This is a genomic window from Pseudonocardia oroxyli, from assembly GCF_900102195.1.
Classification (GTDB): Bacteria; Actinomycetota; Actinomycetes; order Mycobacteriales; family Pseudonocardiaceae; genus Pseudonocardia; species Pseudonocardia oroxyli.
The window spans coordinates 1-55,141 of the sequence record NZ_FNBE01000008.1; the positions used below are offsets into that span (position 1 = coordinate 1).

The window sequence follows — 55,141 nt, forward strand, 5'->3', positions numbered from 1 at the left end:
CGGACTGTGTCGGCCCGGACTGTGTCGGCCCGGACTGTGTCGGCCCGGACTGTGTCGGCCCGGACTGTGTCGGCCCGGACTGTGTCGGCCCGGACGGGGCAGGTTCGGACTGGGCAGGTTCGGACTGGGCAGGTTCGGACGGGGCAGGGTGGGACCGCGCTGGTTCGGAGTGCGACGCGGTGGACGCGGTGGACGCGGCAGGTGCGGAGGGGCTCGGTTCTGACCGCTCCGCTCCGGCCCGCTCCGAGCGTGCCGATTTCGAGCGTGCCGAATCCGACTGCGCCGGTTCCGCGGCCGCGGCGAGCAGGACCTGCGCGATCGCGTCCTCGTCGAGGCCGTGGAGGGTGCCGTCGAGAAGGCCGACGAAGACGTCCGCGCGGATCCGACCCACCGTGCCCGGATGACCGGCGGCGCGCACCCGGCGGGCGAGGCGATCGATGCGGGCCACGGCGGCGTCCGCCGACTCCGGCGCCAGGCCGCCCGCCGAGATCGTGGCCGTGCCGTCCTGACCCACCCACGCCCACACCGACCGCTCGGCGTGGGCCTTGCGGAAGCGGCGCTCGAAATGCTCGGGGTCGATCTCCATCACGAGCCGGCGCAACCGGCGGGCGATCTCCGAGGTGGTGCGCCGCTCGGCCCACGGCACCACCATCCCGCAGATCCGCTCCGCCTGGGCCGCGGGCAGACCGGCGAGGTGGTCGACGAACACGACCGCCCGATGCGCGTCGACCAACCCGGCCTCCAGCGCCGCCCACACCGCCGGCAACTCCGTGACCAGCGCACACGCCTCGTCGGTGCGGCGGTCCGCCGCCCGCCGCGTCCAGGACAGCGCCGCACGGATCTCCTCCGCCCACTCCGGCGCGGCACCCGGTGCCGAGCCGACCGCGGCCATCCACCGGTACAGCCCTGCCCGTGCGTGCGCCTCCTGCCGCTGCCACGCCTCCAGGACGGTCAACCGGTCCGCCCCCTCCAGCCCGGCCGGATCGAGCTCGGCCAACAGCGCACCCAACCGCGGACCCGGCGCCAGGTGGGCCAGATCCGCAGGCAGGGCGCCCGTCGACTCCATGGATCGAACATACATTCGAGCACCGACAATTCCGGCGACCGTGACGATCACTCCTGGCACGCTCCACACATGGAGATCCGCCCCGCCCGCCCCGAGGACCGCGACGCGGTCGTGCGGATCTGGCGCCGCGCCGTCGAGGCGACCCACCCTTTCCTCACTCCGGCCGACGTGGACGCGCTGGAGGCGGAGGTCAGGGCGATCCCGCTGGAGATCCTGGTGGCCCGCGACCCGGGGCCGGTCGGCTGGATCGCCACCTACGAGGACCGGATCGAGGCCCTGTTCGTGGATCCGGAGGTGCACGGACGCGGCGTCGGGACCGCCCTGCTCGCCACGACGTCCGCGACGCACGTCGACGTGAACGAGCAGAACCCGTCCGGCCGGGCCTTCTACGCGGCGCGCGGGTTCGTCCCCGTGGGACGCTCGGAGCTCGACGGCGAGGGCAGGCCCTTCCCGCTGCTCCACCTCCGCAGAGAGGTCGGGCCGGGGTAGCCGGGCCCTCCTCGAGCACGTGCGCGGCGACCCCTCGGCCGTGCTCCCTGCGCAGTCGCCGCTCGCGGCCCGTGTCATCGACGGGCACCGCGTGCGGGACGTCGAGGCCTGGTCAGGGCTGATAGGGCGGCGCGACGCCCCAGCCCCATCGCGGCACGGGCGCGTGCTCGACGAGCTCGGCGCCGGGTTGCGAGTTCGCCAGCGCGAGCCGGGTGCCCCACTCGACGTAGCCGACGAAGGCCGCCCGGAACTCCGGGTCGCTCGGCAGACCCGCGTCGTCCGCCGCGAGGCTCATCAGGGAGGCGAAGCGGAACCACTGCTCCGCGGTCAGGCCGAGGTCGCGATGGTGGGCCAGCATGGTCTCGTACCCGCCGCGTTGCTCCGTGTAGCCCGCAGCGCCGCCGAACACCTCGATCCACCACACGGTCACGTGGGCGCGGTGGGGCTCGGAGACGCCACCGGGGAACAGGGGGCCGAGCAGGTCGTCGGCCTCCACCCGGTCGTAGAACGCGTCGATCAGGCGGCGGAACGCGGCATCGCCGCCCGCCCATTCGTGGAGCGTCGGATCTGCCATCTGTAAGACTGTAATCAGGAAGGCGAGCTTCAGGCGGTCGCCCGGGCGGCGGCCCGGCCCGCCTGTCGACCGCTGAACAGGCAGCCGCCGAGGAAGGTGCCCTCCAACGAGCGGTAGCCGTGGACCCCGCCGCCGCCGAAGCCCGCGACCTCGCCCGCGGCGAAGAGTCCCGGGACCGGTTCGCCGGACGCCCCGCGCACCTGCCCGGACAGGTCGGTCTGCAGCCCGCCGAGGGTCTTGCGGGTGAGGACGTGCAGCTTCACCCCGATCAGCGGTCCGGCCGCGGGATCGAGGATCCGGTGCGGGGCGGCGGTGCGGGCGAGCCGGTCGCCGCGGTAGCGGCGGGCGTTGTGGATCGCCATGACCTGGGCGTCCTTGGTGAACGGGTGGGCCAGCTCCCGGTCCCGGGCGACGATCTGGCGCTCGACGTCCGCCGCGTCGAGCAGCGGCGAGGAGGTCAGCTTGTTCATCCCGGCGACGAGCTCGGACAGGGTGGGGGCGACCACGAAGTCCGCGCCGCGGTCCATGAACGCCTGCACGGGACCGGGGGCGCCGGGCCGGATCCGGCCGAGCGTGAGCCGGAGGTCCTTGCCGGTGAGGTCGGGGTTCTGCTCCGAGCCGGAGAGCGCGAACTCCTTCTCGATGATCTTCTGGGTCAGGATGAACCACGAGTGGTCGTGACCGGTGGTGCGCAGGTGGGCCAGCGTGCCGAGCGTGTCGAAACCCGGCAGGTAGGGAGCGGGCAGGCGCCGCCCGGTCGCGTCGAGCCAGATCGACGACGGCCCCGGCAGGATCCGGATCCCGTGCCCCGCCCAGACGGGCGAGTGGTTCTGGACGCCCTCGACGTAGTGCCACATGCGGTCCCGGTTGACCAGCCGCGCGCCCGCCGACTCCGCGATGCCGAGCATGCGCCCGTCGACGTGCGCCGGGACCCCGGTGACCATCTCCGCGGGTGGGGTGCCCAGCCGCGCGGGCCAGTTCGCGCGGACCAGGTCGTGGTCGGCGCCGATCCCGCCGGAGGTGACGACGACCGCCTGTGCGGCGAGCTCGAACGTGCCGACCGCGGTCCGCGAGCTCGCCTCGCCGCGGGCCGCGGACGACGGCTCGAGGACCGTGCCGGAGACCCCGGTGACGACCCCGTCCGCGCTGGTCAGCGCGTCCACTCGGTGGCGGAAGCGCAGCTCCACGAGCCCGGTCCGCACGGCGTCTCGCACCCTCGCCGCGAACGGGGCGACGAGCCCCGGGCCGGTGCCCCACGTGACGTGGAAGCGGGGGACCGAGTTCCCGTGCCCGTCCGCCAGGTACCCGCCGCGTTCGGCCCAGCCGACGATCGGGAACCACCGGACGCCCATCCCGTGCAGCCACGCCCGCTTCTCACCCGCGGCGAAGTCCACGTAGGCGGTGGCCCACTGGCGGGCCCAGAAGTCCTCGCCCGCCGGATCGTCCACACCGCGGTCGAACTGTGCGCTGCCCAGCCAGTCCTGCAGCGCCAGGTCGGCGGAGTCCTTGACGCCCATCCGGCGCTGCTCGGGGGAGTCCACGAGGAACAGCCCGCCGAACGACCACCACGCCTGGCCTCCGAGGGTGGCCTCGGGCTCCTGGTCGACCAGGATCACCCGGCGCCCGGCGGCGGCCAGCTCGGCGGTGGCGACCAGGCCCGCGAGCCCGGCGCCGACCACGATGACGTCGGCGTTCATGCTCCCACCCTGGCCCGCCGGACCCGCGGCGGCAATCCCGACATTCCGCCCGTGACGCGTGGGGCGCCCAAGCACCATGGAGTGACGCTTGGGACGCCCAAGCACCAGCGACTGACGCTTGGGACGCCCAAGCGTCAACAGCATCATCGGCCCGTGACGCTTGGGACGCCCAAGCGTCACTGAGCAACGCTTGGGACGCCCAAGCGTCAGGAGTGCCCTAGCCCGGGCGGGGGAACCGCGAGGGCCGGAAAGCCGATCTTCATCACTTGTGACGACCTCGCGTGATCATCCGTGCCGTCCGCGTAACGAGTTTTGCTTAGCCGTCGAACTACCGGATACACCGCGTGTCGCTGGGGAGCGGGCACGCGCTGCGGGGGTGCGGCGGCCGGTTCGGCCGCCGCACCCGATCACGTCACCCGGTCACCGCGCCGGGCGGTCCTTCTCGGTGAGCCGGGAGGCCAGGGGGCCGCGGGAGCGGCGCTGCAGCCAGCCGCGGGCCTGGCGCATCGACCGGGTCAGCTGGTTCGGGCCCCGCCTGCGTTCGATGAGGTCCGCCGTCTTGCCCAGGGCCCAGCCGCCGAGCGGCACGCCGATTGCCAGGATCAGCCACAGACGCAGCCGCTTGCTGAAGAACGCCCACATGGGGCGCAACCTAGGGCATCTCCCGGCCTAGCGCGCGCGGGCCGCGTGCGCTCCCGGATCCGCGGCGTCCGCCGCTGCGAGGCCGATGTCGACCAGCGACACCCGGGGCAGGGTGGAGACCTCGGCGCGGTCGAACCACTCCGCCCGGTCCGTGCTCCCGCCGATCTCGTGCCGCAGGGTGCCGCCCGTGACGTGTCCGGCGTAGACGATCCGGATGCCCTGCAGGTCGATGCGCTCGTCGCGGCCCCAGTTCGCGTCCGGGAAGTGCACGCTGTCGACGGTCAGGAGCCGGTCGAGCGCGACGGTGTAGCCGGTCTCCTCCTCGACCTCGCGGACGGCGGCGTCCCGCGGGTCCTCGCCGTGGTCCAGGCCGCCGCCGGGCAGCGTCCACTCCGGACCGCGCGGACCCGTCCAGCGGGCGAGCAGGACCCGACCCGCGCGGACGCAGACGACGTAGGCGGCGGGACGGACGACGCGGCGCAGGCTCACCGGACGACCCTAACCGGCGCAAGATCCCCCCTGACCTGCGGATCTCGGTACCGTCGACGGGGTGTCGGGCGTGCTGGAGTACGTCGCCATCGCCGCCGCACCCACCCTCTTCCTGTGGGCCGTGGTGCGGTGCGGACCGCTGCTCCTGGACCTGCCCGAACGGCTCGCGGCCCGCCGCCACCCGCCTGCGCCGCAGCACCGGCCGTACGAACGCCTCGTCGCCGACCTGCACCGGCTCCGTCGAGAGGTGCGCTGCAGCGCACCGACCAGTCGGGTCCGGCGGGTGGCGGTCCAGGCCGCCTACGACGACGTGCTCGCCGACCTGTGCCGCGCCACCGGCCTCGAGCACGTCCGGCTGGGGGACCTGCCCGAACGGGAGCGTGCCTTCGCGCGGCTGCAGACGGAGGCTGCCCTCGAAGAGGCCGGGGTGCCGGTCGAGGAACCACCGCGTGCGGCCTGATCGCCACCGTGCCCGGGCGTCGGTAAAGTCTGTTTTACCCGGAGTGGGAACCACCCCGCTCCCACCCACGTTGACTGGGTAACGCGACAAGGAGGAACCGGTGCGCACCAGCAGCAACCCGGCGTTCCGCAGGCTGCCCCAGCAGGGGCGGGGCGGATACGCAGGCTTCGGCTCTCAGGCCGGGATGATGGGCGGGGCCGCCGCCTACGCCGACCAGCAGGCCACGGGGGCCGAGTTCGGCACCCGGGCGCAGGGCGAGCGCGCGTTGACCCACGACGACGTGGTGATCAAGACCGCCATCACGGCGGGCACCGCGCTGGTCGCCGGGATCCTGACGGCCTGGTCGGGCCTGTTCGTCCTGGCCCTCCCCGCGATCATCGTCGGCTTCATCGTGTCGCTGATCGTGATCTTCAAGCAGTCCAGCAACCCCGCGCTCGTCCTGCTCTACTCGGCGTCGATGGGGGTCGCGCTCGGCGCGCTCACCGGTGCGCTCGAGTTCTCCGGCACGAACTTCCAGGGGATCGGCTTCCAGGCGATCGTCGGCACGGCCGGGGTGTTCGTCGGCATGCTCATCGTCTACAAGACGGGCGCCGTCAAGGTCACCCCGAAGTTCACCAAGTGGCTGATGGGCGCCTCGATCGGCGTCGTCATCCTGATGGTGGTCAACCTGCTGGCCTCGTTCTTCACCACCGGCGGGCTCGGCCTGCGGGACGGGTCGCCGCTGGCGTACCTGTTCAGCATCGTCTGCATCGGCGTCGCCGCGTTCAGCCTGATGCTGGACTTCGACATGGCCGACCGGGCCGTCAAGGAGGGCGCGCCGGCGAAGTTCGCCTGGTACATCGCCTTCGGCCTGATGACCACCCTGGTCTGGCTCTACATCGAGATCCTCCGCCTGCTCAGCTACCTGCGCTCGGAGTAGCCCACGGACACGGCCGGGTCACCCCCTCCACCCGGTCGGGACGGCGCCGCGGACCCCGGTCCGCGGCGCCGTTCTGTCGTGGGTGGACCCGCCGCGGGGACCTGTCGTGGAGACCTTGCCCGGTCCTGTCGGGGTTCGGGTGCAGGATGGGCCCATGTCGTCCTGGAGCGAGGTCGAGAAGCAGGCCCCCGAGCTGGCCGCGCGGGCGCGGGCGCTGTTCGAGGCGCACCGACACAAGACCATCGCGACCCTGCGCGCCGACGGGGCACCGCGGATCTCGGGCATCGAGTGCGCCTTCGCGGACGGCGAGCTGACCTTCGGCTCGATGCCGGCCGCGCGCAAGGGCGCCGACCTGCGCCGCGACCCGCGGTTCGCCCTGCACAGCGCGACCTACGACCCGCCGGAGAACGAGGCGGAGTGGGAGGGGGACGCGAAGGTCGCGGGCCGGGCCGTCCTCACCTCCACCCCGTCGGACGAGGCGGACGCCTACCGCGCGGACGTCACCGAGCTGGTGGTGACCCGGCTGAACGACACGGCGACGCTCCTCGTCGTCGAGTCGTGGACGCCGACCGGCGGGGTCGTGCGCGTCGAACGGGAGTGAGGCGATCGGCCCGTCCCTCCGCGGGCCGATCGCACCACCCCCACCTCGCCCGGTCACTCGCTCTCCGAGTTCAGCCAGCCGCGCAGCTTGCCCAGCGCGCGGTGTTGCGCCACCCGGATCGCGCCGGGCGTCGAGCCGACCGCGACCGCCGTCTCCTCGGCGGACAGCTGGCCCAGCACGCGCAGCACCACGATGTCCCGCTGTTGCGGCGGCAACCGGTCCACCAGCGCCAGCAGCTCGCGCAGCTCCGCGGACCCGACGGCCGACGCCTCCGGGCCGGTCGCGGTGTCGGTGCCCTCGGGCAGCTCGTCGGACGGGTCCGACCGGTCCCGGGCCGCGGCCCGGTAGGCGTCCGCGACCTTGTTGCGCGCGATCCCGTAGGCGAACGCCATGAACGGCGTCTCCAGGTCGCGGTAGCGGGGCAGGGCGGTGCACACCGCCAGCAGGACGTCCTGGGCCACGTCCTCGGGCGTCGACAGCCCCGGCGCGCGGTGTCCCAGCCTGCCCCGGCAGTAGCGGACCAGCAGCGGCGTCGCGGCCCGCAGCAGGCGGTCGAGGGCGGGCCGGTCGCCGTCCGCCGCGCGTCGGGCGAGGGCGGTGAGCTCCGCGTCGAGTTCGGCGCGGGCGGTCTCGGCCGGAGACAGCTCGGGGGTCGCCTCCCCGGGGTCGCGGGGACTGCCGCCTCGCACGCGTGCTCGCTCCTCCTCGACGGTCGCGGGCACGTGGGGAGTGGGGCCCGCGGCGCCCGGCGGTGGTGGGCGCCGCGGGTGCTCGGTACGGCCCGTTTTGGACCGGTGCGGAAAGCGGTCGGGGTGAGCCGGGGAGCGGCGGGTGGCCTGGCGTGCCCTCCACGCCCCCCGCAGTCTGGGGGCCAAACGTAGCCCGAACGGTGGTGACTCGTGCTCGGTGAACGGGCTCCCGCAGCGCACTCGTACAACGTCGTACACCCGGCGGGGCCCACGTCCGGCACCAGTGCCACACGACGCACGGCCGTGGTCGATCGTCCTATCCTCCGCTCGCGAGGATCGGGACGGGGAGGGTCGACATGCACGACGGCGAGGCCCCCGCCGATCCCGACCGGGCCGTCGACCGGGCGGGTTTCGCCGCCGAGCTCGGCCGGATGAAGTCGGCCGCGGGGCTCAGTTTTCGGGCCCTCGCCCGGCGCACGGTCGCGTCGTCCGACGCCGGCGTCGAGACCGGGGTGCCGCAGCTGCCGTTCACGACCATCCGGGACTACGTCCAGGGTCGGACCCTCCCGTCGGCCGCGCGGCTCGAGATCGTGCTGACCGCGTTGGGCCTGGCCCCCGCCGACCCCGATCGCGTGCGCTGGCAGGCGGCGCTGACCCGGGCGGGCACCGCCGCCACCCGACCCTCGCCGGACCTGCGCCCGTACCCGGGGGCGGCCCCGGTCGAGCGGGACCTGCGGGGCCGCGACGCCGAGACCGCCGAGGTGCTCCGCCTGCTGCAGGCGACACCGCCGGGTGGGACGGTCGTGGTGACGGGGCCGTCCGGGGTCGGGGTCACCTCGCTGCTGCGCGCTGGCGTGCTCCCGGAGCTCGACGCGGTCGCCGAGCTGGGCCCGGGGCCCGACCCCGCGGGCAGGCTGGCCCGCGCGCTGGCGGGCCCGGCCGCCCACCTGCTGGTCGACGACGTGCACACCCTCCTCGACGCCGAGCTGCGCGCCACCCTGCGCGGCCTGCTCGACGGCGGGCCCCGCGGCGGACCGCGGGTGCTGCTGGGCATCCGCGAGGACGCCCTCGCCGACCTGGGGGCCGACGTCTCCGCGCCCGGGGTCGTGCGGCTGCGCGGGCCGTCCGCGGAGAACCTGCGGGCGATCATGACCGGGCCCGCCGCGGCGGCGGGCTTCCCGCCCGCCGACGGGCTCGCGGACCTGCTGCTCGCCGAGCTGGAGATCGCGCCCGAGGCGGCGAGCTCGCCCCCCGGCGCCCTGCCGCTGCTGGCGGAGGCGCTGGCCGCGACCTGGGACCGGGCCGTGGCCGACGGCAGCCCGACGGTCACGATCGCGCACCTGCGTGCCTCCGGCGGCCTGCGCGGCGCCGCCGAACGGATGGCGGAGCGGGCCTACGCGGCGGTCGGCGAGGGGGCCGCCCTCGTGCGTCCGCTGCTGCTGCGGACGGTGCGGGCGCCGGGCAGCCACGGCGCCGCGGACGCGGGCAGGCGGCGGGTCCGCCGGCTCGCGCTGACCTACGGGCAGCCGCCGGGGGACGCCCTCGCGTCGGTGGCCGCGGTGCTGGTCGCGGGCCGAGTCCTCACCACGGACGCCGAGGCCCTCGAGATCGCCCACGACGTCGTCCTCCGGAGCTGGGGCAGGCTGGCGGGCTGGATCGCCGACGACCGCGCCCGCCACCCCGCACGGTCGATGATCAGTGAGGCGACGTGGGTCTGGTACCACACCGGGCGGGACCCGGGATCGCTGCTGCGCGGGCGCAGGCTGGCGGAGGCGACGGCGTTCGTCGCCGACCCCGGGCGCGCCGCCGAGCTCTACCCGATGGAGCGCGAACTGGTCGACGGCAGCCGGGCGCAGGGCGACCGCCGGGAGACGGGGCAGCTCCGGGCGCTGCGGATCGCGGTCGGGGTGCTGGCGGCGGCCCTGGTCCTGACGCTCGTCGTGCTGGTCGGCGTGCTGGTGGGGCCGGGATAGGGGTGGCCCGGCGCGGGCGGCGACGTGGAACGATGCGGTCATGCGCTATGCCGAGCACATCTCGGACCTCGTCGGTGGCACCCCGCTGGTCAAGCTGGGATCGTCGACGTCCGGCCCGCTGGTCCTGGCCAAGGTGGAGTACCTGAACCCGGGCGGCAGCGTGAAGGACCGCATCGCCCTGCGGATGATCGACGCGGCGGAGGCCTCGGGCGAGCTGCGACCGGGCGGCACGATCGTGGAGCCCACCTCGGGCAACACCGGGATCGGGCTGGCCATGATCGCGCAGCGGCGCGGCTACCGCTGCGTGTTCGTGTGCCCGGACAAGGTGGGCGAGGACAAGCGGAACGTGCTCAAGGCGTTCGGCGCCGAGGTCGTCGTCTGCCCGACGGCGGTGGACCCCGACCACCCGGACTCCTACTACCAGACCTCCGACCGGCTGGTGCGCGAGATCGAGGGCGCCTGGAAGCCCAACCAGTACGCCAACCCGGAGGGTCCCGCGTCGCACTACGCGACCACGGGCCCGGAGATCTGGGAGGCCACCGAGGGCAGGGTCACGCACTTCGTGGCCGGGATCGGCACCGGCGGCACCATCTCCGGCACGGGCAACTACCTCAAGGACGTGTCCGGTGGCCGGGTGAAGATCATCGGGGCGGACCCGGAGGGCTCGGTGTACTCCGGCGGCACCGGACGCCCGTACCTGGTCGAGGGCGTGGGCGAGGACTTCTGGCCGGACGCCTACGACAAGACCGTGTGCGACGACATCATCGCGGTGTCGGACGCCGACTCCTTCCACGAGACCCGCAGGCTCGCCCGCGAGGAGGCGCTGTTGGTCGGCGGCTCGTGCGGGATGGCCGTGGTCGCGGCCAAGCGGGTGGCGGAGACCGCGCCCGCGGACTCGGTGATCGTCGTGCTGCTGCCCGACGGCGGGCGCGGCTACCTGGGCAAGGTCTTCAACGACAGCTGGATGGCGAGCTACGGCTTCCTGCCGCCCACCGAGGGGGCCACGGTCGGCGACGTGCTGCGCCGCAAGGACGGCACGCTGCCGGACCTCGTGCACGCCCACCCGAACGAGACGGTCGCGGACGCGGTGCACTACTTGCGGGAGTTCCACGTCTCGCAGATGCCGGTCGTGAAGGCGGAGCCGCCGGTCATGGCCGCCGAGGTCGTGGGCTCGGTGGTGGAGCGCGACATCCTGGACCTGCTGTTCACCAACCGGGCGAAGCTGAGCGACCGCCTCGACGGCCACATGTCCCCGCCGCTCCCGACGATCGGCGCGAACGAGCCCCTGGACACGGCGATGCAGGCCTTCGCGAAGGCGGACGCGGCGATGGTCCTGGTCGACGGCAAGCCCGCGGGCGTCGTCACCCGCTCCGACGTCCTCGCGTTCCTGGGCTGACCTCGCTGTTCGCCGAGGGAGGCGGCACCGTGTGCACCGCCTCGGCGACGCGGAGCTGCACCGCGGTGCCGGGGGCGGGGGCGTCGGGGAGGCGGGCGGTGAGCCGGGTGCCGTTCGCCAGCTCGACCCGGGCCAGCGCCGAGTGTCCGAGATAGTCCACGGAGCGGACCGTCGCCGGGACGCCCTCGCCCAGCCGCAGGTCCTCCGGGCGCAGCACCGCGAGCACCTCGCCCGCCGACCCGGACCGCACCGGCAGGTCGCCGAGGACCGTGCGGACGCACCGGCCGTCGGACACCCCGGGCAGCAGCGCCGCCTCGCCGACGAAGCCCGCCACCCAGGCCGTGGCGGGGGAGCGGTAGAGCTCGCGCGGCGTCGCGGTCTGGACCAGCACACCGGCGTGCAGCACCGCGACCCGGTCGCTGACCGACAGGGCCTCGTCCTGGTCGTGGGTGATCAGCACCGCGGTGGCGCCGCACTCCCGCAGGACCCGGGCGACGTCCGCCCGCACCTCGGACCGCAGCGCGGCGTCCAGGCCCGCGAAGGGCTCGTCGAGCAGCACGGCGGCCGGTCCGGGGGCGAGCGCGCGGGCCAGCGCGACCCGCTGCCGCTGCCCGCCGGAGAGCTCGTGGGGCATCCGCTTCTCGAACCCGCCGAGCCCGACCAGCTCCAGCAGCTCCGCGGCCCGGCCGCGCGCCCCGTACTCCACATTGCGGGCGACGTCCAGGTGCCCGAACAGCGCGCCCTCCTGCGGGACCAGCCCGATCCGCCGCTTCTCCGGCCGCAGCCGGGTCACGTCCCGTCCGTCCAGCGACACCGTGCCGGACGTCGCCGGGTGCAGCCCCGCGACCACCCGCAGCAGGGTCGTTTTGCCGCTGCCGCTCGCACCGAGCACGGAGACGAGCTCCCCGGGGCCGACGTCCAGATCGATCCCGTGCAGCACCTCCGCGCGCCCGTACCCGGCGTGCAGGCCCGTGAGGGAGAGGCTCACCGCGGCCTGGCCAGGAGGAAGGCCGGGACGCAGGCGAGCACCACGAGCAGGAGGGCGGCGGGCGCGGCGGCGCCGTAGGACCCGGCGGCGGTGCGCTGCCACAGCTCCGTGGACAGGGTGTCGACGCCGATCGGACGCAGCATCACGGTGGCCGGGAGCTCCTTCATCGCGGTGACCATCACGAGCAGCCCGCCCGCGGCGATGCCCGGCCAGGCCTGCCGGGCGGTCACGGTCAGCCAGGTGCGGGGTGCGGACCGGCCGAGGGTCCGGGAGACCTCCTCGACCCCCACCGGGACCCGCTCGACCGCGGCCCGGGTGGCCCCGACCGCCTTGGGCAGGAACAGCACCGCGTAGGCGAAGACCAGGACCGGGGCGGTCTGGTACAGCCCGGGGACGGCGGCGAGGGAGAAGGAGACGAGCGACAGCCCGACGACGATCCCCGGCAGCCCGTGCCCGAGGTAGGCGACCGACTCGATCGCCCCGACCAGCCGGCCGCGGTATCGGGCGGCCAGCGTCCCGACGGGCAGGGCGAGCACGACGGCCAGCACCGCGGCGCCCGCGCTCAACCCCAGGGTCGCCGCGGCGGCCCGGCCGAGCCGGGCCCAGTCGACGTCCACCCCGCCGGCCCGCACGATCCTCCCGAGGAGCACCGCGACCGGGAAGGCGAGCGAGGCGGTCGCGACGACGGCCAACCCCACGGCGGCGACCGGCGCGGCCCGGCCCAGGGACACCGGGGGGACGGTGCGGGTCGCGAGCGTGGCGCGACCCCGGACCCAGCGCCGTCGGGCGGCCCGTTCGGCGGCGACGAGGGACAGGGTCAGGACGGCGAGGACCAGGGCGAGCACGGCCGCACCGATCCGGTCGTAGGTGCCTTCGAAGGCGGCGCGGACCGCCCAGGTGAAGGCCTGGTAGCGCAGCAGCGCGACCGCCCCGAAGTCCGACAGCGTGTACAGCGCGGCGAGGAGGGTCCCCGCGAGCGCGGCGGGCAGGGCCTGCGGCAGGGTCACGGTGAGGAACGTGCGGACCGGGCCCCGGCCGAGGGTGCGGGCCACGTCCTCGAGCCCGGTGTCGGCCAGGCGCAGCGCGGCGGCGGTCGGGAGCGTCACGTACGGCGCACAGGCGAGGACGAGCACCACGGTCAGCGGGAGCAGCCCGGACGTCCCCGGCCAGGTCGTGACCACGGCGAACGCCACCAGGTAGGACGGCACGGCCAGCGGCAGGGACGCGAGCACCCACCACAGCCCCGGCAGCGGCAGCCGGGTGCGCGCGAGCAGCCACGCGGTGGCGACCCCCAGCACGAGGCACCCGGCGGACACGCAGGCGACGAGGACCGCCGAGTTCACCGCCAGCTCGGCGGTGCGTGCGCGGAACAGCAGCGCGGCGAACCGCTCGGGTCCCGCCTCGGCGACGCGGACGAGGAGGTACCCGAGCGGGAGGGCGGCGGCGGCCGCGCTGAGCGCGGCCGCCGCGGTGAGGGGGCGGTTCAGATCAGCCCCACACTCTGGATCAGCGCGACGGTCTGCTCCAGCGACGCCAGGTCGGACAGGTTCAGCTCCGGCCCGCCGAGCTGGTCGAGCGCGGGCGCGCCCGTGGGCTGCGGCGCGCCCGCGACCAGCGGGTACTCGGTGGTCTCCTCGGCGAAGTAGGTCTGCGCGACGGGCGAGACCAGGTACCGGACGAGCTCGAGGGCCTCCGCGGAGCCCGCGGCGCCGCCGAGGATCCCGGCGCCGGTGACGTTGACCAGCGCGCTGACCGAGCCCGGGTCGCCGAACTTGAGCTGGGCCCGCTGCGCGGTGGGGTCGCCCTCGGCCCGGGTCCAGTAGTAGTGGTTGATCAGGCCGATGCCCGCGGCGCCGGAGTTCACGGCCTCCAGGATCGCGCCGTTGCTCTGGTGGATCTGCACGTCGTTGGCGCGCAGGCCCTCCAGCCAGGCGCGGGCGGCGTCCTCGCCCTCGGTGACCCGCAGCGCGGTGACGTGCGCCTGGAAGGACGCGTTGGTGGGCGCGATCGCCACCCGCCCGCGCCACTGCGGCTCGACGAGCGTCCGGATGTCGCCGGGAGCCTGCTCGGCGGTCACCGTCCGGCTGTCGTACGCGACGACCCGGGCCCGGCCGGTCAGCCCGACCCACGAGCCGTCCCGCGAGGTGTAGTCGGCGGGCACCGCGCCGGTGACGTCCGGGGGCAGCGGGGCGAACCGGCCCGCGTTCGCCAGCACACCCAGCGCGCCCGCGTCCTGGGAGAGGAAGACCTGGGCGGGGGTCTGCTCGCCCTCCTCCTGGAGTTGCGCGGCCATCTCGTTGGTCGAGCCGTAGCGGGCCTCGACCCGGATCCCGGACTCCTGCTCGAAGCGCTCGAGCAGCGGGCCGACCAGCTCCTCGTCGCGCCCGGAGTAGACGGTGAGGGTCCGCTCGCCCGCGGGTGCGGCCGTCGAGGGTTGCTGCGCGGGGCTGCTGCAGGCGGTGAGTGCGGCGAGGCCGAAGGCGGCGATCGCGAGGCCGATCCGTGGGCGCATGGGGGTCCTGTTCGTCGGTATTGCCGGAAGTCGGCGCAGGGCAGGCTAACCTTGTTGCGACACGCAGTACCTTCCCGAGAATTGAGGGGGTCGCCGGGGTGGACGTGTTCCTCGTGGACGATCACCGCGTCTTCACCGACCTCCTGCGCCTCGGCCTCGACGCCTGCTCCGACCTGCGGTGCTCCGGCGTCGCGCACTCGATCGCCGAGGCCCGGGCGGCCACCGTGGCGTACGACGTCGCCGTGGTCGACCTCCAGCTGCCGGACGGGAGCGGGCTCGCCCTGGTCGGTCCCCTGCAGCCGGTGCTCCTGTTGACCGCGCACCCGCACGCGGCCCGGCGGGCGGGCGTGGCGGGCGTGCTCGGCAAGGACGCGCCGCTCACCGAGATCCTCGCCGCGATCCGGACGGTGGCGGCGGGCGGCGTCCTCCCGCCCGCGTCGGACCGGCCTGCGGGCGCGCCGCGGCTCACCCCCCGCGAGCTGGACGTCCTCGCCGAGCTCGGGCGCGGCCGGGACGCGGCGCGCATCGCGACGGCCCTGGGCCTGTCGCTGCACACCGTCCGCGACCACATCCGGGCCCTGATGGGGAAGCTGGGCGCGCACTCCCAGCTCGAGGCCGTCGTCACCGCCGGGCGGCTGGGGCTGATCGCGGTCGGGTCGTGATGCTCCGCCACGCCGCGCTCGTCGTCGCCGCCGGCCTGGTGGTGTCCGCGCTCGTCACGCTCGGGGTGTGGCTCGTGGCGCGGGACGAGGCCGGACGCACCGCCGAGCGGGTCTCGCGGCAGGTGGCGCAGGCGGTCGCCGTGCCGCTCGAGGACCGCGACCTGCGGGAACCGGGGCTGCGTGCGGGCGTGCTCGCCGACCTCGAGCCGTTCCTGCGCTCGGGGATGGTGTTCCGGATCAAGATCTGGCTCGTCGAGGGCGCGAACGTGCGGATCGTGTTCTCCGACGAGGCCCGCGTCGAGACCGAGAGCAGGCCCTTCGACCCGGAGCTGGCACGGCGCCTCGACGCGGGCGAGGCCGTGGTCCTGGAGGTGCCGGACGACGCGGAGCACCGCTTCGAGATCGACCGGGCGGGCGCGCTGCGCGAGGTGTTCCTCGGCTTCACCGACGCGGCGGGCAACCCGGCGCGGTTCGAGGTGTACGTGCCCGTGGACGTCTCCGGCACCATCCGCTACGCCATGCAGGTCCTGCTGCCGCTGGCGCTGGTCGGGGTGTTCGGCCTGGGCGTGGTGCTGCTGGTGCTGGCCCGGGGCGTCGACCGGGTCCGCCGCGAGCGGCAGGACGCGCTGCACTACGGGCTGGCCGCCGCCGAGCTCGCCCGCCGCGACCTGGCGCGGCGTCTGCACGACGACGTCGTCCCCGACCTCGCGTCGGCGGGCCTGATGCTGGACCTGGCCGAGACGGACCCCGCGCTGGTCGCCCGCGCCCGTGGCGTCGTCGCGGACAACGTCCGGCGGCTGCGCAGCGTGCTGACCGACCTGGTCCCGCCCGCGGTGACCGGCGCGGACGCCCCCGCCGCGTTCGCCCGGCTCGGCGCCGGGCTCGGAGCGGAGGTGCAGGTCGCGCCGGACCTGCGGATGGGGACCGACGCCGCGGTCCTGCTGCACCGGATCGCCGGGGAGCTGCTGCGCAACGCCGTCGCCCACAGCGGGGCGGAGCGGATCACGCTGCGGGTCGGGCGGGGGGAGCCCGGCTGGGCGGTCGTCGAGGTCGAGGACGACGGCCGGGGCTTCGACCCCGCGGCCGGACCGGCGGAGGGACACCTCGGGCTGCTCCTGGTCCGCCGCGCCGTCGAGGACGCCGGTGGTCGGATGACCATCACCAGCGCGCCGGGGGAGGGGGCGCGGGTGGCGGTCACGGTCCCGGAGGCGCACGCGCCCGCGCCCGTCTGAGGCGGTCCGGAACGCCACACCGTCCTCTCAGGCGGCGTCGCTACGGTCGGGCCCATGCGCAGAACCCTGCTCGCGGCGGCCCTCGGTGCGGGGGCGGCGGTCGCCGTCCTGCCGGACCGGGTCGGTCTGGACCGGTGGCACCCCTTCACCGCGCTCGCGGCCCTGCGCCCGCAGACCGTCGGGGCGACGGCCCTGGTCGCCTGCCTGCTCGGCATCCGGCGGACCACCCGCCCCGCAGGCGTCGCGGTCGGGGCGGTGGCGGCGGCGGGCGCGGCCGGGCTCGTGTCCCGGGCGACCCGCCGCACCTCCGCGCGGACGGACCCCACCGCGCAGCCCGACCTGCTGGTGCTGGCCGCCAACGTGTGGAACGGCCGCGCGGACGCGGGGGCCCTGGCCACGCTGATCGCCCGGGAGCGGCCGGACCTGGTCAGCCTGCCCGAGTCCGGCGAGGGTTTCCGCGAGAAGCTCATGCCCCTGCTCGACGGCCTCGGCTACCGCTCCTGGGTGTCCACCGAGCCCGGCAGACCCGACGGCTGGTCGGTCACCCTCCTCGCCGCCGAACGGGTGGGTGAGGTGGAGGTCGGCTCCGGGCCCGAGCTGCGCCGCCAGCACCTGTGGGCGCGGGGCGGGCTGCTGGGCGACCGCACGTTCTACGCCGTGCACCCGCAGGCCCCGATGGCCCGCTGGCAGGCCCGGGTGTGGCGGCGCGACCTCGCCTCGATCGGGCGGTGGACGGCGACCCTGCCCGCCCCGATCGTGGCCGGGGACTTCAACGCCACCCTCGACCACGGGCCGTTCCGGGCCTGCCTGTCCGGTGTGCGGGACTCCGCCGAGGGCACGGGCGCGGGCCTGACCGGCACCTACCACGCGGGGTTGCCGCGGTGGGCCGGGATCCGGATCGACCACGTGCTGATCCCGCGCGAGTCGGTGACGACCCGCTACGAGGTCGTCGACCTCCCGGGGTCCGACCACCGCGCGGTGCTCGTGGGTCTAACCTCGCCCAGATGAAGGGCTTCTCCACACGCGCCATCCACGCTGGTCAGGAACCCGACCCGACCACGGGCGCGGTGATCGTCCCCATCCACGCCAGCTCGACGTTCGCCCAGGACGGCGTCGGCGGGCTGCGCAGCGGCTACGAGTACTCCCGCTCGGCCAACCCCACCCGCACGGCGCTGCAGGAGTGTCTGGCCGCCCTCGAGGGCGGCGCGCACGGGTTCGCGTTCGGCTCCGGCATGGGCGCCTCGGACGTGCTGCTGCGAGTGCTGGTCAAGCCCGGGGACCACATCGTCATCCCGCACGACGCCTACGGGGGCACCTTCCGGCTCGTCGACAAGGTGCTGACGCAGTGGGGGGTCACCTACTCCACGGTCGACCTCGCGGACATCGACGCGCTGCGGGCCGCGCTGCGCCCGCAGACCCGGGTGATCTGGTGCGAGACCCCCACCAACCCGCTGCTCGGCATCGCGGACATCGCGGCGCTGGCCGAGGTCAAGGGTGCGGCGCGGCTGGTCGTCGACAACACCTTCGCCTCGCCGTACCTGCAGCAGCCGCTCGCGCTGGGCGCGGACGTGGTGCTGCACTCCACGACCAAGTACGTGGGCGGGCACTCGGATGTCGTCGGCGGGGCCCTGGTCCTGGACGACGACGGGCTGGCCGAGCAGATCCGGTTCACCCAGAACTCCGTGGGCTCGGTCCCCGGCCCCTTCGACGCCTGGCTGACCCTGCGCGGCGCCAAGACCCTCGCGGTCCGCATGGAGCGGCACAGCGACAACGCCGAGCAGGTGGCCCAGGCCCTCGCCGCGCACCCCGCGGTGTCGACCGTGCTCTACCCCGGCCTGCCCGACCACCCCGGCCACGCGATCGCCGCGCGGCAGATGCGCCGCTTCGGCGGGATGGTGTCCTTCACGGTGAAGGCGGGCAAGGAGGCCGCGCTCAAGGTCTGCGCGGGCACCGAGCTGTTCACCCTCGCCGAGTCCCTCGGTGGGGTGGAGTCGCTGATCGAGCACCCGGGCGAGATGACCCACGCCTCGGTCGCGGGGTCGGCGCTCGAGGTCCCGGACTCCCTCGTGCGGCTCTCGGTCGGCATCGAGGACGCGGCGGACCTGGTCGAGGACCTCACCCACGCCCTGGACGCCGTGCGCTGACGTTCGTGCGCTGACGCGCCCGTGCGCGGTAAGTGGTGCTCTGGCACCACTTACCACTCACGACCTCAGCCGCGGGCCGGCACCGAGGTCGCGGCGGACTCCACCGGCGGGGCCTGCGGAACCACCAGGTCGGCGGGGTCGAAGCAGCCGCCCACCAGCTGGTAGCCGCCCTGGACCCGCTCGTAGTGGCCTGGGTCGGCGCACCCCGCCTGGTCCACGGTCACGATCGCGAGCGTGCCCAGCAGGGCCGCGGCCGCCAGCGGGACGACCGCGCGCAGCCCCACCGCGCTCCGCACCCGCATGCCGCCCCCACTGCTCTCGCGCCGCCCGCGTCGATCACCGTTCGGGGCGGTCCCGCTCACTGCGAGGCTACCCGCTGCGATGGCACGATGCCGGGGTGAGTCCGTCCCCGGAGGCCGAGTCCGCCGTGCCCGCCGTCCCCGCGGCGCCCGTCGGCGTCGCCGAGATCCTCGCCGCCCGGGACCTGCTCGCCGGCGTCACCCGCACCACGCCCGTCACCCGCTCCCGCGCGCTCAGCGAGGCGGTGGGCGGGCCGGTGTGGTTCAAGTGCGAGAACCTGCAGCGCACGGGCTCGTTCAAGATCCGCGGGGCGTACACCCGGCTGTCCCGGCTCACCGCGGACGAGCGGGCCCACGGGGTGGTGGCGGCGAGCGCGGGCAACCACGCGCAGGGGGTGGCGCTCGCGGCCCGGCTGCTGGGCATCGAGGCCACCGTGTTCATGCCGAACGGCGCCGCGCTGCCCAAGGTCGACGCGACGCGCGGCTACGGCGCCGCCGTCCGGCTCGCGGGGGACACCGTGGACGACGCGCTCGTCGCCGCCCTGGCGCACGCCGAGCGCACCGGAGCGGTGCTGATCCACCCGTTCGACCATCCGGACGTGCTGGCCGGTCAGGGCACCGTGGGGCTCGAGATCTCGGACCAGGTGCCGGACGTGGCCACCGTGCTCGTCGCGACGGGCGGCGGTGGCCTGCTGGGCGGGGTCGCGGCGGCGGTCAAGGCGCGTCGACCGCAGACCCGGGTCGTGGGGGTGCAGGCGGCGGGCGCCGCGGCCTGGCCCGCCTCCCTCGCGGCGGGCGAGCCGCTCCCGTTGGGCGCCATGCGCACGATCGCGGACGGCATCGCCGTCGGCAGGCCGGGGGACGTCACGTTCCGGCAGGTCCAGGCGCTGGTGGACGAGTTCGTGACCGTCGGCGAGGACGCGCTGTCGCGGGCGCTGCTCTTCAGCCTGGAACGGGCGAAGATGCTGGTCGAGCCCGCGGGCGCGGCCCCGGTCGCCGCGCTGCTCGACGATCCCGGCCGCTACGAGCCGCCGGTCGTCGCCGTGCTCTCCGGCGGGAACGTCGACCCGATCGTCCTGCTGCACGTCATCCAGAACGGCATGGCCTCCGCCGCGCGCTACCTGTCCCTGCAGGTCCGGGTGGGGGACCGGCCGGGGGCGCTCGCCACGCTGCTCACCGAGGTGGCCGGGCTCGGCGCCAACGTGGTCGATGTGGCGCACACCCGGGTGAACGCGACCGTGCCGATGGGCGAGGTCGACGTGGCGCTGAGCATGGAGACGCGCGGCCCCGAGCACTGCCGCGAGCTGGTCGACGCGCTGCGCGCGGCCGGTCACCGCGTGGCGGTGACCGGCGCGCCGGAGAACATGGGGATCTGACTACTACGCGGTGAAGGGCTCGATGTCGACGAGCGTGACCTTCATGGAGCCGCCGTTGGGCAGCTCGTAGGAGCGCTCCTCGCCCTTCTTGGCACCGAGCAGCGCGGCACCGAGCGGGGAGTTCGGCGAGATGACCTGCAGGCCGCCCGCGCTGCCCTCCTCGCGCGAGCCGAGCAGCATCTTCTCGGTGTCCGGGTCGTCCTCGTACTTCACCGTGAGGACGGTGCCGGGGGCGGCCTGGTCCGCGCTGGTGGGCGAGGTGCCGACCTGGGCGGTGCGCAGCAGCTCCTGGAGCTGACGGATCCGGGCCTCCTGCTGGCCCTGCTCCTCGCGTGCGGCGTGGTACCCGCCGTTCTCCTTGAGGTCGCCCTCCTCGCGGCGGGCGTTGATCTCGGCGGCGATGACCGGACGGTTCGCGATCAGGGCGTCCAGCTCCGTCTTGAGCCGGTCGAAGGCATCCTGGGTGAGCCAGGTCACCTGAGTCTCCGTCACGGTCATCACTCCTCCAGCGGAACCGGATCCGCACGGCGCGGTCCGGGGCGCCCGGCGGCACGCACGGGCACGGAACTTTCTGGGCCGCCGACACGAACCGGCCCCGAGTATGGAAAAACACGACCCGCTTGCGAGCCGTGTGCCGAAGACCTTAGCACGGGACCGACCGCTCGGCGCGGACTTCAGACGAACGGACGAGTGGGTCGCAGAGTTCCCCGGCCGGTGATAATCGCTGGTCGGGGCGGTACGGGAAGCCTCGCGGGGGCTGTGGCGTTTCCCGTACCGAAGAGAAACCGTCGGACCGTTCTGCAAGGATTTCACCCATGACCCCTCGCGAGCCGAACCACGAGCCGATGCGGCTCCTGAGCGTGCACGCCCACCCGGACGACGAGTCGAGCAAGGGCGCGGCCACCTCGGCGCGGTACGTGGACGAGGGCCACGAGGTCATGGTCGTCACCTGTACCGGGGGCGAGGCCGGGAGCATCCTGAACCCGGCGATGGACCGGCCCGAGGTGCTCGACGACATGGCCGCCATCCGGCGCACGGAGATGGCCCGGGCGGCCGAGATCCTCGGCGTCCAGCACCGCTGGCTCGGCTACGTCGACTCCGGCCTGCCGGAGGGCGACCCGCCGCCGCCGCTGCCCGAGGGTTGTTTCGCGCTCACCCCGCTCGAGGGCCCCACCGCGGCGCTGGTGGCGCTCATCCGCGAGTTCCGGCCGCACGTCGTCGTGACCTACGACGAGAACGGCGGGTACCCGCACCCCGACCACATCCGCACCCACGAGGTGTCGATGGCCGCGCTCGACGCGGCGGCGGACCCCGAGCAGTTCCCCGAGGCGGGCCCGGCCTGGCAGGTGCTGAAGGTCTACTACTCGCACGGGTTCTCCCGGGCGCGGATCCTGGCGTTCGACGCGGCGCTGAAGAAGGCAGGCCTGGAGTCGCCGTGGGGCGAGTGGATCGCCCGGTTCGACGACCGGCCGGACCCCGGCGAGCGGGTCACCACCCGCGTCGAGTGTGCGGACTGGTTCGAGCGCAGGGACGACGCGCTGCGCGCCCACGCCACCCAGATCGACCCGACGAGCCGCTGGTTCTTCACCCCCATGGAGATCCAGCGCGAGATCTGGCCGTGGGAGGAGTACGAGCTCGTCCGCTCGCTCGTCCCCACCACCGTCCCGGAGGACGACCTGTTCGCCGGCCTGCGCGAACCGGCTCTGCGTGCCGGGTAGCCTGGGGTTCATGCTGGTCGAGCTGGTCCCCACGGGTGAGACGGTGGCGACCGTGCTCGCCCAGAACCCCGAACCCCCGGCCAACCAGGGCGAGGAGTTCGGCAAGGCGTCCCCGGTCGCGCTCGTCGTGATCCTGGTGCTGGCGGTGGCGACCATCGCGTTGATCGTGTCGATGACCCGCCGGATCCGCAGGCTCCCGCAGTCGTTCGACGAGGCCCCGGAGGACTCCGAGGCGACCGAGCAGCAGTCGGAGAAGCAGCCCTAGCGGCACGCTCCTAGCCTGGGTCCATGCCCAACCGGCTCGCCGAGGCGACCAGCCCGTACCTGCTCCAGCACGCCGACAACCCGATCGACTGGCAGCCCTGGTCGGCGGAGGCGTTCGCGGAGGCCCGCCGCCGGGACGTGCCCGTCCTGCTCTCGGTGGGCTACGCCGCCTGCCACTGGTGTCACGTCATGGCACACGAGTCGTTCGAGGACGCCGCCACCGCCGAGCAGGTCAACCGGGACTTCGTGGCGATCAAGGTCGACCGCGAGGAACGCCCGGACGTCGACGCCGTCTACATGGCCGCCGTCCAGGCCATGACCGGCCACGGCGGCTGGCCGATGACGTGCTTCCTCACCCCCGAGGGCGAGCCCTTCCACTGCGGCACCTACTACCCGCCGACCCCGCGGCACGGCATGCCGGGCTTCCGCCAGCTGCTCGACGCCGTCACCACGGCCTGGACCCGGGACGGCGAGCGGGTCCGCACCGGGGCCGCGGAGATCGCCCGCTCGCTCGCCTCGGTCGAGCTCCCGGCGCCCGCGGCGGTCTCGCCGGAGGTGCTCGACGAGGCCGTCGCGACCCTCGCCCGGGAGTTCGACGACGTCCACGGCGGGTTCGGTGGCGCGCCCAAGTTCCCGCCGTCGATGGTCCTGGAGGCGCTGCTGCGCCACCACGAACGCACCGGCTCGGCGCAGGCCCTCGCGCTGGTCGTCCGCACGGGGGAGGCGATGGCCCGCGGCGGGATCCACGACCAGCTGGTCGGCGGTTTCGCCCGCTACAGCGTCGACGCGGGCTGGGTCGTCCCGCACTTCGAGAAGATGCTCTACGACAACGCGCTGCTCCTGCGCGTCTACGCCCATCTCGCCCGCCGCACCGGGTCGGCGCTGTTCGCCCGCGTCGCGCGGGACACGGCCGAGTTCCTGCTCCGCGACCTGCGCACCCCGGAGGGCGGGTTCGCCTCGGCGCTGGACGCGGACACGGACGGGACCGAGGGCCTGACCTACGCCTGGACCCCGGCCCAGCTCGCGGAGGTGCTCACGCCCGAGGACGCGACGTGGGCCGCGCAGCTGCTCGAGGTCACCGAGGCGGGCACGTTCGAGCACGGCTCGTCGACCCTGCAGCTGCGGCGCGACCCCGACGACCCGCAGCGCTGGCAGCGGATCCGCACGGTCCTCGCCGCGGCGCGCTCGCTGCGCCCCCAGCCCGCGCGGGACGACAAGGTCGTGACGGCGTGGAACGGGCTCGCGGTCCAGTCCCTCGCCGAGGCGGGTGCCGCCCTCGACCACCCGGAGTGGGTCGCGGCCGCAGGCGAGTGCGCGGACCTGCTGCTCGGCCTGCACCGGGTGGACGGCAGGCTCCGCCGCTCGTCCCGAGACGGCGTGGTCGGGGCGGCGGCCGGGGTGCTCGACGACCACGCCTGCCTCGCCGAAGGCCTGCTCGCCCTGCACCAGGCCACCGGCGACCCCGCCCGGCTCACCGCCGCCGTCGAGCTGCTCGATCTCGCCGTCGCGCACTTCGCGGGCCCGGACGGCACCTGGTTCGACACCGCGGACGACGCCGAGGCCCTCCTGCACCGCCCCCGCGACATCACCGACAACGCCACCCCCAGCGGCGCGGCCGCGATGGCGAACGCGTTGCTGACCGCGTCCGTCCTCACCGACGGCGGACACCGCGACCGCGCCGAGGAGGCGCTGCGCGTCGCGGGCGGTCTGCTCCCGCGCCACGCCCGGTTCGCGGGCCACTGGCTCACCGCCGCCGAGGCGATGGCCGCAGGCCCCCTCCAGGTCGCGATCGCGCTCGGGGCGCCCGATCCCGGGGTGCCCGAGCTGGTGGCGCGGGCTCGCGCGCTGGCCCCCGGCGGCGCTGTCGTCGTCGCGGGGGTGCCGGACGCGCCCGGTGTCCCGCTGCTGGCGGACCGGCCGCTCGTCGACGGTGTCCCGGCTGCGTACGTCTGCCGCGGGTTCGTCTGCGACCGCCCCGTCACCAGCCCGGACGAGCTGGCGGGCCTGCTTCGCTGAGAGCGGACGCGACGCGCACCGTTGCAGTGTAATCTCGTAAGCATCTGGGAGGTGCGACATGACCGGACGGATGCACAAGGGATGGCACGGCGGCCGCGGCGGAGCCCGCGGCGGGCCGCGCGGCGGGTGGCAGCAGGCGGACCTGCCGGACACCGGCGACCTGGCGGCCTGGCTCTCCGGCAGGCTGCCGGACGACCTGTACACCGGGGCGCCGGACGTCACGGTGGACCGCGAGGAGATCGTGATCATCGGTGACCTGGCGCCCGTGGAGGGCGACTACCCGGACACCGACCAGGGCCGCGCCGAGCGGGCGGCCGCGGCGAGCGGCCGGATCGCCCGGTTCCGCGAGGACACCCGGGAGGCGCGGATCGAGGTCGCGCGCCAGGCCGAGCACCGCTACCAGCGCAAGGTGGCGTGGGGTGCCCGGATCGGCGACGTCGAGGAGCTCTTCACCACGGCCTCCGTGCCGGTGATGACCCGGCTCCGCCAGCCCGAGCGGATGGTGCTGGACACCCTCGTCGACTCGGGTGTGGCCCGCAGCCGCTCCGACGCGCTGGCCTGGGCCGTCCGCCTCGTCGGCCGCAACGCCGACACCTGGCTCGCCGACCTGCGCGAGGCCATGGCGAAGGTGGACGAGCTGCGCACGCAGGGCCCGGAGGGCTGAGCGGGTTTCGCACGTTTCGTGCGCTCAGTGCTGCATGATCACCGGTTCCGTGCGCTCAGTGCGGTCCGCCCCGCACTGAGCGCACGAAACGTGCACACCCCCGCGCGCCCGGCGCCGCAGGTCAGCCGGTGAACAACGCGAACCAGATCGCGATCTGGTGGCAGACCGCGGCCAGCACCGTGGCCGCGTGGAAGAACTCGTGGTAGCCGAAGGTCCGGGGCCACGGGTTGGGCCAGTGCACGGCGTAGAAGACCGCGCCGACGGTGTAGAGCGCGCCGCCGACGAGCAGCAGCACCAGCGCCGCGACGCCGGCGTTTCGCAGCAGGTCCGGCAGCACGAACACCGCGACCCAGCCCAGCGCCAGGTAGATCGGCACGCCGACCCACTTGGGGGCGTGCGGCCAGGCCACCTTGAGGGCGACGCCGAGCAGCGCGCCGCCCCACACCGTGGCCAGCACCCAGCGCCCGGTCTCCCACGGCATGGCCAGCAGGGCGACCGGGGTGTACGTGCCCGCGATGAACACGAAGATCATCGAATGGTCGAGCCTGCGCATGATCAGCCTGCTGCGCGGGGTGGACCAGGTGCGCCGATGGTAGAGCGCGCTCGTGCCGAACAGCCCGAGGATCGTGACGCTGTAGACCGACGTGGCCAGCGCCGCGATCCCGCCGACCAGGCTCGCGGACACCGCGATCAGGGTGGCGCAGGCCGCGACCGAGACCACGAACGACCACAGATGCAGCCAACCCCGCATGCGCGGCTTGACGAACGGCACGTCCGGTGGCGGTGTCGCGGTCCCGGCGCTCACGCGACGAGGATACGGGATCTCCGGACACGCTCACGTGTCCGCGCGGTGGCCGGTGGGTGAAGCACGCCGGAGGGACGAGCGCGCCGGCCCGCCGGGCGTAGGCTTTCGACCCGTGGGTGTTCGTGACCTGCTCTACTCGACCTACGAGGCGAGGCTCGCCCGGCGACTGGCAGGCCTCGCCCGGCCGCGCCATGTGGCCCTGATGCTCGACGGCAACCGGCGCTGGGCCCGTGACGCGGGGCTGGAGGACGTCAACGACGGCCACCGAGCCGGTGCCGCCAAGATCTCCGACCTGCTCGGATGGTGTACCGAGGCGCAGGTCGAGGTCGTCACGCTGTTCCTGCTCTCGACCGACAACCTGAACCGGCCGGACGACGAGCTCGTCCCGCTGCTCGACATCATCGCGGACGTCGTGGACGAGCTCAGCGGCCCGACGACGCCGTGGCGGCTGCGGGTCGTCGGTGCGTTGGAGCTGCTGCCCGCGCCCATGGCCGAGCGGCTCGCCGCGGCCGCGGCCCGCACCGCGGACCGCCCGGGGCTGCAGCTCAACGTCGCCGTCGGCTACGGCGGCAGGCAGGAGATCGCGGACGCCGTCCGCAAGCTGCTGTTGCAGCACGCGGAGTCCGGGACGTCGATCGAGGAGCTGGCCGAGGTCCTCGACGTCGACCACATCGCCGCGCACCTCTACACCTCCGGCCAACCCGACCCGGACCTGGTGATCCGGACGTCGGGGGAGCAGCGGCTCTCCGGCTTCCTGCTGTGGCAGAGCGCCCACTCGGAGTTCCACTTCTGCGAGGCTTACTGGCCCGAGTTCCGCCGCGTGGACTTCCTCCGCGCGCTGCGGGACTACGCCGCCCGCCACCGCCGGTACGGAGCCTGACCGGAGCCCGACCGGACCCCGGACACGCCGAAGGGCGCCGGACCGTGTGGTCCGACGCCCTCCGGAGGATCGAGCTCAGTCAGCTCGGATTCAGAGCGAGTCGCCCGCGCCCGAGATCTGGCCGCAGGAGCGGTCGGTGTCGGTGGCGATCGCGGTGTCGGCCTTCGCCTTGCCGAACAGGCCCAGGGCGCCGGTGGCGGCACCGACGATGTCCTTGGCGTTGGCCTGGCCCGCGAGGAAGCCGGCGTTGACCGGGACGTCGTTGTTGCAGGCCTGGATCGGCACGTTGACGTCGTTGCCGGAGACGTTGATCAGGCCCTTGCCCGAGCGGTCGATGCCGGTCGAGCTCTCGTGCGCGAACGCGACGGGGGCGAGGGCGACGGCCGAGGCGGCCGAGGCGGCGGCGACGACGGCGATCTTCTTCAGCACGTGAACTTCTCCTGTGAGTCGAGGGCTCGAGTTCTCGGGCCCAGACGAGTCGGTGTGCGACCGGGGAGCCCGCACCGACTGGAACGGAGTTTATGGCGTCTGGGCGGTTGATGAGAAATCGTATGACCCGTTCGTGTCATGACTTTTTCGCGAGCGAGGTTACGGTCTCGAACGGGTGATCCGGAATTCGTCGCCGAATTCTGACAAGAATGCGGAGAGCCGGGCCCGCCGAAGCGGACCCGGCTCGTCACCGGTCGTGCGTGGGACTCAGCTCAGAGCGAGTCGCCCGCGCCCGACTTCTGGCCGCAGGAGCGGTCGGTGTCGGTCGCGATGTCGGTCGAGGCGGACGACTTGCCGAACAGCGCGGCCGCACCGGTCAGCGCGCCGGCCAGGTCCTTGACGTTGCCCTGCACGGCGCCGACGCCGGCGTTGACCGGGACGTCGTTGTTGCAGACCTGGAACGGCACGTTCGCGTCGTTGCCCGAGAGGTTGACCAGACCCGAGCCCGAGCGGTCGATGCCGACGTGCTTGCCGCCCTCGTGGTGGGCCTCGCCGGCGAAGGCGAGCGGGGAGAGGGCGACGAGGGACGCGGCAACGCCGGCCACGACGATTCCAGCCTTCTTCAGCACAGTTCTTCTCCTGTTAAGTGCGGGGGCCGGCGGACCGGCTCCATTCGCGTCAGCGCCCGACCGGGGAGCCCGCGCTGACTGAGGAGAAAACTATCCCGATGCGGGAGCGTGGACAAATCTCCTACCACCATCGTGTGGGTCCGCAACCCTGTGTTCGGTTATTCCCTGATTCGAGTGTATTTCGCAGTCCGCGCGCTCCCGATTTCGGGCTTTCCGGGAGACGGAACGTGGTCGGCTCACTCCTCCGCGCAGGCGCCGCGCACGATCGTGGAGACGCCCGGTGGCGGGTAGCGTGACCGGGATGCGGGCGGGTCGGGCCACGGTCACGGTGGTGGCACGTGACATCGCGCTGCTCGCGCTGCGGTTGGACCGCGTGCGGCCCGGGCTGATCGAGTCGTGGACGGGGGACCCGGCGCTGCGCAGGCACGTGCGGGACGAGCCGCGGCCCGCCCTGCGCGAGCTCGCCGCGGCGGCGGAGCGGCTCCGGCGGACGCTGGAGTACGTCGACCTCCCGCCCGTGCGGCGCGCCTTCCTGGCCGGAGAGCTGCAGGCGCTCGCCTACGCCGCGCGGGAGACCGGCGGGACCGTGGCCGAGGAGATCCGGGAGACCTACGGCGTGGTGGTGCGGCCGGGGGACCCGGACCGCTACCGGGAGGCGCACCGCAGGGTGGCCGAGCTGCTGCCCGGACCCGGTCCCCTCGCCGCCCGGCTCGCGGCCCTGCGCAGCGCGGACGAGGTGCCGCCGCCGCAGCGCGCACGCGCGGTCCGCGCGCTGGCGGCCGCGCTGCGCGACCGTTGCCGGAACGTGGTCGAGCTCCCGGGAGACGAGGGCGTGCGGATCGAGCTCGTCGAGGGCAGACCGTGGAGCGGGTTCACCCGGTACCTCGGGGCGGGCCGGTCCGTCGCGCGCTTCAGCGCGGACGCGCCGCTGCGCGCCGGGCAGCTCGCCCGCCTCGTCGCCCACGAGACCTACCCCGGCCACCACGTCGAGCACCTCCACCGGGCCGCCGCACGGGACCCCGAGCGGGCGCTGAGCCTCACCCACGGGCCGCGCGCCCTCGTCGTCGAGGGGGCGGCGGACCTGGCGCTCGACGCCGTCGTCGGGCCGGGGTGGGGGCCGTGGGCGGCGGACGTGCTGGCGGACGCCGGAGTGCACACGGACGGTGCCCTCGCCGAGGCGCTCGACGCGGCCATGCTGCCGCTGCAACACGTCCGATTGGACGCCGCGCTGAGGAACGACCCGGATGCCGCACGCGACCATCTCCGGCGCTGGCTCCTGCTCGACGACGCCCGCACCGAGCGCGTCATGCGCTTCGTCACCGATCCGCGGTGGCGGGCTTACACGGCGACCTATGTGATCGGGTTCCCGCTGGTCCGGGCGTTCTGGGCCGGTCACGCTCCGCGTTTCCGCAGGTTGCTGGCCGAGCCACTGACCCCGGCGGCACTGGTTCCTCCGGCCCCGCCGGGATCGGCCGCCCGGCCGTCACCCGAAAGGGGTCTGACCGCGACGGACGGTGTCGATCACGCGATGAGCGGTCGGCCGTTCTGTTAAATCTCGGGGCGGGTACGCCAGGTCACCCTTGACCGCATGAGGGTGACCGCTAGTAGCGTCTGCGGTGGCGGTGCGTCCCGATCGCATCGTCCGGGGAGGCCCTGAACGTGGTGTTGCGAAGCACCCGAGAGGGCCGGCACCCGGCCCTCGCGGGCGTGCGAGCCCAGCTCGTGCACCCGCATCAGGGCCGGCCGGCCCACCGGAACAGTGGGCGCGGTGCCGCGCTCACGAGGGAGCACCCGTGACCGAACGTCGTACGGCCCCGGCTCACGCGAACAGCGACTCCACCGCTGCTCGTTGCTTCGTGCTCGACACCTCGGTACTCCTGTCCGACCCGTGGTCGCTGACCCGGTTCGACGAGCACCAGGTCGTCCTGCCGCTCGTGGTGATCTCCGAGCTCGAGGGCAAGCGACACCACCCCGAGCTCGGCTGGTTCGCCCGTGCGGCGCTCCGCCAGCTCGACGACCTCCGGATCCGCCACGGACGCCTCGACGCACCCGTGCCGATCGGCGAGGCGGGCGGAACCCTGCACGTGGAGCTGAACCACAGCGACCAGTCGGTGTTGCCGAGCGGATTCCGCACGGACAGCAACGACAGCCGGATCCTCGCCTGTGCGCTCAACCTCCAGGCGGACTACGGCACCTCGCGCCAGGTCGTGCTCGTCACCAAGGACATGCCGCTGCGGGTCAAGGCCGCCGCGGTGGGTCTGCCCGCCGACGAGTACCACGGCCAGGACGTCGTCCCCTCGGGCTGGACGGGGATGGCGGACGTCGAGGTGGCCGCGGAGGACGTGGACCGGCTGTTCCGCGACGGTGTGCTGGACAACGCCGAGGCGGCCGAGCTGCCCTGCAACACGGGCATCCGGCTGATCGGCGGCACGCAGTCGGCGCTGGGCCGGGTCACGCCCGACAAGCAGATCAAGCTGGTCCGCGGGGACCGCGAGGCCTTCGGCCTGCACGGGCGCTCCGCCGAACAGCGGGTCGCGCTCGACCTCCTGCTCGACCCCGAGGTCGGGATCGTCTCGCTGGGCGGACGGGCCGGGACGGGGAAGTCCGCGCTCGCGCTGCTGGCCGGCCTCGAAGCCGTCATGGAGCGCCAGCAGCACCGCAAGATCGTGGTCTTCCGGCCGCTGTACGCCGTCGGGGGCCAGGAGCTCGGGTACCTGCCCGGCAGCGAGTCGGAGAAGATGGGCCCCTGGGCCCAGGCGGTGTTCGACACCCTCGGTGCCCTGGTCAGCCAGAACGTCCTCGACGAGATCATCGCGCGGGGCATGCTGGAGGTCCTGCCGCTGACCCACATCCGCGGCCGCTCCCTGCACGACACGTTCGTGATCGTCGACGAGGCGCAGTCCCTGGAGCGCAACGTGCTCCTGACGGTGCTGTCCCGCCTGGGCACCGCGAGCCGCGTGGTCCTCACCCACGACGTGGCCCAGCGGGACAACCTGCGCGTGGGCCGCCACGACGGGATCGCCGCGGTGATCGAGAAGCTGAAGGGCCACCCGTTGTTCGCCCACGTCACGCTCACCCGGTCCGAGCGCAGCCCCATCGCCGCGCTGGTGACGGAGATGCTGGAGGGCCCGAACGCCTAGCTCGAGCAGCGAACGGCGCGTTCGTTCACACCTGGTGAGCGAGCGCGCCGTTCGTGCCGGGTCGGGTGCGGCGGGGGCTCAGAGGCCGTGCGGGGTGCCCTCGGTGAAGCCGGCGACCGTCTGGATGCCGACCACCGCTCGCTCGTGGAGCTCGTTCAGCGATCGCGCGCCCGCGTAGGTGCAGGCGCTGCGGACGCCGGCGGCGATCCCGTCGAGCACGTCCTCGACGCCCGGGCGGGCCGGGTCGAGGTGCTGGCGCGAGCTGGAGATGCCTTCCTCGAACAGGCCCTTGCGCGCCCGATCGAAGTCGTTGTCGCCCCGGGTGCGCGCGCTGACCGCCCGCTTCGAGGCCATGCCGAACGACTCCTTGTAGGGCCGGCCCTGCTCGTCTCGCTGCAGGTCGCCGGGGGACTCGTAGGTGCCCGCCAGCCAGGAGCCGATCATCACCGAGGCCGCCCCCGCGGAGAGGGCGAGCGCGACGTCCCGCGGGAACCGCACCCCGCCGTCCGCCCAGACGGTCACGCCCTCCTCGCGCGCGGCCGCCGCGCACTCCAGCACCGCGGAGAACTGCGGACGCCCCACGCCGGTCATCATCCGCGTGGTGCACATCGCGCCCGGCCCGACGCCGACCTTGATCACGTCGGCGCCCGCCTCGGCGAGGTCGCGGACCCCGGCGGCCGTCACGACGTTGCCCGCCGCGATCGGCACCGACAGCCCGGAGTCCCGCACGACCGCGCGCACGGCCCGCAGCGCCTCGATCATCTTGTCCTGGTGCCCGTGTGCGGTGTCGACGACGAGGACGTCGACCCCCGCGTCGAGCAGCGCCTTCGCCTTGGTCGGCACGTCGCCGTTGATCCCGATCGCGGCGGCGGTGCGCAGCCGACCCTGGGCGTCCAACGCCGGCGTGTAGATCCCGGCCCGGATCGCGCCGAGCGAGGTGAGCAGCCCGGCGAGCCGCCCCTCGTCGTCCAGGCCCAGGGCGACGCCGCTGCCGCCGAGGGCGTCGAAGACCTCCCGCGGCGCGGTGCCGAGCGGCAGCTGGACGGTGGAGGGGTCGAGCACGTCCGCGAGCCGGGTGAACCGGTCGACGCCCTGGCAGGCGGCCTCGTTGACGGTGCCGACGGGGCGGCCGCCGTCGTCGACGACCACGACGGTGTCGTGCGCCCGCTTGGGCAGCAGGTTCAGCGCGTCCGCCACCGCGTCCCCGGTGCGCAGGACGAGCGGGGTGTCCCACACCGGATGCCGGGACTTCAGCCAGGACACGATCCCCGCGACGGCCGACGGCGCGACGTCCTGCGGCAGGACGGTCAGGGCTCCGCGGCGGGCCAGCGTCTCCGCCATCCGACGCCCCGCGACCGCCGTCATGTTGGCCGCGACCACGGGCACGGTCGCCCCGGTCCCGTCCGCGGTGGTGAGGTCGACGTCGAAGCGGGAGGTCACGGTGGACCGACTCGGGACGAGGAAGACGTCGTCGTAGGTGAGGTCGGTACGGGGCTCGTGCCCGTCGAGGAAGCGCACGGTGAGAGAAGCGTACTCGCTTCGGCGGATATATGTCGGCGCCCGCAGAACTCGGCATGATCCACGCTCGGGGAGCCTGCCGGTCGGTGAGCGACCGCCTCACACCCGGCGGACGGATCATGCCCGCTACAGCAGGGCCTGGACCGAGTCGAGGGTGTCCGCCTCGGCGGGGGTCTTGTCGGGGCGGTAGCGCAGGACCCGGGCGAAGCGCAGCGCGACGCCGCCGGGGTAGCGGACCGACCGCTGCGCCCCGTCCAGGGCGATCTCGACGACCAGCTGCGGGCGCAGCTCGACCACGTGCCCGTCGTCGTGGACGGCGAGCCCGGGGAACTCCTTCGTCTGCCAGGCCAGCAGCTCGTCGGTCATGCCCTTGAACGTCTTGCCCACCATGACCGGCGGGCCGCCGTCGGGGTCCCGGGCCGCGAGGTGGATGTTGGACAGCAGCCCGGTGCGCCGCCCGTAGCCCCACTCCGCGCCGATCACCACCAGGTCCAGGGTGTGCACCGGTTTGACCTTCTGCCACGACTTCCCGCGCCTGCCCGCGGCGTAGGGCGCGTCCAGCGCCTTGACGACGACGCCCTCGTGCCCCGCCGTCAACGCCCCGTCGAGCACGTCCGCGGCCTCCTCGGCGGAGGGGCGCCGCACCCCGGGCATGGCGAGCTCCGGGGGGAGCAGGCCCGCCAGCGCGTCGAGCCGCTGCGCGAGCGGCGCGTCGAGCAGGTCCTGCCCGTCCAGGTGCAGCAGGTCGAAGAAGAACGGGGAGAGCAGGACCTCCTCCGACCCGTCGGACCCGAAGCGGGACATGGTGTCCTGGAACTTGCGGGGGCGACCGTCGTCGGACAGGGCGAGGGTCTCACCGTCGAGCACCGCGGACGTGCAGGGCAGCGCCCGCACGTGCTCGACCAGCTCGGGCACGGCGGCGGTGATCTCGCGCAGGGTCCGGGTCCACACGCGGACCGACTCGCCGTCCCGGTGCACCTGGATCCGGGCACCGTCCAGCTTGTACTCGACCGTGACGTCCGCCCCGAGCGACTCCAGCGCCGCGTCCAGGGAGGCGCCGGGGGAGGCGAGCATCGGCCGCACCGGCCGCCCGACCTCGAGCCGCACCGCCGCCAGCCCCGCCACCCCGTCGGTCAGGGCGAGCGCCGCGGTCGACGGCAGCGACCCGGACAGCATGAACGCCCGGCGGGCCACCGGTGCGGGCACGTCCGCGGCGAGGGCGATCGCCTCCACCATCACGCCCTCGAGCGCGCCCTGGCGCAGCTCGCCGCCGATCAGCCGCACGAGGAACCGCTGCTCCGCGTCGACGGCCGCGCCCCACAGCTCCGCGAGCAGCGCGGACCGCCGCGCGGTGGACCCCGCTCCCGACGTCCCGGCCAGCGCGGACAGCAGTGCGTCGACCGCGAGGACGGTCAGCGACGGCTCCGCGGCCGGGGCGGGCCGCGATCCCGACAGCGTGCGGAACCCGACGCCGAGCCGCCCCTGCAGCGGCTCCCCGGACAGCCACGCCGTGACCGGCGCGATCTCCTCGACCGCGCACGCCCGCAGCACCGCGGCCAGCGCCTCCGTCTTCGCCTTGCGCGAGCGGGTGGCGCCGACCGCGGCCGAGGTCTCGACCACCGTGTTCAGCAGCACGACCGCATCACAGCACAGCCCACCGACGATCGCCGCCCGCCGGACGCTCGTGAACGAACGTTCAGGACGGCTATGGTGCGGTCATTCCGCGAGAAGGAGCACTGCATGCGCGCAGCACGGGTGACCCGCACGGACGGGCCGCAGGCCCTCGAGATCGGCGAGGTCCCGGACGCGACCGCCGGGCCGGGCGAGGTACTCGTCGAGGTGAAGGCGGCCGGGGTCAACTTCCCCGATCTCCTGCTGACCCAGGACAAGTACCAGGACAAGCCGGAGGTGCCGTTCACCCTCGGCGGTGAGCTGGCGGGCGTGGTCCGCGAGGCCCCCGCCGACTCGGAGTTCCGGTCCGGTGACCGGGTCGTGGCCTCGTCGCCCACCGGGGCGTTCGCCGAGCTGGCGGCCGTGCCGGTGAACAGCGTCTTCCCGCTGCCGGGCGCCGTCGGGTTCGCCGCGGGCGCCTGCCTGCCGATGAACTACCTGACGATGACGTTCGCGCTGATCACCCGCGGCGGGCTGCAGAAGGGCGAGTCGGTGCTCGTCCAGGGGGCCGCGGGCGGCATCGGCACGGCGACCATCCAGCTGGCGAAGGCGCTGGGGGCCAGGGTGATCTCGGTCGTCTCCAGCCCCGAGAAGGCGGACTTCGTGCGCTCCGTCGGCTCCGACGAGGCCGTGCTGGTCGACGGGTTCAAGGACGCGGTCAAGGCGCTCGGGGGCGTCGACATGGTCGTCGACCCGGTGGGTGGGGACCGCTTCACCGACTCGCTGCGCTGCCTGAACCCGCTGGGCCGGATGCTGGTCATCGGGTTCACCGCGGGCGACATCCCGACGGTGAAGGTGAACCGGCTGCTGCTCAACAACATCGACGTCCGCGGCGTCGGCTGGGGTGCGTACGCGATGCCGCGCGAGGGCTACGTCCGCCGCGAGTGGGACAAGCTGATCCCGTACCTGGAGTCCGGTCAGGTCGACCCGCCCATCGGCGGCACGTTCCCGCTGGAGCGGGCGGGCGAGGCCGTCGCGGGGCTGGGTGAGCGCAGCGTCCTGGGCAAGTACGTCATTGAGGTCGGTTCCTGACCGGAACGCCGCGATACTGGGGCCATGGCCTCGACCGGTGAGCGCACCCTGCGGTTGTTGTCGTTGCTGCAGACCCACCGGTACTGGCCGGGCCCGGAGCTCGCGGACCGGCTCGAGGTCTCCCCACGCACGCTGCGGCGAGACGTCGACCGGCTCCGCGAGCTCGGCTACCCGGTCAACGCCCACCGCGGCGTCGACGGCGGGTACCAGCTCGCCGCGGGGGCCGCGCTGCCCCCGCTCGTGGTCGACGACGAGGAGGCGGTCGCCCTCGCCGTCGGGATGCAGGCGGCCGCCCAGGGCGCCGTGGCGGGCATCGAGGAGCCCGCGCTGCGGGCGCTGACCAAGGTCGTCCAGGTCATGCCGCCCCGGCTGCGCAAGCGGGTGGACGCGCTGCGCGGGGTGACCGTGTCGACGACCTGGGGTGGGCGGCGGGACGAGCCGCTCGATCCGGAGGCCCTGATCGTCGTCGCGCAGGCGTGTCGGGACACCGAGCGGCTGGAGTTCGACTACACCGCACGGGCCGCGCAGCCCGCCCGGCGTCACGTCGAGCCGCACCGGCTGGTGCCGCTGGGCAGGCGCTGGTACCTGGTCGCCTACGACCTCGACCGCCACGACTGGCGCACGTTCCGCCTGGACCGGCTGACCGGGCCGAACCGGACGGGGGCGCGGTTCCGGCCGCGGGAGCTGCCGACGGCCGACGCCGCGGACTTCGTCAAGCAGGGGATCCGCGGCAGGCCTGCGGCGTACGAGGTGGAGGTGCTGGTCCACGCCCCGGCCGCGGCGCTGGCGCACCTCGACCGGTGGGCGGTGATCGAACCGGACGGCCCGGACCGCTGCGTGCTGCGGATGAGCGGCGACGACCTCGACTGGCCGGTCTTCGCGCTGGGCGCCTGCGGCGCCGAGTTCGAGGTGCGCTCGCCCGACGCGCTGACCGAGCGGGTCCAGGAGTGGGCCGCCCGCTTCGGCCGGTCCGGTATCAGCGCGTAGCGCCGCGCGCTCCGTTCCCCGTGGGGACCACACGGGTCGAATGCGAGTGGATGGAGCTGGTCGCGGCCCTGCTCACCGAGCCGCTGGTCGAGCTGCCGGTCGACCGGGTCGGCCCGCAGCTCCTGGCCACGTTCGAGGCGGCGGGGGTGAGCTTCAGCGAGCTCGAGCCGCGGGAACCGCTGCGCCACCGGCTGTGGGACGGCGGGCTGGGCGCCTCGGCGCCGGAGCTGCTGCGGTGGAGCACCCACCGGGCCCGCGCCGAGCACCCGCTGCTGAGCTTCTACCGCGCCACCGGGGTGTGCACCCCGCGCCAGATCGCCGACACCCCGGCCGGTCACCGGGTCCGCTGGCTGGCCGAGGGCGGGCGGGACCTCGCCGCGGCCTGCTCGGCGGCGCAGCAGCTCGCGATCCCGCTGCGCGCCACCCCCGCGATGAGCCGCTCCTTCGTGCTCGGCCGGGAGCAGGTGTGGGGGCCGGGCGAGCTCGCGCTCGCCGAGCGGCTGTGGCGGCTGCTGTCCGGCCTGGAGCGGCAGGTCTCCGCGCTGGCCGCCGTGACCGCGGGCCGGGGTGTCGCGGGTGCCCAGACCCTGCTGACCCCGCGCGAACGGGCGGTCCTGGGGCTGCTCGCGCAGGGCCTGACCGCGGGCACCATCGCCCGCAGGCTCGGGATCAGCCCGCGGACGGTGCAGAAACACCTCGAACGCTGCTACCTGAAGCTCGGCGTGAAGGACCGGCTCGCGGCGGTGCTCCGGGCCCAGACCCTCGGCCTCGTCGACCCGTGAGCGGCGATGGTCGCCCCGGCGACCATCGCCGCTCACGGGTTCAGCGGCCGCCGTGGGCCATGTTCAGGACGTCGAGGGCCTCGTCCAGCTGCTGCTCGGTCAGCGCGCCGTTCACCACGTGGCCGCGCTCCAGGACGACGTCACGGATGGTGCGGCGCTCCTTCAGCGACTGCTTGGCGATGCTCGCCGCCTCCTCGTAGCCGATGTACTTGTTCAGCGGGGTGACGATGCTCGGGCTGGACTCGGCGTACTCGCGGGTGCGGTCGAGGTCGGCCTCGGTCCCGGCGATCACCTTGTCCGCCAGCAGCCGCGCGGCGTTCGAGAGCAGGCGGGCGGACTCCAGGACGTTGCGCGCCATGACCGGCATCATCACGTTCAGCTCGAGGTTGCCCTGGGTCCCGGAGAACGCGACGGTCGCGTCGTTGCCGATCACCTGCGCCGCCACCATCATCGTGGCCTCGCAGATCACCGGGTTGACCTTGCCGGGCATGATCGACGAGCCGGGCTGCAGGTCGGGCAGGTGGATCTCGGCCAGGCCCGTGCGCGGCCCGGAGGAGAGCCAGCGCAGGTCGTTGGCGATCTTGTAGAGGGACACGGCCACGGTCCGCAGCGCGCCGGACGCCTCCACCAGCCCGTCGCGCGAGCCCTGCGCCTCGATGTGGTCCGGCGCCTCGGTGAGCGAGTCCAGCCCGGTCGCCGCCCGCAGCTCCTCGACGACGCCTGCGCCGAACCCGTCGGGTGCGTTGAGGCCCGTGCCGACGGCGGTGCCGCCGATGGGGAGCATGCCGAGCCGGGGGAGCACGTCCTGCACCCGGGCGACCCCGTACTCGACCTGGGTGGCCCAGCCGCCCGCCTCCTGGCCGAGCGTGATCGGCACGGCGTCCATCAGGTGCGTGCGGCCCGCCTTGACGACGTCCGCCCAGTCCGCCGCCCGGGTGCGCAGGGTCCCCGCGAGATGCTCCAACGCGGGCACGACGTCCGTCGCGAGCGCCTCGGAGGCCGCCACGTGGATCGTCGTGGGGAACACGTCGTTGCTGGACTGCGACGCGTTCACGTGGTCGTTCGGGTGCACGTCGGTGCCGGACGCCCGGGTGGCCAGGGTGGCTATCACCTCGTTGGCGTTCATGTTCGAGCTGGTGCCCGACCCGGTCTGGAAGACGTCCACGGGGAAGTGCCCGTCGTGGGCGCCCGCCGCGACCTCGTCGGCGGCCGCGGCGATCGCGGCGGCGAGCTTCTCGTCCAGCACCCCGATCCGGCCGTTCACCCGCGCCGCGGCGCCCTTGACCAGGCCGAGCGCGCGGATCTGGGCGCGCTCCAGGCCCCGCCCCGAGATGGGGAAGTTCTCGACCGCCCGCTGCGTCTGCGCGCGGTACAACGCGTCGACCGGGACGCGGACCTCGCCCATGGTGTCGTGCTCGATGCGGAACCCGTCACTGGAGTCGCTCATGTCTCCATCCTCCACTCAGGGTGCCCTCACCACTGCTCCGCATGGCCGGGATTACACCCGTGGGTGGACCCGATCTTCGGCCAGGCGGACGGTTTCGACGCGCCACGTACGCGAGCCGCTAACGAGCGGCTCCTGCCGACGAACCATCACGCGCGGTGTCGGGTCGGAGGGGGTCGTGGGCACCATGACGGGGCGAGACGACGGGGACTGGCTGGAGTTCGTCGCGGACCTGCTCCGCGAGCCGCTGACGGAGCTGCCCGTGGAGCGGGTGTGCGACATGCTGCGGCGCACCTTCGAGAGCGCGGTCGTCGCGGTCAACGACTTCCAGCCGGACGGGACCGTGCACGGCAGGGTGCTGCCGCTCGACGCGAGCCTCGGGGGCTATCGGGACGACCTGCTGGCCTGGGGGCCGGCCCACACCCACACCCACCCGATCGTGCAGTTCTGGGGCGCCACCGGGCGGCTCGCGGTCATGCAGACCGCGGACGTGCCGGCGGCCCTGGTCGACCTGCGGATCTTCGGGGAGGGCGCGGCACTGCTGCGCGACTGCGGCGCGGGGCAGCAGCTGGCCTTCCCGATCGGGCCGGGCGCCGCCCCGCGCACGCTCGTCGTGGGCAGGCCGCACGTCTACGGGCCCGCACAGATGGCGCTGGCCGAACGGGTCTGGCGGGTGCTCAACGGGCTGGACCGCCAGTACCGGGCGTACGCGAAGGCGATCCGGACGGCGAGCGCCGACCGCGTCGCGTCCGCCATCGAGCTCACCCCCCGCGAGCGGGGCGTGCTCGCCCTGCTCGCCGAAGGCCACACCGCCGCCGCGATCGCGCGCCGGCTGGGGATCGCCGAGCGGACCGTGCACAAGCACCTGGAACGCTGCTACGGCAAGCTCGGGGTGGCGGACCGGCTCAGCGCGGTGCTGCGGGCCCAGCGGCTCGGCCTGGTGGCGGACGGAGAGCTGCCGGGGTGAGAAATTGCGCTGTTCGAGACGCTGCATCCCCCGATCGGCGGAACCGATGGATACATAAAGTTGTGGATGATCCCAGTCGGGGGATCGGGCCAGGATGAAGACGAGCCACCACCCGTGGTGGTGGCACAGGGGCGGGCACCCACGCGGTGCCTGATCCGGCGCGGGGCAGGGCACGGCCCCGCGCCGGGCTCCACCCCCTACGGCAGCGGGCGGTCCTCGGCCTCGTCCTCGTCGGGGCCGAAGTCCACCGAGGCGTACTCGCGCAGCTTCGTGAGCCGGTGGTAGCCGTCGATCAGCCGCACCGTGCCGGACTTCGAGCGCATCACGATGGACTGCGTGGTGCAGCCGCCCGCCCGGTAGTGCACGCCGCGCAGCAGGTCGCCGTCGGTCACCCCGGTCGCGCAGAAGAACACGTTCTCGCCGGTCACGAGCTCGTTCGTGGTGAGCACCCGGTCCAGGTCGTGGCCCGCGGCGACCGCCTTGCTGCGCTCCTCGTCGTCCTTCGGCCAGAGCCTGCCCTGGATCTCCCCGCCCATGCACTTGAGCGCCGCGGCGGCGATGATCCCCTCCGGGGTGCCGCCGATGCCCACCAGCATGTCCACGCCGGTGGTCGGCCGCGCCGCGGCGATCGCCCCCGCCACGTCGCCGTCGGAGATGAACCGGATGCGGGCGCCGGTGGCCCGGACGTCCGCGATCAGCTGCTCGTGCCGGGGCCGGTCGAGGATGGTGACCGTGACGTCCCGGACGTCGATCTCCTTGGCCCTGGCCACCGCGCGGATGTTGTCGCCCACCGGCTTGGTGATGTCGATCGAGCCCGCCGCGTCCGGCCCGACCGCGATCTTCTCCATGTAGAACACGGCGGACGGGTCGAACATCGCGTCCCGCTCGGCGACCGCGAGGACGGCCAGCGCGTTCGGCATGCCCTTGGCCATCAGGGTGGTGCCGTCGATCGGGTCGACCGCCACGTCGCACCAGGCGCCCTCGCCGTTGCCGACCTGCTCGCCGTTGAACAGCATGGGCGCCTCGTCCTTCTCGCCCTCGCCGATCACGACGACCCCGCGCATCGAGACGGTGCCGATGAGCTGGCGCATCGCGTCGACGGCCGCCCCGTCGCCGCCGTTCTTGTCCCCGCGGCCGACCCAGCGCCCCGCAGCCATCGCGGCGGCCTCGGTGACTCGCACCAGCTCCATGGCGAGGTTGCGGTCCGGAGCTTCTCGACGACGCTCGGGCATGTGGCCTCCTTGGCTCGGTTCACTGCTCGCGCCCGCACGTGCCGTGAGGCGGCGGGGGATGAACCGATCCTCGCAGATCACCCACTCCTTCGGGGTGAAGAGCGACGGAGGCCATGCGGTCCTTCTCCGTTCGGATGGTCGACTCCGCAGGCTCCTTCTCCGTGAGGGACCATGGACCCGTGAGCACCGAGCCGACCCCGCCGAGCAAACCCTCCCGCGCGCAGCTGCGCGTGCGGGACATGGTGGGGGCGATGGTGTTCCTGGTGGTGATCGCGCTGATCGGGGGCGGGGTGCGGTCCTGCAGCTTCGCGCCCGCGGGCCCCACGATCGACCCGGCGGCGGGCCCGACCGTCGACGCGCCCGCCCAGCTCGCCGAGTTCGCGAGGGCCTCCGCCTTCCCGCTGCGCGTCCCCACCCTGCCCGACGGCTGGCGGGCCAACTCCACCGACCGCGGCCCGGTCGCGGACGGCGGCACGGCGGTCCGGGTGGGCTACCTCGCCCCGAGCGGTCGCTACCTGCGCCTCGTGCAGAGCGACGCCGCCGAGGAGGGCCTGGTCCGCACCGAGGCGGGCGGCCCACTGCAGGGCACCGGCGTGGTGCAGGCGGGCGGCCTGCAGTGGGTCGTCTACCAGGTGGACGGCGGCGAGCCCTTCCGCGTCACCACCTCCCCGGACGGCGTCCGCTGGCTGGTCACCGGCAGCGCGGACGACGCCGACTTCCAGACCCTGGCGGACGCGGTCGCCCGCGGCCGGGTGCTCCCCGCCGCCGCGGGCTGACCGGCGGCTACACGCGCGTCCCGAGCAGCTCGGCGAGGTGGGCGTCGATCTGCGGCATGTAGGTGGGGGCCACGGCGAACAGGCCGAGGTGGCCCAGCACGTCCTCGACGACCCGCAGCTCCGAGGTCTTGATCTTCTCCTGCTCGGCGCGGCAGTCCCGCACCGGGAAGAACATGTCCTCGTCGATCGGCATCACGAAGGTGCGTGCGGTGATGCGGCCGAGCGCGGCGTCGAGGTCGCCGCCGGTGTGCCGGGCCACGTCCCCGCGCTGCCACTTCCACGCCATGCACAGCAGGTCGTTGGGGTCCATCGCGGTGAAGTACGGCTCCAGGAACCCGGCCAGGAACGCCTCCTTCGAGTCGAAGTCCAGCGCCCGCCACACCTCCTGCTTCCAGAACTCGGTCGAGAAGCCCATGACCGCCCAGATCCCCGCGTGCCGGGTCAGGCCGTCGACCACCTCGGTGTTCGACGCGTACTCCCCGCCGTTCCAGCCCGGATCGCACGTGATCGTGTCGACCAGCGCCTTCGTGTAGAGGAAGTCGTGCGGGGTGTTCTGCGCGGTGCCCGCGATCGGCGCGGCGCGCAGCACCTTCTCCGGGAACCGGACGGCCCACTCGTAGGTCTGCTGTGCGCCCATCGACCCGCCGACGACGAGCTGCAGCGTCTCGATCCCGAAGTGCTCCCGGAGCAGGCGCTCCTGCGCGACGACGTCGTCACCGATCCGGACGCGCGGGAACTTCGACATGGAGATCTCGTCCGGCGCGTTGTGCGGGGACGTCGACAGCCCGGAGCCGATCTGGTCGATCACCACGATGAAGTACTCGTCGGGGTTCAGCGCGTGGTCCGGGCCGATGTAGGCGTCCCGCCAGATCTGGTGGGTGCCCGAGTACCAGGTCGTCACCAGGATGGCGTTGTCCTTCGCCTCGTTCAGCGTGCCGAACGTGGCCACGGCCAGCCGGCAGTCCGGGATCACGCCGCCTTCCTCCAGCTCCAGCCTGCCGATCGACACCAGGTCGTAGTCGCCGTGGAACTCGTGGGAGTAGAAGGGGTTGTCGATCATCGTCGATCTCCTCACCTCGGTGTGGGGCCCGAGCCTCCCGTACGGCTCGGCCCGTGGGAACCGACGGGGCGACGGGGTTCTCCGCCCGTCACCCGCCAGGTGTCGGGAGATCCAGCACCGTGCTGTGCCGCAGCCGCCAGACGAGGTAGGCGATGCCGAGACGGGACCGGCCGATGCCGTCGAGCGGGTCGAAGCCGAGCGCGGCCGCGACCGCCTCGACGCGCGTGGTCATGGTGCTGTGGTGCACCCCGCCCAGCCGCGCCGCCTGCCGGACCGAGCCCGCTCTGACCAGCGCGTCGAGCGTGGCGGGCCCCCACGGTTGGGCGGTGATGGCGTCGAGCAGATCCACGTCCGGCAGCACCGCGTCGGCGGGCAGGTCGGTGAGCAGGCCGATCAGGGCGCCGTAGGAGTCCGCGTCCACCGACGGGGTGTCGGGCGGCGCGCACAGCCGGAGCGCGACGACGGCGGTGCGGAACGAGCGGTGCAGCTCGTCGACCCCCGCCGCGGGTCCGATCCCCGCCGGGCAGGCGTCCAACCGGGTGCCGCCGGGCACGACGAGTGCGTGCAGCGGCCCGAAGGGCGTCCCGACGACGTCCTCGGGGCCGGTCGGGTGCCCGCCCCACGTGGCGAAGAGCGGCGCGGCGACCACCCGGTACGTGCCGGTGGCGGCCAGCCCCAACCGGCCCGCCGCGGCCCGGCGGTCGTCGACCGGGGCGGCACCGTCGAGCAGGGTCGGCAGGTCACGGCGGTTGTCGAGGCCCTGGCGGGCGCGGCTGTGCCGGATCCGGACGGCGAGCGCGAGCCGCTCCAGGACGATCGCGTCGTTGGCGTGCGGCTCGCCGGTGCGCTCCAGCCACACCGTGAGCCCGTCCGCGCTCAGCGAGACACCCCGGCCGCCGCCCGCCACGGGCTCCCCGCCGGGATCGATCCGCAGCGTCCGGGGCGGGTGGTCCTGGCGGAAACCCGCCACGCACCCGGTCAGCGAGGCCGCGGCGCTGAGCAGGCCGCGGGTGTTCACGTTGCCCACGACCAGCTCGTCGAAGCACGCGATCACGCGCAGGCCCAGGCTCGCGCTCGGATCGAGCGCGGCGAGACGGCCCAACAGCTCCTGCACCGGCGCCTCCCCGTGACCCGGGTCATAGCCTAGGCCGTGGTTCCCCTCCGCCACCACCGCTCCCGCCGTCCAGGCCGCCGGACCGGGGGACGCTAGTCCGCCAGCACCTTCTCGATCCACGCGTTGCGGGCGCGGATCATCGCCCGGGCCAGGGCGGTGTGCGGGGCGAAGATGTCGAAGGCGTGGAACCCGCCTGCCCAGACGTGCAGCTCGGCGTCGCCGCCCGCGCGCCAGAGGGCGTCGGCGTAGGCGATCGTCTCGTCGCGGAAGATCTCGGCGGCGCCCACGTCGAGGAACGCGGGCGGCAGCCCGCGCAGGTCGGTGGCGCGGGCCGGGGCGGCGTACGGCGAGACGTCCGGTCCGCCGCGCGCCGCGCCGAGCAGCGCCGACCATCCCGTCTCGTTGCTGACCCGGTCCCACACGCCGACGCCGTCGAACTGGCCGGTGGAGGCGGTGATGCCGCGGTCGTCGAGCATCGGGTAGTCGAGCAACTGGCCGCAGAGGCGGGGTCCGTCCCGGTCCCGGGCGGCCAGTGCGGCACCCGCCGCCAGGCCGCCGCCGGAGCTGGCGCCCGCGATCAGCAGCCGGTCCCGGCGGATCTCCGGCAGCCGCGCGGCCCACTCCAGCGCGGCGTAGACGTCCTCGCGCGGCACGGGGTCCGGATGTTCGGGGGCGAGCCGGTACTCAACCGTCACGAGCACCACCCCGAACAGCTCCACCCAGGTCAGTGCCTGGTCGAGTCCGGAGAACCGGTCGCCGAACATCAGCCCGCCGGAGTGGGCGTAGCAGATCCCGGGGCGCGGCCCGGTCGCGTCGGGGGAGAGGACCGAGACCGTGATCGGGTCGCCGCCGTGCCCGGCCATCGTCTCGTCCCGCAGCGTGATCCGCCTGCCGCGCAGGGTCTCCGCGATCGGCGCCGAGGCGTACGAGCGCCGCATGAACCCGATCAGTTCGGGCGTGATCGTCGGCGGGAACACGCCGCCGACGACGGCCAGGCCCGCCCGCAGCTCGGGATCGAAGGCGGGCCGCACCGGCGGAGACTAACCGAACCGCAGGTCGCGGCTCAGCGCTGCGGCGACAGGCGCCTGCCGGTCCGGCGGAAGGCCCAGATCGTCAGCGGGGTGCCCCTCGCGATCCGGGCCTAGCCGAATCGCGCCATCAGCCACCCGCCCAACGGGACGGCGACGCGTGCGGGCAGCTGGTCGACCAGGTGACCGAGCACGGCGTTGACCCGGCCCTCGGTCACCTCCGGACCCGAACCGGAGAGCGCGCCCAGTGCCCGCCGGGCGACCTGCTCGGCGGTGCGGGTGCCGCGCGGGTTCATGGCCGTGAGCGTGGCTCCGGGGTTGACCGCGACCACCCGCACGCCGTGCCCGCGCGTCTCCGCCCACAGGATCCGGCTGAGCGTGAGCACGTACGCCTTCGACGCCGTGTACGCGGCCATGCCGGGCGCCGGGACGTAGGCGGCCACGCTGGCCAGGTTGATCACGCTGCCGCGGCCGCGGGCGACCATGTCGGGGAGTAGCAGTCCCGTGAGTTCGGTGAGCGCCGAGATGTTGAGGGCGACCATGGCCTGCAGCTCGGCCGGGTCGCTCTCGACGAAGGGCCCACCCGGCGCCACGCCCGCGTTGTTCACCAGGAGCTCCACCTCGCCGACCTGCTCGGCGAGCTTCGCCGGCGCGGCGGCGTCGGTCAGGTCGAGGGCGATCGTGCGGGCCGTCCCGCCGCGGGCCTGCACCTCGGCGGCCGCCTCGGTCAGGGCGTTCTCGTCCCGGCCGACGAGGACGACGTCCGCCCCGTACCCGCCGAGCTCCACGGCGATCGCCCGTCCGATCCCGCCCGACGCCCCCGTGACCAGGGCCGTCCGTCCGCGCATCTGTGGTGCTGTCGTCATGTCGGCGACGCTAGACCTTGACGCTGACGTGAATGTCAAGGTTTGCTGGTGTGATGCGGATCGGCGAGCTGAGCAGGGCGACCGGCGTGAGCACCCGCGCGCTGCGGTACTACGAGGAACAGGGGCTGCTCGTGGGGGAGCGCCTGGCCAACGGCTACCGCGACTACCCCGCCGAGGCGGTCGAGACGGTGCGCTTCATCCAGGACCTGTACAGCGCGGGGCTGCCGTCGGACGTCGTGCGGGACGTGTTGCCCTGCGCCCAGGGCGAGCGGCCGACGGGCGACTGCGCGGCGCTGCTGGCCCGCGCCGAACAGGTGCGGCAGGCACTGCGGGAGCAGGAGGAGCGGATCGCGCAGCGCCGCCGCACCCTCGAGCAGTTCCTCGAGGCGGGCTCGGTCACTCCTCCGCGTCGCTGAGCGCCTTCTCCACCCGGGCGCGGGCGCCCGCCAGGGCCTCCTCGCAGCGCTTGGCCAGGGCCTCGCCGCGCTCCCACAGCGCCACCGACTCGTCCAGACCGAGGCCGCCGGTCTCGAGGGCGCGCACGACCTCGACCAGCTCGTCGCGGGCCTGCTCGTAGCCGAGCTCGGCGATCGGCTGCTCAGTCATCGGGTCCATCCTGCACCGTCGCGCGCAGGACCCCCTCGGCCACCCGGATCCGCAGGGCGTCCCCCGGAGCTGCCTCGGCCGCGGCCCGGAGCACGTGCCCGCCGCGCTGGACGATCGCGTAGCCGCGGTCCAGGGTGGCCTGGGGACCCAGGGTCGTGAGGCGGGCGCGCAGGTGCGCGACCTCCCGGCCCTCCCGTTCGATCCGCCGCTCCACGCTCGCCCGGGTCGAGGCGCGCAACCGCTCCAGCTCCTCGTGGCGGCGGGCCATGTCCCGCAACGGGTCCGCGAGCACCGGGCGGGCCCGCAGCGAGTCCAGCAGGCGCTGTTCGCGGTCCACCCAGCCGTGCAGCGCGCGCCGGCCGCGGTCCCGCAGCCCCGCGATCCGGGCCGTCTCCTCGGCCAGGTCCGGGACCAGCCGTCGTCCGGCCTCGGTGGGGGTGGAGCAGCGCAGGTCGGCGACGTGGTCGACCAGGGGGGTGTCCGGCTCGTGCCCGATGGCCGACACCACGGGGGTGCGGCAGGCGGCCACGGCCCGGCACAGCGTCTCGTCGGAGAAGGGCAGCAGGTCCTCGACGCTGCCGCCGCCCCGGGCGAGCACGATGACGTCCACGCCGGGGTCGCGGTCCAGGACCTCCAGGGCCTCCACGATCTGCGCGACCGCGAGCCCGCCCTGGGTGGCGGTGTTCTCGATCCGGAACTCCACCGCGGGCCAGCGGGCCTGCGCGTTCGAGACGACGTCGTGCTCGGCGGCCGACGCCCGCCCGGTGATCAGCCCGATCCGCCGGGGCAGGAACGGCAGCCGCCGCTTGCGGGCCTGGTCGAACAGCCCCTCGGCGGCCAGCAGCCTGCGCAGCCGCTCGATCCGGGCCAGCAGCTCACCGAGCCCGACGGACCGGATCCGGTCCACCCGCAGCGACAGCGTGCCGCGCCCGGGGAAGAAGCTGGGCCTGCCGTGCACGATCACCCGGTTGCCCTCGGCGACCACCTCGCGCTGCTCGGCGACCAGCCCCATCGGGGCCGTGAGCTGCAACGACACGTTCGCGACGGGATCGCGCAGGGTGAGGAACGCCGTGCCGGTGCCCGCCCGCGCGGTCACCTGGGCGAGCTGGCCCTCGACCCAGACCGCGCCCAGCCGATCGATCCACTCGCTGATCTTGCGGCTGACCGTGCGGACCGGCCAGGGCTCCTCCTCGGTGGAGGGTGCCGTCACGAGTTCTCGTGGACCGTGGTGATGCGGTTGGACAGCATGGTCACGAACGGCGGGCGGTTCTCGTGCGAGGTCTCCCAGATCAGGAGCGCCTGCAGCGCGGGCAGGTCGAGCTTGCGCAGGTGCCCGCGCAGCTGGTGCAGGTTCATGCCCGGGTACTCGGGGAGCACGGCGGGCGGGGTGTCCGCCTCGGCGCCGAGGGTCTGCTCGGCGACCTTCTCGATCCCCTCCATCGGCGTGGTCGGGGTGATCGGGGTGACGGCGGCGTGGCCGTTCACGACGGGCTCGTCCGGCGCGCCGTCCGCCGCTGCACCGTCCGTTGCTGCACGGTCTGCAGCGCCGTCCCCGGCGTCGTCCAGCTCGTCGTCGAAGGTCGCCCACGCGGGTGACTCGGGTGCCTGGCTGAACGAGCCCAGCGCCCGGTCGCCCTTGATGGCGAGCTCGGTGACCTTCTGCTGCACGCGCATGGACGCCTGCAGCGCCTGGCTCACAGCGGTCACGGGGAACTCGACGACCAGGCGCGGCAGCTCGCGGGCCTGCTCGACGGCGGTCGCGGCCAGGCCGGCGGCGATCCGCACCGGCAGCGGAAGCGGGCTCATGGGCGCATCATCCCCCGTCGGCCCCGCCGCCCGCAGCTCGGGGACCGGGTCGGCCCGCTCACGTCGGGCGGCCCGCACGGCGACGGGTCCGTACGCTGGGCCCCATGAGTGGTACCGGCAAGCGGGTCCTGGTCGCGAAGCCCCGAGGTTACTGCGCCGGGGTGGACCGGGCGGTCGAGGCGGTCGAGCAGGCGCTCGAGCAGCACGGCGCGCCCGTGTACGTCCGCAAGCAGATCGTGCACAACAAGCACGTCGTGGAGACGCTGAGCGAACGCGGCGCGGTGTTCGTCGACGAGACCGACGAGGTGCCCGAGGGCGCGATCGTCGTGTTCTCCGCGCACGGGGTGTCCCCGGCGGTCCGGGACGAGGCCAAGGCCCGGTCCCTCACCACGATCGACGCGACCTGCCCCCTGGTCACCAAGGTCCACCAGGAGGCCAAGCGGTTCGCCCGCGAGGACTACGACATCCTGCTCGTCGGCCACGAGGGCCACGAGGAGGTCGAGGGGACCTCCGGCGAGGCCCCCGCCCACATCCAGCTCGTCGAGTCCGCGGCGGACGTCGACAAGGTGACCGTGCGGGACCCGGAGAAGGTGGTCTGGCTCTCGCAGACCACGCTGTCGGTGGACGAGACCATGGAGACGGTCGGCGCGCTGCGCGAGAAGTTCCCGACGCTGCAGAACCCGCCGAGCGACGACATCTGCTACGCCACCCAGAACCGCCAGGTCGCGGTGAAGGCCATGGCCCCGCACTGCGATCTCGTGCTGGTGGTGGGTTCGCCGAACTCGTCGAACTCGGTGCGGCTGGTCGAGGTCGCGCTGAACGCGGGCGCCGGCGCGTCGTACCTGATCGACTACGCCCGCGAGATCGACGAGGCGTGGCTCGACGGCGTCGAGACCGTGGGGCTGACCAGCGGCGCCTCGGTGCCGGAGGTGCTGGTCCGCGGCGTGCTGGACTACCTGGCCGAGCGCGGCTGGGAGTCCGTCGAGGAGGTCACGACCGCCGAGGAGACCCTGACGTTCGCCCTCCCCCGCGAGCTGCGCCCGAGTCGCGTCGCCCGCTGACGGGTTCACCCCGCACACCCAGCCCGCCCAGGCGGGACAGGGCGTCCTCCGGGCCGGTGCGCTGCACGATGAGGCGCACCAGCCCGATCAGCAGGCTCAGCCCGGTCGCGACCGCCATCGTGGGGAACGCGTTGACCAGCGGCGCGCCGATCATCAGCACGGTCTCGGTGAGGCCGCCGCCCGACCGCCCCACGAGCAGCACGACCACCGGGATCAGCACGGCCGCGAGCAGCGGCGGCTGGACCATCGGACCGAACAGGTTGCGGCGCCGCACCCAGGTGACGGCCAGGACACAGCCGAGCACGTAGGCGATCGAGAACACCGCGCCCACCGTGCCGATCCGCAGCACGTCGATGAACACCCCGAGCCCGGTGAGGACCAGCGCGAGGGCGACCGCCGCCAGGGGCGGGATGCCCAGCACGGTGGCCAGCGCCGAGCGCTCCGCCACCGGCCAGCCGGTGGGCGCGGGGTCCGCCCCCCGGGCCGCGCCGCCCCGTGTCCCGGCGTCTCGTCTCCCGGTGCCGCGTGTCGTCACCCGGTCACGGTAGCCCGTCCCGCGTCCGGCCCGGACCCGTCGCGCCCCGTGTCGGGGCTCGCGTCACCCGGGACCAGCTCGTGCAGGGCGATCAGCGACTCGCCCGCCGAGGCGACGAGCTCCGGCGCCGACACCGCCCGCGGCACCCGCTCGACGGGCGCGGGCGCCTCCAGCTCCTCGTCGCTCACCCGCAGCTCGGTGAGCCGCCGCGCGGTGACCAGGACCCTGGCCTCCAGGGACGACACCGTGCGGTTGTAGCTCTCCACCGCCCCGTCGAGGCTGCGGCCGAGCTTCGCGACGTGCGTGCCCATCGTCGCCAGCCGCCCGTGCAGCTCGCGGCCCAGCTGGTGGACCTGCTGGGCGTTGCGCGCCAGGGCCTCCTGCCGCCAGCCGTAGGCGACGGTGCGCAGCAACGCGATCAGCGTGGTCGGGGTGGCGATCACGACGTTCTTCGCGAACGCGTGCTCGAGCAGCGCCGGGTCCGCCCGCAGCGCCGCCTCGAGGAACGGGTCGCCGGGGACGAACAGCACCACGAACTCGGGCGTCGGCTCGAACGACTGCCAGTACGCCTTGCCGTTGAGCTGGTCCACGTGCGCGCGCAGCTGGCGGGCGTGCGCGGACAGCCGCTCGGTGTGCCGCGCCGGGTCCGCGGTCTCCACGGCCTCCAGGTACGCCGCGAACGGCACCTTCGCGTCGACGACGACCTGCTTGCCGCCTGCGAGGTGCACGATCATGTCCGGCCGCACGCCCTCCCCAACGGGGCCCGCGGAGACCTGGGTCTCGAAGTCGCAGTGCTCGACCATGCCGGCCAGCTGCACGATCCGTTCCAGCTGCAGCTCGCCCCAGCGGCCGCGGACCTGCGGCGCCCGCAGCGCGGTGACGAGCTGCTTCGTCTCGGTGCGCAGCCGCTCCGAGTCCTGCGCCATCGCCTTCACCTGTTCGACGAGCCCCGCGTAGGCCGACTCGCGCTCCTTCTCGACCGTGCGCAGCTGGCCCTCGACCCGCTGCAGGGCCGCGGCCATCGGGTCCAGGAGCTTGCCGATCGCGGTGCTGCGGGCCGCCTCGTCCTGCTCGGCCTTGGCGTGCAACGCCGCCGCGGCCTCCCGGATCCGCCCCTCCGCGAGGCTGACGAACTGCTCGTTGTTGCGGGACAACGCCTCCGCGGACAGCGCCCGGAAGCTCTCGCGGAGCTCCGCGTCCCGCGCCGCGAGCATGCGCTCCCGGTCCAGGGCGCCCTCGCGCTCGGTCTGCAGCGCGGCGCGGGTGGCCGCCACGTCCGACTCCGCGCGGCGCAGCCGCTCGGTGGCCGTCTGCAGCTCCTCGTGCAGGTCCTCGATGCGTTCCAGGAGCCCGGTCCGCTCGGCCTTGGCCGCCGCGGCCTCCGCCCGCGCCCCCGCGGACGCGGTGGTGGCCGCGCGCGCGGCCTCGGCCGCCGCCACCCGGTGCCGGGCGCCGAGCAGCAACCAGGCCAGCCCCGCCCCGATCGCCAGCCCGAGCAGGAGCCCGGCGAGCAGGAGCGGCACGGCGTTCGCGAGTTCCACGCGTGCAACTCTGCACCCGACCCCCGACAGTTCCGTGGACCCACCCGCCCCGTGAGTGGCGATAGTCGCTATAGCGACTATCGCCACTCACGGGGGTCAGGACTCTCGGGCCAGCAGGGAGCGTTTGACCTCCACGCCCCAGCGGAAGCCGCCCAGGGTGCCGTCGGTGCGCAGCACGCGGTGGCAGGGGACGAACAGGGCCGCGGAGTTGCGGGCGCAGGCGCTCGCCGCCGCGCGCACCGCCGCCGGGCGCCCCGCCTTCGCGGCGTACTCCGTGTAGGTCACCGGTGCACCCGCCGGGACGCCGCGCAGCACCTCCCAGGCGTGTTCCAGGAACGCGCCGGACCGCTGCCGCACGGGCACCGCGGCGACGGCGCCGAGCTCGCCCGCGTAGTACGCGGTGACCGCCTCGGCGGCGGCTCCCACGACACCGGGATCCACCATGGACGGACGAATGCTGCTGTGCACCAACGGGACCAGGTCGTCGAGCGACGCGGTCCAGCCACTGGCCAGCACGGCGCCGTCGGTGGCGACGATCGTGAACGGGCCGTCGGGCGTGTCGAGGGTCTGGTACTCACTCATGCGTGCCTCCAGAGATGCTGGGCGGCGTAGGACCGCCAGGGGCGCCAGGCCAGGGCGTGGTCGGCGAGGGCGGCGGGATCGGTGGTTCGCCCGCCCGTACCCAGTCCGAGGGCCGCGGCGCCGCGCCGGACCGCGAGATCGGACACGAGGGGTTCGTCGGGGTCGCCGAGCAGCCGCATCGCGACGTACCCGGCCGTCCACGGCCCGACGCCGGGCAGCGCCTCCAGATCGGTGCGCAGCCCGGCCGGGTCGCGCCCGGCGTCGAGGACGAGCGAGCCGTCCGCGACGGCCGCGGCCAGCCCCCGGACGGCCGCCGCCCGTCGGGCGGGCCCGGGGATCTCCGCCTCGGCGAGACTCGCGGCGGAGGGGAACAGCAGCGCGGGGGATGCGTCCGCCGCGCCGCCCACCTCGGTGTCGGTGAGGTCGAGCGGGACCGCCTCCCCGAGGCGGGCGACCAGGCGGGCCCCGGTCGTCCGTGCCGCACCGACCGAGACCTGTTGTCCCAGCAGGGCTTTGACGGCGATCTCCAGCCCGTCCGCCGCCCCGGGCAGGCGGATCCCGGGCACGACGGCGACCGCAGCGGCCAGCGCCGGGTCCTCGGCCAGCACCGTGTCGACGGCGATCGGGTCGGCGTCCAGGTCGAGCAGTCGCCGCAGCCGGGCGACGGCGGGGCCGAGGTCCCGCGGCTCGGCGAGCCGCAGATCGGCCCGCACGTGACCGGGGGTGTGGTCGCCCAGGTGCAGGGCCACGGTGCCCGGACCGTGGGGCAGGCGCAGGGTCCGCCGGTAGACGCCGTCCACGACGGACTCGAGGCCGTCGAGGGCTCGACCCGCGAAGTGCGCCAGCAGCCCGGCGGCGTCGAACGGCTGACGGTGGGGCAGCCGCAGTGACAGCGTGCCCGCAACCGGGGTCGTGCCCCGTCGGGCGCTCTCCCGGCGCAGCACGCTCGGGGTCACGGCGTAGACCTCGCGCACGGTGTCGTTGAACTGCCGGACGCTGGCGAACCCCGCGGCGAAGGCGATGTCCGCCATCGCCATCGGCGTCGTCTCGATCAGCAGCCGCGCGGTGTGCGCGCGGTGCGCCCTGGCCAGCGCCAGGGGCCCCGCGCCGAGCTCGGCCGTGACGATCCGGGTCAGGTGCCGCTCGGAGTAGCCGAGTCGGGCGGCGAGCCCGGCCACGCCGGTCCGCTCGACGACGCCGTCCGCGATCAGCCGCATCGCGCGCGCCGCGAGGTCGGAGCGGCTGTTCCAGTCCGGTGAGCCGGGGACGGCATCGGGCAGGCAGCGCCTGCAGGCGCGGTACCCGTTCTGTTGGGCGGCCGCCGCGGTGGTGAAGAACTCCACGTTGCGCAGCCGCGGGGTGGTGGCGGGGCACGAGGGCCGGCAGTAGATGCCGGTGGTCCGCACCGCCGTGATGAACACGCCGTCGAACCGGGCGTCGCGCGAGGCGACGGCGCGGTAGCAGCGCTCGGTATCCAGGGGTCTGACCTCCAGCACGGCACCGACTCTGCCACGCCCCCAAGGGGGATTCTCGCGGGAATCGGACACGGCCGTGGCCGGGCTACCGGGCCGGTCCGCCCCAGCCGCACAGCTCGTCGTCGAGCAGGTCCAGTCCGCAGGCGAGCCGGACCTGGTCGCGGACCGCACGGGGCAGCCGGACCTCCCGCACGCGAGGCACCTCCACGACGGGTGCCGCCACGACGGGGGCCACCACCGGGGTGGCCTGGTGCACCGCGCGGGGGAGGGCCACGGTGCGCACCGGGGCCGGCGCCGGGGCGGAGACCGGGGCGGTGACCGGGGCAGCGGCCGCGCGAGTGGCCTCCAGTGCCGGCGCGACGGCGGCCGCGACGATCGCGGCGCCGTCGACGGGCTCCGGGTTCACCGGGAGGTGCGGGCCGTCCATCGGCGGCCCGTCCTCGGGGTCCGGCGCGGGCGACCCGGCGTCGAACGTCGGGGTCGGGATCGGCACCGCCGGGACGGAGGTCAACGACACCGCGGCGTACGACGTCGTGGAGAGGGCTCCCAGCACCGTCCCGGCCACCGCGATGCGCACCACCTGCTCGAACCCCATGTCGTCCCCCTCGTCCCGTGCTGCCGTACACGAGACCCATCGCGAACGGAGTACTCGTTGTTAGCCCATTCGTCGTAGTAACACTCGACGGAGTGGCGAACGGGGGTAGGGGTAACCCCACTTCGGGGCATGGGGTGGCACGCGACGATCTCGGTGGTTCCCCGGATGTATCGCGGGCCCCCTGCGGAGCACTCTTCTCGGTGTCACGATCACACCGGAAGGACCGCCATGCTCTCCACGACCCGCACCGAGTCCGCGGCCGACCTGGGCCGGATCGACCGGCTGGGCCGCGCCGCCGCCACCGGTGACCGGGCCGCCTGCCAGGAGCTCATGGCGGCCCTGCACCCGCCGGTGCTGCGCTACTGCAGGTCCCGCCTCGCGACCGGCGCGGGGGACGCCACCTCCGCCGAGGACATGGCCCAGGACACGCTGATCGCGCTGCTCCGGGCGCTGCCGACCTTCGACCACGACGCCGGGCCGCTGCTCGCCTTCGCGTTCACCATCGCCCGGAACAAGATCATCGACACGGTGCGGCGCAGCCGCATCTCGCGGATCGACCTGACCGACACCGTCCCGGACGGGGTCGGCACGGACGACGCGCCGGACGAGCTGACGGTGCGCGCCGAGCAGGCCGCGATGGTCCAGCGGTTGCTGGGCAGGCTGCCCGAGCGGCACCGGGACGTCCTGCGGCTGCGGCTGATCGAGGGCCGCTCGGCCATCGAGACCGCCGCCCTGCTCGGCTCCACGCCCGGCTCGGTGCGGGTGACCCAGCATCGCGCGCTGGCCTCGCTGCGCCGCTATCTGGCCGATCGGCCGGTGCGGCAGCCGGCGATGGCCTGAGACCACGCCCGTCGCGCGGGCCGACCGGGGAGCCGGTCCGCGCACGGGCGATGCCCCGACCGCCGTGGGGACGGCGCGGGGCGGCACGACCCGGCCCGTCTCTGGGGAGCGGCGGACCGGGCAAGGGGGAGGACGCCACGCCGGCTCCGGGACGAGGGGTCCGGAGCCGGCGGGGCCGTCCTCCCGCCGCGTCGGTCGCCGGGCCGAGGGGGACCCCGGTACCAGGCGCTGCACCCCGTCTACCCTGGTTGTCCGTGTCCCTCACCCTCGGCATCGTCGGGCTGCCCAACGTCGGCAAGTCGACCCTGTTCAACGCCCTGACGCGCAACGACGTGCTCGCGGCGAACTACCCGTTCGCCACCATCGAGCCGAACGTCGGGGTGGTGCCGCTGCCGGACTCCCGCCTCGACACGCTGGCCGAGATGTTCGCCTCCGCCAAGGTCGTGCCCGCCACCGTGTCCTTCGTCGACATCGCCGGGATCGTGAAGGGGGCCAGCGAGGGCGCGGGCCTCGGCAACAAGTTCCTCGCCAACATCCGCGAGTCGGACGCGATCTGCCAGGTCGTCCGGGTCTTCACCGACGACGACGTGGTGCACGTCGACGGCCGCGTGGACCCGGCGTCGGACATCGAGACCATCGCGACCGAGCTGATCCTCGCCGACCTGCAGACCCTGGAGAAGGCGGTGCCGCGCCTGACCAAGGAGGCGCGGATGCAGAAGGACCGCAAGGTCGTCCTCGAGGCCGCGGAGGCCGCCGTCGAGGTGCTGAACGGTGGGAGGACCCTGTTCGCCGCGAAGGTGGATGCCGAGCCGCTGCGCGAGCTGACCCTGCTCACCACCAAGCCCTTCCTCTACGTGTTCAACGCGGACG

The 55,141-nt window shown here is 74.3% G+C and carries 57 protein-coding genes (1 of these 57 cut by a window edge); 27 read left to right on the top strand and 30 right to left on the bottom strand.

What is annotated here, in order from left to right; all coding sequences use genetic code 11:
* Positions 1–1,066 (bottom strand): DUF222 domain-containing protein (locus BLS43_RS13390; protein ID WP_176921315.1); only part of this gene is annotated, 1,066 nt, incomplete at its 3' end.
* Between the two features lie 69 nt (positions 1,067–1,135).
* Between BLS43_RS13390 and BLS43_RS13395 the strand changes: the two genes are divergently transcribed.
* Complete coding sequence (locus tag BLS43_RS13395) at positions 1,136–1,555, top strand: GNAT family N-acetyltransferase (protein WP_093083629.1); 420 nt, start codon at positions 1,136–1,138, stop codon at positions 1,553–1,555.
* 112 nt (positions 1,556–1,667) lie between these two features.
* On the opposite strand, the gene BLS43_RS13400 is transcribed toward BLS43_RS13395, so the two are convergent.
* The 4 genes from BLS43_RS13400 to BLS43_RS13415 form a co-directional block, all read right to left on the bottom strand.
* The gene (locus BLS43_RS13400; protein WP_093083632.1) at positions 1,668–2,129 is read right to left on the bottom strand and encodes a group II truncated hemoglobin; all 462 of its coding nucleotides are present in this window, start codon (positions 2,127–2,129) and stop codon (positions 1,668–1,670) included.
* Positions 2,130–2,158: 29 nt separating this feature from the next.
* Positions 2,159–3,826 (bottom strand): FAD-binding dehydrogenase, encoded by a 1,668-nt coding sequence (locus BLS43_RS13405; protein WP_093083635.1) that lies wholly within the window; start codon positions 3,824–3,826, stop codon positions 2,159–2,161.
* Between the two features lie 420 nt (positions 3,827–4,246).
* A complete protein-coding gene (locus BLS43_RS13410; protein ID WP_093083638.1) occupies positions 4,247–4,468 on the bottom strand; it encodes a hypothetical protein in 222 nt (73 codons plus the stop codon).
* 27 nt (positions 4,469–4,495) lie between these two features.
* Positions 4,496–4,957 carry an NUDIX hydrolase gene (locus BLS43_RS13415; protein WP_245707475.1) on the bottom strand — a complete coding sequence of 154 codons (462 nt, stop codon included), beginning with the start codon at positions 4,955–4,957 and terminating at the stop codon, positions 4,496–4,498.
* A gap of 61 nt (positions 4,958–5,018) precedes the next feature.
* On the opposite strand from BLS43_RS13415, the gene BLS43_RS13420 reads away from it, so the two are divergent.
* The 3 genes from BLS43_RS13420 (at position 5,019) to BLS43_RS13430 (ending at position 6,937) form a co-directional block, all read left to right on the top strand.
* Positions 5,019–5,417, top strand: coding sequence for a hypothetical protein (locus tag BLS43_RS13420; RefSeq protein WP_093083642.1), 399 nt, complete (start codon positions 5,019–5,021; stop codon positions 5,415–5,417).
* Between the two features lie 100 nt (positions 5,418–5,517).
* Positions 5,518–6,336 carry a Bax inhibitor-1/YccA family protein gene (locus BLS43_RS13425; RefSeq protein ID WP_093083646.1) on the top strand — a complete coding sequence of 273 codons (819 nt, stop codon included), beginning with the start codon at positions 5,518–5,520 and terminating at the stop codon, positions 6,334–6,336.
* Positions 6,337–6,490: 154 nt separating this feature from the next.
* On the top strand, positions 6,491–6,937 hold the full coding sequence (locus tag BLS43_RS13430; protein WP_093083649.1) for a pyridoxamine 5'-phosphate oxidase family protein: 447 nt from the start codon (positions 6,491–6,493) through the stop codon (positions 6,935–6,937).
* 53 nt (positions 6,938–6,990) lie between these two features.
* Here BLS43_RS13430 and shbA read toward each other — a convergent pair whose 3' ends face one another.
* Positions 6,991–7,626: an RNA polymerase sigma factor ShbA gene (shbA, locus tag BLS43_RS13435; RefSeq protein ID WP_245707476.1), complete on the bottom strand. Its 636-nt coding sequence runs from the start codon at positions 7,624–7,626 to the stop codon at positions 6,991–6,993.
* Between the two features lie 356 nt (positions 7,627–7,982).
* On the opposite strand from shbA, the gene BLS43_RS13440 reads away from it, so the two are divergent.
* Positions 7,983–9,599, top strand: a complete 1,617-nt coding sequence (locus BLS43_RS13440) for an nSTAND1 domain-containing NTPase (RefSeq protein ID WP_093083652.1) — start codon at positions 7,983–7,985, stop codon at positions 9,597–9,599.
* A 40-nt stretch (positions 9,600–9,639) separates the two neighbouring features.
* Positions 9,640–10,995, top strand: coding sequence for a cystathionine beta-synthase (locus BLS43_RS13445; protein WP_093083655.1), 1,356 nt, complete (start codon positions 9,640–9,642; stop codon positions 10,993–10,995).
* Here the strand turns inward: BLS43_RS13445 and BLS43_RS13450 are convergent.
* From BLS43_RS13450 to BLS43_RS13460, 3 genes are all read right to left on the bottom strand, one after another.
* Entirely contained in the window at positions 10,961–11,983 is a 1,023-nt protein-coding gene (locus tag BLS43_RS13450) for an ABC transporter ATP-binding protein (protein ID WP_093083658.1), read from the bottom strand. The two genes, BLS43_RS13445 and BLS43_RS13450, sit on opposite strands and share 35 nt — an antisense overlap.
* A complete protein-coding gene (locus BLS43_RS13455; protein ID WP_245707477.1) occupies positions 11,980–13,326 on the bottom strand; it encodes an ABC transporter permease in 1,347 nt (448 codons plus the stop codon). The genes BLS43_RS13450 and BLS43_RS13455 overlap by 4 nt, the downstream gene beginning before the upstream one ends.
* Positions 13,327–13,466: 140 nt before the next feature.
* Positions 13,467–14,495 (bottom strand): extracellular solute-binding protein, encoded by a 1,029-nt coding sequence (locus BLS43_RS13460; protein ID WP_093083660.1) that lies wholly within the window; start codon positions 14,493–14,495, stop codon positions 13,467–13,469.
* Between the two features lie 98 nt (positions 14,496–14,593).
* Between BLS43_RS13460 and BLS43_RS13465 the strand changes: the two genes are divergently transcribed.
* From BLS43_RS13465 to BLS43_RS13480, 4 genes are read left to right on the top strand one after another with little or no spacing between them, the layout of a single operon-like run.
* Complete coding sequence (locus BLS43_RS13465) at positions 14,594–15,157, top strand: response regulator transcription factor (RefSeq protein ID WP_176921316.1); 564 nt, start codon at positions 14,594–14,596, stop codon at positions 15,155–15,157.
* Positions 15,157–16,389 carry a sensor histidine kinase gene (locus tag BLS43_RS13470; protein WP_245707499.1) on the top strand — a complete coding sequence of 411 codons (1,233 nt, stop codon included), beginning with the start codon at positions 15,157–15,159 and terminating at the stop codon, positions 16,387–16,389. Before BLS43_RS13465 ends, BLS43_RS13470 begins: the two co-directional genes overlap by 1 nt.
* A 54-nt stretch (positions 16,390–16,443) precedes the next feature.
* Positions 16,444–17,397 (top strand): endonuclease/exonuclease/phosphatase family protein, encoded by a 954-nt coding sequence (locus BLS43_RS13475; RefSeq protein WP_093083669.1) that lies wholly within the window; start codon positions 16,444–16,446, stop codon positions 17,395–17,397.
* Positions 17,394–18,533 carry a cystathionine gamma-synthase gene (locus tag BLS43_RS13480; protein ID WP_093083671.1) on the top strand — a complete coding sequence of 380 codons (1,140 nt, stop codon included), beginning with the start codon at positions 17,394–17,396 and terminating at the stop codon, positions 18,531–18,533. The genes BLS43_RS13475 and BLS43_RS13480 overlap by 4 nt, the downstream gene beginning before the upstream one ends.
* 65 nt (positions 18,534–18,598) lie before the next feature.
* Here the strand turns inward: BLS43_RS13480 and BLS43_RS13485 are convergent, their stop codons facing one another.
* Positions 18,599–18,835 carry a hypothetical protein gene (locus tag BLS43_RS13485; protein ID WP_093083674.1) on the bottom strand — a complete coding sequence of 79 codons (237 nt, stop codon included), beginning with the start codon at positions 18,833–18,835 and terminating at the stop codon, positions 18,599–18,601.
* 95 nt (positions 18,836–18,930) lie between these two features.
* Between BLS43_RS13485 and ilvA the strand changes: the two genes are divergently transcribed.
* Positions 18,931–20,208 carry a threonine ammonia-lyase gene (ilvA, locus tag BLS43_RS13490; RefSeq protein ID WP_425438544.1) on the top strand — a complete coding sequence of 426 codons (1,278 nt, stop codon included), beginning with the start codon at positions 18,931–18,933 and terminating at the stop codon, positions 20,206–20,208.
* 3 nt (positions 20,209–20,211) lie between these two features.
* Here ilvA and greA read toward each other — a convergent pair whose 3' ends face one another.
* Positions 20,212–20,700, bottom strand: a complete 489-nt coding sequence (gene greA, locus BLS43_RS13495) for a transcription elongation factor GreA (RefSeq protein WP_093084229.1) — start codon at positions 20,698–20,700, stop codon at positions 20,212–20,214.
* Positions 20,701–21,023: 323 nt separating this feature from the next.
* Here greA and mca point away from each other — a divergent pair, with 323 nt between their 5' ends.
* From mca to BLS43_RS13515, 4 genes are all read left to right on the top strand, one after another.
* Positions 21,024–21,926, top strand: coding sequence for a mycothiol conjugate amidase Mca (gene mca, locus BLS43_RS13500; RefSeq protein ID WP_093083677.1), 903 nt, complete (start codon positions 21,024–21,026; stop codon positions 21,924–21,926).
* Positions 21,927–21,936: 10 nt separating this feature from the next.
* Positions 21,937–22,191, top strand: a complete 255-nt coding sequence (locus BLS43_RS13505; protein WP_143030037.1) for a hypothetical protein — start codon at positions 21,937–21,939, stop codon at positions 22,189–22,191.
* Between the two features lie 23 nt (positions 22,192–22,214).
* Positions 22,215–24,206 (top strand): thioredoxin domain-containing protein, encoded by a 1,992-nt coding sequence (locus BLS43_RS13510; RefSeq protein ID WP_093083683.1) that lies wholly within the window; start codon positions 22,215–22,217, stop codon positions 24,204–24,206.
* A gap of 70 nt (positions 24,207–24,276) precedes the next feature.
* Positions 24,277–24,870 carry a hypothetical protein gene (locus BLS43_RS13515; RefSeq protein ID WP_093084232.1) on the top strand — a complete coding sequence of 198 codons (594 nt, stop codon included), beginning with the start codon at positions 24,277–24,279 and terminating at the stop codon, positions 24,868–24,870.
* A gap of 121 nt (positions 24,871–24,991) precedes the next feature.
* Here the strand turns inward: BLS43_RS13515 and trhA are convergent, their stop codons facing one another.
* Positions 24,992–25,621 carry a PAQR family membrane homeostasis protein TrhA gene (trhA, locus tag BLS43_RS13520; RefSeq protein WP_093083686.1) on the bottom strand — a complete coding sequence of 210 codons (630 nt, stop codon included), beginning with the start codon at positions 25,619–25,621 and terminating at the stop codon, positions 24,992–24,994.
* 166 nt (positions 25,622–25,787) lie between these two features.
* On the opposite strand from trhA, the gene BLS43_RS13525 reads away from it, so the two are divergent.
* On the top strand, positions 25,788–26,555 hold the full coding sequence (locus tag BLS43_RS13525; protein WP_245707478.1) for an isoprenyl transferase: 768 nt from the start codon (positions 25,788–25,790) through the stop codon (positions 26,553–26,555).
* 90 nt (positions 26,556–26,645) lie between these two features.
* Here the strand turns inward: BLS43_RS13525 and BLS43_RS13530 are convergent, their stop codons facing one another.
* Both BLS43_RS13530 and BLS43_RS13535 read right to left on the bottom strand, forming a co-directional pair.
* Complete coding sequence (locus tag BLS43_RS13530; RefSeq protein WP_093083692.1) at positions 26,646–26,984, bottom strand: hypothetical protein; 339 nt, start codon at positions 26,982–26,984, stop codon at positions 26,646–26,648.
* Between the two features lie 272 nt (positions 26,985–27,256).
* Positions 27,257–27,589 (bottom strand): hypothetical protein, encoded by a 333-nt coding sequence (locus tag BLS43_RS13535; protein WP_245707479.1) that lies wholly within the window; start codon positions 27,587–27,589, stop codon positions 27,257–27,259.
* 304 nt (positions 27,590–27,893) lie between these two features.
* On the opposite strand from BLS43_RS13535, the gene BLS43_RS13540 reads away from it, so the two are divergent.
* Both BLS43_RS13540 and phoH2 read left to right on the top strand, forming a co-directional pair.
* Entirely contained in the window at positions 27,894–29,165 is a 1,272-nt protein-coding gene (locus tag BLS43_RS13540; protein WP_176921317.1) for a DUF885 domain-containing protein, read from the top strand.
* 241 nt (positions 29,166–29,406) lie between these two features.
* Positions 29,407–30,753 (top strand): RNA 5'-3' helicase PhoH2, encoded by a 1,347-nt coding sequence (gene phoH2, locus BLS43_RS13545; protein ID WP_093083700.1) that lies wholly within the window; start codon positions 29,407–29,409, stop codon positions 30,751–30,753.
* Positions 30,754–30,831: 78 nt separating this feature from the next.
* On the opposite strand, the gene BLS43_RS13550 is transcribed toward phoH2, so the two are convergent.
* Together BLS43_RS13550 and BLS43_RS13555 are read right to left on the bottom strand one after the other, a co-directional pair.
* The gene (locus BLS43_RS13550) at positions 30,832–32,271 is read right to left on the bottom strand and encodes a GuaB1 family IMP dehydrogenase-related protein (RefSeq protein ID WP_093083703.1); all 1,440 of its coding nucleotides are present in this window, start codon (positions 32,269–32,271) and stop codon (positions 30,832–30,834) included.
* A 126-nt stretch (positions 32,272–32,397) separates the two neighbouring features.
* A complete protein-coding gene (locus tag BLS43_RS13555) occupies positions 32,398–33,906 on the bottom strand; it encodes an ATP-dependent DNA ligase (RefSeq protein WP_093083706.1) in 1,509 nt (502 codons plus the stop codon).
* Between the two features lie 105 nt (positions 33,907–34,011).
* Here BLS43_RS13555 and BLS43_RS13560 point away from each other — a divergent pair, with 105 nt between their 5' ends.
* From BLS43_RS13560 to BLS43_RS30525, 3 genes are read left to right on the top strand one after another with little or no spacing between them, the layout of a single operon-like run.
* Positions 34,012–34,974, top strand: a complete 963-nt coding sequence (locus tag BLS43_RS13560) for an NADPH:quinone oxidoreductase family protein (RefSeq protein ID WP_093084235.1) — start codon at positions 34,012–34,014, stop codon at positions 34,972–34,974.
* Positions 34,975–34,998: 24 nt separating this feature from the next.
* Positions 34,999–35,961 (top strand): helix-turn-helix transcriptional regulator, encoded by a 963-nt coding sequence (locus BLS43_RS13565; RefSeq protein ID WP_093083709.1) that lies wholly within the window; start codon positions 34,999–35,001, stop codon positions 35,959–35,961.
* 50 nt (positions 35,962–36,011) lie between these two features.
* Positions 36,012–36,743: a helix-turn-helix transcriptional regulator gene (locus BLS43_RS30525; protein ID WP_093083711.1), complete on the top strand. Its 732-nt coding sequence runs from the start codon at positions 36,012–36,014 to the stop codon at positions 36,741–36,743.
* A 40-nt stretch (positions 36,744–36,783) separates the two neighbouring features.
* On the opposite strand, the gene BLS43_RS13575 is transcribed toward BLS43_RS30525, so the two are convergent.
* A complete protein-coding gene (locus tag BLS43_RS13575; protein WP_093083714.1) occupies positions 36,784–38,190 on the bottom strand; it encodes a class II fumarate hydratase in 1,407 nt (468 codons plus the stop codon).
* 184 nt (positions 38,191–38,374) lie between these two features.
* Between BLS43_RS13575 and BLS43_RS13580 the strand changes: the two genes are divergently transcribed.
* On the top strand, positions 38,375–39,154 hold the full coding sequence (locus BLS43_RS13580; RefSeq protein ID WP_093084238.1) for a helix-turn-helix transcriptional regulator: 780 nt from the start codon (positions 38,375–38,377) through the stop codon (positions 39,152–39,154).
* A gap of 197 nt (positions 39,155–39,351) precedes the next feature.
* Here the strand turns inward: BLS43_RS13580 and glpX are convergent, their stop codons facing one another.
* Positions 39,352–40,386 (bottom strand): class II fructose-bisphosphatase, encoded by a 1,035-nt coding sequence (gene glpX, locus BLS43_RS13585; RefSeq protein WP_093083717.1) that lies wholly within the window; start codon positions 40,384–40,386, stop codon positions 39,352–39,354.
* A 179-nt stretch (positions 40,387–40,565) separates the two neighbouring features.
* Here glpX and BLS43_RS13590 point away from each other — a divergent pair, with 179 nt between their 5' ends.
* Positions 40,566–41,162, top strand: a complete 597-nt coding sequence (locus BLS43_RS13590; RefSeq protein WP_176921318.1) for a DUF4245 domain-containing protein — start codon at positions 40,566–40,568, stop codon at positions 41,160–41,162.
* Between the two features lie 7 nt (positions 41,163–41,169).
* On the opposite strand, the gene BLS43_RS13595 is transcribed toward BLS43_RS13590, so the two are convergent.
* The 4 genes from BLS43_RS13595 to BLS43_RS13610 form a co-directional block, all read right to left on the bottom strand.
* Positions 41,170–42,222 (bottom strand): alpha/beta fold hydrolase, encoded by a 1,053-nt coding sequence (locus BLS43_RS13595; RefSeq protein WP_093083725.1) that lies wholly within the window; start codon positions 42,220–42,222, stop codon positions 41,170–41,172.
* Between the two features lie 88 nt (positions 42,223–42,310).
* On the bottom strand, positions 42,311–43,336 hold the full coding sequence (locus tag BLS43_RS13600; RefSeq protein ID WP_093083728.1) for a helix-turn-helix domain-containing protein: 1,026 nt from the start codon (positions 43,334–43,336) through the stop codon (positions 42,311–42,313).
* A gap of 92 nt (positions 43,337–43,428) precedes the next feature.
* Positions 43,429–44,367 carry an alpha/beta hydrolase gene (locus tag BLS43_RS13605; RefSeq protein WP_245707480.1) on the bottom strand — a complete coding sequence of 313 codons (939 nt, stop codon included), beginning with the start codon at positions 44,365–44,367 and terminating at the stop codon, positions 43,429–43,431.
* Positions 44,368–44,477: 110 nt separating this feature from the next.
* Positions 44,478–45,230 (bottom strand): SDR family NAD(P)-dependent oxidoreductase, encoded by a 753-nt coding sequence (locus BLS43_RS13610; protein ID WP_093083731.1) that lies wholly within the window; start codon positions 45,228–45,230, stop codon positions 44,478–44,480.
* Positions 45,231–45,262: 32 nt separating this feature from the next.
* Here BLS43_RS13610 and BLS43_RS13615 point away from each other — a divergent pair, with 32 nt between their 5' ends.
* On the top strand, positions 45,263–45,646 hold the full coding sequence (locus tag BLS43_RS13615) for a MerR family transcriptional regulator (RefSeq protein WP_245707481.1): 384 nt from the start codon (positions 45,263–45,265) through the stop codon (positions 45,644–45,646).
* Here BLS43_RS13615 and BLS43_RS13620 read toward each other — a convergent pair.
* Genes BLS43_RS13620 through BLS43_RS13630 form a run of 3 tightly spaced genes read right to left on the bottom strand, consistent with a single transcriptional unit; the run spans position 45,627 to position 47,642 of the window.
* Complete coding sequence (locus BLS43_RS13620) at positions 45,627–45,836, bottom strand: exodeoxyribonuclease VII small subunit (protein ID WP_093083734.1); 210 nt, start codon at positions 45,834–45,836, stop codon at positions 45,627–45,629. The genes BLS43_RS13615 and BLS43_RS13620 overlap by 20 nt on opposite strands.
* Entirely contained in the window at positions 45,829–47,046 is a 1,218-nt protein-coding gene (xseA, locus tag BLS43_RS13625) for an exodeoxyribonuclease VII large subunit (protein ID WP_093083737.1), read from the bottom strand. The genes BLS43_RS13620 and xseA overlap by 8 nt, the downstream gene beginning before the upstream one ends.
* Complete coding sequence (locus BLS43_RS13630; RefSeq protein WP_093083740.1) at positions 47,043–47,642, bottom strand: lipid droplet-associated protein; 600 nt, start codon at positions 47,640–47,642, stop codon at positions 47,043–47,045. Before BLS43_RS13630 ends, xseA begins: the two co-directional genes overlap by 4 nt.
* Positions 47,643–47,746: 104 nt before the next feature.
* Here BLS43_RS13630 and BLS43_RS13635 point away from each other — a divergent pair, with 104 nt between their 5' ends.
* Positions 47,747–48,703, top strand: coding sequence for a 4-hydroxy-3-methylbut-2-enyl diphosphate reductase (locus BLS43_RS13635; RefSeq protein WP_093083743.1), 957 nt, complete (start codon positions 47,747–47,749; stop codon positions 48,701–48,703).
* Here the strand turns inward: BLS43_RS13635 and BLS43_RS13640 are convergent.
* The 5 genes from BLS43_RS13640 to BLS43_RS13660 form a co-directional block, all read right to left on the bottom strand.
* A complete protein-coding gene (locus tag BLS43_RS13640; RefSeq protein ID WP_143030038.1) occupies positions 48,633–49,238 on the bottom strand; it encodes a DUF6542 domain-containing protein in 606 nt (201 codons plus the stop codon). The genes BLS43_RS13635 and BLS43_RS13640 overlap by 71 nt on opposite strands.
* Positions 49,235–50,779, bottom strand: a complete 1,545-nt coding sequence (locus BLS43_RS13645; RefSeq protein ID WP_218129816.1) for a DNA recombination protein RmuC — start codon at positions 50,777–50,779, stop codon at positions 49,235–49,237. Before BLS43_RS13645 ends, BLS43_RS13640 begins: the two co-directional genes overlap by 4 nt.
* Positions 50,780–50,875: 96 nt before the next feature.
* Entirely contained in the window at positions 50,876–51,361 is a 486-nt protein-coding gene (locus BLS43_RS13650) for a methylated-DNA--[protein]-cysteine S-methyltransferase (protein WP_093083748.1), read from the bottom strand.
* Positions 51,358–52,857: an AlkA N-terminal domain-containing protein gene (locus BLS43_RS13655; RefSeq protein ID WP_245707482.1), complete on the bottom strand. Its 1,500-nt coding sequence runs from the start codon at positions 52,855–52,857 to the stop codon at positions 51,358–51,360. The genes BLS43_RS13650 and BLS43_RS13655 overlap by 4 nt, the downstream gene beginning before the upstream one ends.
* Before the next feature lie 64 nt (positions 52,858–52,921).
* Complete coding sequence (locus BLS43_RS13660) at positions 52,922–53,431, bottom strand: hypothetical protein (RefSeq protein ID WP_093083753.1); 510 nt, start codon at positions 53,429–53,431, stop codon at positions 52,922–52,924.
* A 228-nt stretch (positions 53,432–53,659) separates the two neighbouring features.
* Here BLS43_RS13660 and BLS43_RS13665 point away from each other — a divergent pair, with 228 nt between their 5' ends.
* The gene (locus tag BLS43_RS13665; protein WP_176921319.1) at positions 53,660–54,271 is read left to right on the top strand and encodes a sigma-70 family RNA polymerase sigma factor; all 612 of its coding nucleotides are present in this window, start codon (positions 53,660–53,662) and stop codon (positions 54,269–54,271) included.
* A gap of 254 nt (positions 54,272–54,525) precedes the next feature.
* Positions 54,526–55,141, top strand: the 5' portion of a protein-coding gene (ychF, locus tag BLS43_RS13670; RefSeq protein WP_093083758.1) for a redox-regulated ATPase YchF. The gene runs 458 nt beyond the window's last position; the window shows 616 of its 1,074 coding nt (coding positions 1–616); the start codon lies at positions 54,526–54,528; its stop codon lies beyond the right edge, outside the window.

Bases quoted from the DNA above. Each gene is read 5' to 3' on its own strand.
- BLS43_RS13460 (WP_093083660.1), bottom strand. From the start codon at position 14,495: ATGCGCCCACGGATCGGCCTCGCGATCGCCGCCTTCGGCCTCGCCGCA.
- trhA (WP_093083686.1), bottom strand. From the start codon at position 25,621: ATGCGGGGTTGGCTGCATCTGTGGTCGTTCGTGGTCTCGGTCGCGGCC.
- glpX (WP_093083717.1), bottom strand. From the start codon at position 40,386: ATGCCCGAGCGTCGTCGAGAAGCTCCGGACCGCAACCTCGCCATGGAG.
- BLS43_RS13505 (WP_143030037.1), top strand. From the start codon at position 21,937: ATGCTGGTCGAGCTGGTCCCCACGGGTGAGACGGTGGCGACCGTGCTC.
- BLS43_RS13480 (WP_093083671.1), top strand. From the start codon at position 17,394: ATGAAGGGCTTCTCCACACGCGCCATCCACGCTGGTCAGGAACCCGAC.
- BLS43_RS13515 (WP_093084232.1), top strand. From the start codon at position 24,277: ATGCACAAGGGATGGCACGGCGGCCGCGGCGGAGCCCGCGGCGGGCCG.
- BLS43_RS13445 (WP_093083655.1), top strand. From the start codon at position 9,640: ATGCGCTATGCCGAGCACATCTCGGACCTCGTCGGTGGCACCCCGCTG.
- BLS43_RS13575 (WP_093083714.1), bottom strand. From the start codon at position 38,190: ATGAGCGACTCCAGTGACGGGTTCCGCATCGAGCACGACACCATGGGC.
- BLS43_RS13475 (WP_093083669.1), top strand. From the start codon at position 16,444: ATGCGCAGAACCCTGCTCGCGGCGGCCCTCGGTGCGGGGGCGGCGGTC.
- BLS43_RS13665 (WP_176921319.1), top strand. From the start codon at position 53,660: ATGCTCTCCACGACCCGCACCGAGTCCGCGGCCGACCTGGGCCGGATC.
- BLS43_RS30525 (WP_093083711.1), top strand. From the start codon at position 36,012: ATGGAGCTGGTCGCGGCCCTGCTCACCGAGCCGCTGGTCGAGCTGCCG.
- BLS43_RS13430 (WP_093083649.1), top strand. From the start codon at position 6,491: ATGTCGTCCTGGAGCGAGGTCGAGAAGCAGGCCCCCGAGCTGGCCGCG.
- BLS43_RS13410 (WP_093083638.1), bottom strand. From the start codon at position 4,468: ATGTGGGCGTTCTTCAGCAAGCGGCTGCGTCTGTGGCTGATCCTGGCA.
- BLS43_RS13580 (WP_093084238.1), top strand. From the start codon at position 38,375: ATGACGGGGCGAGACGACGGGGACTGGCTGGAGTTCGTCGCGGACCTG.
- BLS43_RS13660 (WP_093083753.1), bottom strand. From the start codon at position 53,431: ATGGGGTTCGAGCAGGTGGTGCGCATCGCGGTGGCCGGGACGGTGCTG.
- BLS43_RS13565 (WP_093083709.1), top strand. From the start codon at position 34,999: ATGGCCTCGACCGGTGAGCGCACCCTGCGGTTGTTGTCGTTGCTGCAG.
- BLS43_RS13610 (WP_093083731.1), bottom strand. From the start codon at position 45,230: ATGACGACAGCACCACAGATGCGCGGACGGACGGCCCTGGTCACGGGG.
- BLS43_RS13510 (WP_093083683.1), top strand. From the start codon at position 22,215: ATGCCCAACCGGCTCGCCGAGGCGACCAGCCCGTACCTGCTCCAGCAC.
- BLS43_RS13485 (WP_093083674.1), bottom strand. From the start codon at position 18,835: ATGCGGGTGCGGAGCGCGGTGGGGCTGCGCGCGGTCGTCCCGCTGGCG.
- BLS43_RS13405 (WP_093083635.1), bottom strand. From the start codon at position 3,826: ATGAACGCCGACGTCATCGTGGTCGGCGCCGGGCTCGCGGGCCTGGTC.
- BLS43_RS13470 (WP_245707499.1), top strand. From the start codon at position 15,157: ATGCTCCGCCACGCCGCGCTCGTCGTCGCCGCCGGCCTGGTGGTGTCC.
- mca (WP_093083677.1), top strand. From the start codon at position 21,024: ATGACCCCTCGCGAGCCGAACCACGAGCCGATGCGGCTCCTGAGCGTG.
- BLS43_RS13650 (WP_093083748.1), bottom strand. From the start codon at position 51,361: ATGAGTGAGTACCAGACCCTCGACACGCCCGACGGCCCGTTCACGATC.
- BLS43_RS13400 (WP_093083632.1), bottom strand. From the start codon at position 2,129: ATGGCAGATCCGACGCTCCACGAATGGGCGGGCGGCGATGCCGCGTTC.
- BLS43_RS13635 (WP_093083743.1), top strand. From the start codon at position 47,747: ATGAGTGGTACCGGCAAGCGGGTCCTGGTCGCGAAGCCCCGAGGTTAC.
- BLS43_RS13630 (WP_093083740.1), bottom strand. From the start codon at position 47,642: ATGAGCCCGCTTCCGCTGCCGGTGCGGATCGCCGCCGGCCTGGCCGCG.
- BLS43_RS13560 (WP_093084235.1), top strand. From the start codon at position 34,012: ATGCGCGCAGCACGGGTGACCCGCACGGACGGGCCGCAGGCCCTCGAG.
- BLS43_RS13595 (WP_093083725.1), bottom strand. From the start codon at position 42,222: ATGATCGACAACCCCTTCTACTCCCACGAGTTCCACGGCGACTACGAC.
- BLS43_RS13615 (WP_245707481.1), top strand. From the start codon at position 45,263: ATGTCAAGGTTTGCTGGTGTGATGCGGATCGGCGAGCTGAGCAGGGCG.
- BLS43_RS13620 (WP_093083734.1), bottom strand. From the start codon at position 45,836: ATGACTGAGCAGCCGATCGCCGAGCTCGGCTACGAGCAGGCCCGCGAC.
- BLS43_RS13440 (WP_093083652.1), top strand. From the start codon at position 7,983: ATGCACGACGGCGAGGCCCCCGCCGATCCCGACCGGGCCGTCGACCGG.
- BLS43_RS13395 (WP_093083629.1), top strand. From the start codon at position 1,136: ATGGAGATCCGCCCCGCCCGCCCCGAGGACCGCGACGCGGTCGTGCGG.